Genomic DNA, 57,671 nt, shown 5'->3' with positions numbered 1-57,671 from the left:
GGCTTTTTATTCTGGGACTTTTTATCGCAGTTCCTACTTCCATTGCAGGTTACCTTTATTCCAAAAATCTGGAAAAGTCTGGAACTGCAGACTTTTCGAACAGAGTAAAGGAAAAGACAGCTGAAGTTCAGGAAAAAGCCTCAGGAATATATAATAACTCTGTCGAAAGACCCCGACGGCTTGAGGTTTACTCTCCTATCTTTTTTCCTTTACTCCTTATTCTCCTTCAGACAGGCTTTGAACACCCTCATCCTGTGCTCACCTTTCTGGGAAACCCGAATATTGCGCTTCTCATAGGAGTCCTTCTCTCTATCTTTTCTGGCAGAAAGCTCGGATCTCTCGTACTGAGAGAACTGATCGAAAAAGCTGTGAGGAGAACTGGGGTTGTCCTTCTTGATCTCTGTGGAGGGGGTGCTCTCGGAGCAACTCTTGCCATGACAGGTGCAGGAGGAGCTATTGGCAGGTTTTTCTTGCAGTTGAGCCTTCCTCCATATCCTTGTGCCTTTTTTCGTTGCCGCAGCCCTCCAAACCGTTCAGGGATCAAGGATTGTGACTATGCTTATCGCACCTTCTCTTTTACTGCCTCTGGTTCCTGAACTCGGGCTTCCTCCAGAAATCGTTATCCTTTCAATGGCTTCAGGCACTTTTCTGATTTCCCATGTCAATGATCCTTTCTTTTACTGAGAGTTTTAATCCTATTCCTCCAAGATTTTTCCCGCTCTTCTTATTTTGCTATAGTACAATTCTAACTTCATAATTTGGTATGTGGCAAACAATAAATACCAGTTTTTTATATTTCTCTATATGAATGAGCAAAGTTATCCTGAATTTACGGGCCTTGAACTCTCTCCGAGAAAGGTAGATTATCTTAAGTTCATTCTTGGAAAAGGAGGCACTGTAAAAACCACAGAGATCTCTTCAGGCCTGCAGGTAGACCCTTCAACTACAACCAAGACCTTAAACGAGCTTGCAAATGCAGGCTACCTGAACCATGTTCCTTACAGGGGTGTTGATCTGACGGAATTGGGGGAGGCGTATACGCAATTTCTTATCCGAAGGCACAGGATCCTCAGTCTTCTTTTAACCCATTACGGCCTTTCGTCGGAAGAAGCATGTAGTGAAGTTTCGCGTTTTGAGGCTTTCGTCTCCAGGGATGCTGTAGATAAAATCTGTAGCTCAATGGGTCACCCGATGTTTGGTGTCTGTGGAGAAATAAGTCATGAGGAATGTCTGCATGAGGAAAATCATCGTTGAGTGCTTGAATAAGTGAAGCATGAAACGAAATGCTAGATGAAAGAGCTAAAGTGCTAATCAAGTACCTAAATTTGGGCTTACACCAAAAAATTTCCTGAATAATCCAAAACTTTGGGTACATACCAAATTTTTGATATATGGACTTTGGATATATAAAGACATAAAGACTTTGAATATAATTTTGAATACATGCAGAGTTTGAATATATGCTATAATTTGGGCATATGCAAATTTGTTCTCTTGATGTCGGTCTTATCTTATCCAGAAATATATTCATGAGCCAGAAAAAAGCGAAAGAAGAAAATGTAAAAGTGAAGAAAGCGGGATCTTAATATGAATCTAAAAATTCTACCTTTATTAGTGCTCTTGACTGTAGGTCTGAGCCTTTTTGCCAGCGGTTGTACAGGTCCAGGAAACTCTCAAACTAATGAAAGTACAGGACAGGATGTTGAAGTCACAGGGTCGAGTGAGCCTATAACAGTGGCTGTAAGTCTCCTTCCTCAAGTTGAGTTTGTAGAAAAAGTGGGGGGAGATAAAGTAAAAACTGTTGTTATAATTCCTCCGGGAGCAGACCCTCACACTTATGAGCCATCCCCTAAAGAAATGGGGGAAGCGAGCGAAGCTCGTATGTATGTTACTGTCGGTGTCGATATGCCTTTTGAGAAAGTATGGATCGACAGGTTCGAATCTATTAACAGTGGAACTCTTATCGTAAATTCTTCTAACGGAATCAAACTCAGGGAACTTGCCGCTGACGATCATCACGAAGGGGAGGGAGCAGAGGAACATGCAGGAGAACTTGAAGTTGGTCACGAAGAAACTGGACTGGATCCTCACATATGGACATCTCCTGCAAACGCAAAAATAATGGTCGAGAACATTTATGAGGGACTTGCCAAAGTAGATCCTGGGAACAAAACTTACTATGCTCAGAATAGAGACGCCTATTTTAAAGAGCTGGATTCTCTGGATGCAAGGATCCGCGAAAAGCTTGAAGGAAAAAAGGAAAGAAATTTCATAGTTTATCACCCGTCCTGGGGCTATTTTGCGGCGGATTACAACCTTACCATGATTCCAGTCGAGATTGAAGGAAAAGAGCCAAGCGCTGAGGATCTGGCGAAGCTTGTAGACCTTGCAAAGGAAAAGCACGTCAAGGTAATTTTTATCCAGCCTCAATCCAGCACGCGGAGTGCGCAAGCCGTAGCTGAAGAGATAGGTGGTGAGGTTATAGCTGTAGACCCGCTTGCAAAGGATTACATAGCAAATATGGATAACGTATCCGATATTTTTGCCAGAAACCTTGTTTGAAGTCAGTAAAGTAAGAAGCCAGTAAAATACGAAACCAATAAAATACGAAACCAGTAAAATTAGCATTCAAGTCCTGGTTAAGTCAACCACTCAAATTTCGTATTTAAATATCAAAAGATTGAATCCGACAAACAAAAACGATAAAAAACGATATTCTGAAGGGAAGGCAATGGAAAAAGTTATAGAACTTAAGGATGTGTGGATTCGTTATGGAACCCAGACAATTCTTGAGGCAATAAATTTTGAATTAAAAGAATCCAGTGGACTGCTTGGGATTATCGGACCTAATGGGGGAGGAAAGACTACATTTCTTAAAGTGCTTCTTGGGCTTTTGAAGCCTTACAGGGGCAGTGTGAAACTCTTTGGGAAACCTCCCGAGAAGAGCAGAGAGCTTGTAGGCTATGTCCCTCAATACAGAGGTTTTGATTTTGACTTTCCTATCAGTGTTTGGGAAGTGGTTCTTACAGGCAGGATGAGCCATACGGGTTTTCTGAAGAAATACCGAGAAGAAGACAAAAAAGCTGCAGAGGAAGCCCTTAAGACGGTAGAAATGTTCCAATACAGAGACCGACAGATTGGGCAGCTTTCGGGCGGGCAGCGACAGAGGGTCTTTATTGCAAGAGCTCTTGCTACGAATCCCAAACTTCTGCTTCTGGACGAACCTAATTCCGGGCTTGATCCTCATATGCAGGATGAACTCTACCGCCTGCTGAACAGGCTCAAGCAGGAAATGGCAGTTATCATGGTTACTCACGACCTCAGTGCGGTTTCTGTTTATGTCGACAAAATAGCCTGCTTAAACCGTACGCTTCATTACCACAATTCCAGAGAAATCTCTGTTGAAGATCTGGAAGCTACTTACCAGTGTCCTGTCGAACTGATCGCTCATGGAATACCTCACAGGGTGTTGAGTAACCACGAGGAAGATCCCTGAAGATCAGGACTTGTTCGAAAAGGACTGATTAGAAAAACAGATGGAGAAATAAGAATGTTTGATTTTCTGCAATACAATTTCATCCAGAACGCTCTTGCGGCTGCAGTTCTTGCAAGCATAGCCTGCGGGATTATAGGAGTCTATGTTGTCGTCAAAAAAATAGTCTTCATAAGTGGAGGGATAGCCCATGCTTCCTTTGGAGGTGTTGGCCTGGGCTATTACCTCGGAATCAACCCTATGTTCGGAGTTCTTCCCTTCAGCTTGCTTTCAGCTCTTGTCATGGGAACTGTGAGCAAGAAGTCTAAAATCCCGGAAGACAGTGCTATAGGCATACTCTGGTCTCTTGGAATGGCACTTGGGATTATTTTTGTCTATCTAACCCCTGGTTATGCCCCTGATCTTATGACCTACCTTTTCGGAAATATTCTGACAGTGCCTCGCTTTGACCTTTACTTTATGCTAGCTCTTGATATAGTGATAGTAGGTGCAGTTTACTTACTTTATAAGGAATTTCTTGCCCTCTGTTTTGACGAAGAGTTCACAACCGTGCAGGGTTTTCCTACCGAGAAGCTTTACCTTTTCATGCTCTGCATAATTGCTCTGACAATCGTGGTGCTTATTAAGGTCGTGGGTATCATCCTTGTAATCGCCCTTCTTACCATTCCTGCTTCTCTGAGTCGCAAATTCACTCATAACCTGAAGCATATGATGCTGATTTCCATAGCCTTCGGAACTGTAATCAGCGTTACAGGAATAGGTCTTTCATATGCTCTGGATGTCCCATCAGGTGCAACGATCATTCTAGTATTGAGCCTTGTATATGGACTTACGGCCTTTGGGATGGGAATGCTTGAGAATAGAAGAAGCTCAGGAGTTTAAAAAATCCCTGAACTCCATTTTAAAGGCTTTAAATGGGTGTTTATGACATATTCAGGACTATTTTAATAGCTATTCAGGACTTTTACAGTATCGGGTAAAGATTCTACCATAATTATATTTATTCAGTTTTATTAAGACATAATTTTATATATGGTGAGATGCAAGAGCCTAAACGTTTAATTGATTATATTTTATGGGACCCAGTACTAAACCTCTCAGGCTTGGTTCGTGGAGATAAAAACGGAATCTGAAGCATCTCACCCATGTGCGTAATCGCTTCGAGTGGGGAAGTGACGGATACGCCGGCAAATTAAACACGATGGATTTATTTGGAGCCACCCTAAGCCAATCCAGTAAGTGTATCTGAAAGCTATATCAAAGCAAGTGATTGAATCCGTTATATGAAACGGAAGCCATCAGACTATTTCCTAAAATAAATTGTTACAATCAGGGTGATAAAATGGATCGTGATACAACCCGGGATCAAAATATAAAAGAAAATGAGACTTTTGATGGAGATTACCTCGATCTTCCGGATATCCCCCTTCCGGAGACCGACAACGTTCTGTATTCAATTCTGAACTCCTTAAACCAGAACATTGCAGATTTCCATACCTTTGTGAAGTTCAACCCCTATCTATCTGAGGACCACCTTAATGTCGAACTGCTTAAAAGAAGCATGGGCATTCACAGAGACTTTGCAGCTCTGTTCCTGCACACAAAAGAAGAACTGATATTTACCTACCCCGAATTTATTGAAAAAACCGAAAAGATACTGTTCAAGGGGGACGTTGGTACCGACTGCATAAAATATACTCACAAATTATGCAGAACAATAAGCGACTATAAAATAGCTCTGCACAGAGAAGGCTATTTGCCTGATCTGAGAAGACAGTTACCGTTAGTTGATCTGTGATCGCCTGGTAACTCACTTTTTAATATATTTCTCTTTTTCATTAGGATTTAAAGCCAGGTTTTTTCTTTTCTTGTCTCCAACTTATCTCATATTTTTCAGTACTTCTGAGAATTTATATTTATTTTTCAGTACATCCGTAGTTTTATATAACTAAAAGCTATCTGAATTGCAAGGCATCTGTGAAAAACGGTGTCTTAAAAAACGATACATAAAAAAACGGTATGCAAAAACAAAAGCTTTAAAAACGATATATAAAAACGGTCTTCGAAAAACGAAAGCTTTAAAAACGGTCTTCGAAAAACGGTATTTTTTTAAAGTGGCAGTTAAAAAACGGATTCTCTAAAAACGGCATTTAAAAACAGATGCCTAATCACGTTTAAAGTAAAATCTGTTCTTAATTTTGTTCTTTTCAATTTAATATGTGTTTGCTTTTTCTAAATTTAAAGCATTAAATTGACTATATACATCGCAAAATTCTGACTTATCCAGTAGATTTTTTTCAAGTAGAACCAATCCCAAAAAAAACTATAATATGTATATTATAAATCTAATATTATGTGATATTATGTGATTTCGTGAAATCGATGACATTCTATGGAAATCCATAGAACCCTATCTTCCTCCACAGAAACCACATACTGGAAAATCTCGTGCGGACTTACGGAAACTAATCAATGGAATCTTGTACGCAGTTACAACAGGTTGTATGTAGTAGATATTTCCCGCCATTATAGCTCAAATCAACAGTACATAGATTTTATCAGTATTAATCCGATGAATCTATGAGTGTCAAAAATAAGGGTTACATCAAAATCAGTATCAATCAACTTATCTGGGTAGGCTGAATACAAAAAATCAAAAAGAAAGTTGAAAAGTGGAACTTCAGCTTTTACTGAAGCCCAAAGTGCTTTATATTCCAGTCTGCAATAGCCTGGATTTTCTTTATTTCTTCCTCACCGCCTTCCTTGGTGAAGAGGTGTTTGAACCTTTTCTGGGCTCTCAGGTACTCCTCGACTGGCCTGGGATCTTTAACTTTCCTGACCTGGGTAATTTCCCCGTTTTCCATTTCATACATGGGCCAGAGGCAGGTTTCGACTGCAAGTTTGGCAATTTCCAGGGTCTTGGATGTATCAAAACCCCAGCCTGTTGGACAAGGGGCTTGGGCATGGATATAGGTAGGGCCCACGATTTCAGTTGCCTTCTTGACCTTTCGCATCATGTCTCTTGGGAAACCTATGGAGGTCGTGGCCACATATGGAGAGCCATGAGCTGCCATGATAGCAGGCATGTTCTTCTTAGGGCGCGGGTTTCCAAAGGAAACTTTTCCGGCTGGAGTAGTTGTGGTACTTGCATCAAAAGGTGTTCCACTGCTGCGCTGGACTCCGGTGTTCATATAAGCTTCGTTGTCCATACACACATAGGTGAAATCGTGGCCTCTCTCGAATGCGCCCGAGAGGGAACCGAGGCCGATGTCCATAGTAGAACCGTCTCCCCCAATTGATACAACCTTGACATCATCCTTTTTGCCAAGAGCCTTCAAGGCAGCTTCTACACCTGAAGCTACTGCTCCTGCGTTTTCAAAGAGGGAGTGGATCCACGGAACCTGCCAGGAGGAATACGGGAAAGGTGTAGACATAACTTCGAGACAGCCTGTCGGGTTAACTACAATTGTGTTTGGGCCTGAACCCATAAGTGTGAATTTTGCAGCAAAGGCATCACAACAACCTGCACAGCCGCTGTGCCCGGACGTGATATACGTTTTCGGTGCAGTTTTACTCATAGCAACTCCTCCCTGAGGTCTAGGAATTGGCTTTCAACCGTGATTTCTGACTTTGCAACTTTCTTGGTTTCTTCTATAACCTTTGCAATACTTTCCACGCGAATGTCACGGCCTCCGTGCCCCACAGTATAGCCAATCACAGGTATCCGGACTTTACTGTTGTAGAGACAAGATTTGGTTTCTGTAAAGAGCGCTCCTTCGTTTGTCCCTATAGAAATGTTCTTATCGAGTACGACAACTGCATGGGCATTCTTAACAGCCTCACAGATCTGTTTCTTCGGGAAAGGTCTGAAGGACCTGACCTTTAAGACGCCGATCTTTTCTCCTTTTGCTCTGTACTCATCAACAACATCCTTAACAGTACCGAGAATAGAGCCCATAGACATGACAATAATCTCGGCATCGTCAAGCATATAACCGTCAATAAGTCCTCCATGGAACCTGCCAAAGACTTCTTCAAACTCCTTTGCTGTAGTTTCGATTTTAGAAAGAGCTTTCTGCATTGCCTGTTCATGGAGATACCTGAACTCTTCATAGGTGTCAGGAGTTGCAAAGGCTCCGAAAGTTTTGGGATCTTCAGGGTCAAGAATATTTTCAGGCTGGAAAGTCGGGAGGAAATTGTCGGTCAAATCCTGTTCAAGCAGGACAACAGGCTCATAAACGTGAGACAGAATAAAACCATCCATGCAGACCATACCCGGAACCATGATCTCGTTGTCTTCTGCGATCTTGTAGAGCTGAGGCAGGGTGTCACATGCTTCCTGAACATCCTCTACATAAAGCTGGATCCAGCCTGTATCTCTCTGTGCAATAGCATCTTGATGATCGTTCCAGATGTTGATTGGAGCGCTAATTGCTCTATTTGCCACTGTCATAACAACCGGAAGCCTCATACCTGAAGTGTTAAAAAGTGCCTCATGCATGAGCAGAAGTCCCTGAGAAGTTGTGGCTGAATAAGTTCTTGCGCCTACGGCTGATGCTCCTATAAGGGCAGAAATTGCCGAGAACTCGGCTTCTACATTAATATACTCACAGTTAGGGATTTCCCCGTCTGCCATAAATTGAGATAAGTGTTCGACAATATGGGTCTGAGGAGTAATCGGATAGGCTGAAATTACGTTTGGACGGCAGACTTTTGCGGAATGGGCCACAGCATAGGACCCTTCAACAACTACCATTTTTTTTCTGTAAGCCGGGTCAATCATTATTTCTCCTCCAGAATCATTTCAATTGCATCTGCAGGACACTCATTTGCACAGATGCCGCAACCTTTGCAGTAATCATAATCATATTCAAAAAAGCCGTCTTCTCTGGGTTTGACAGACATATCAGGACAGACGATCTCACAGATTCCGCATTTGGTACATTTTTCGTAAATATAAACAGGACGGAAGTTTCTCCAGCCTCCGGTTTTGTTTATAAGGGTAGAACCAGGTTTACAGACTCTGCAGCGTGAAATGTTTAGACCCTCTTCATCTTCGTTTTTCAGAACTTCGGGTCGTATTTTGCGGTCTTGTTCGGATCCGTTACTCACGCTTCTTCCCCCCTGATAAGCTTGTAGGCCTTCTGGATTGCATTTGCATTCTTTTCTCCTACCTTTCCTGAAAAACGAGCCCTTACTGCATGCTGGATTGATTCTACATTGATTTCTCCGGTTGCACCCGCAAAAGCTCCAAGGAGGACAGTGTTTACAATAGGAACACCTATGATATCCATTGCCACCTTGGTAGCATCCACGGTCATGACCCTAGCTTTTGTATTGAGTTTCAGGCTTTCCGGCTTTTCGGTTGTGTTAACAATAATTATTCCGTCATCCTTTATCCCGCTTGCAACGTCAACAGTTTCAAGCAGGGTTGCATCCTGGACAATAACATAATCCGGGGTGTAAATCTGGCTTCGGAGCCTGATAGGATTATTGCTAATCCTCGTGAATGCCTGGACTGGGGCACCTCTACGCTCTACCCCAAAAGCGGGGAAAGCTTGGCTAAACTTTCCATCTTCAAAAGCTGCAACGGAAAGCATTTCAGCCGCGGTAACAGAACCCTGGCCTCCTCGACCGTGTATTCTGATTTCCTTCATTTGGATTCTCCTTTTTAATGCGGTTTTATCTAACGTTTTTTAGTGCTTTTATGTATTTTTGCTGTTCTCGGCAGTCTGTTTGGCAAGTCTTAATTATTTGTCCGGCACACTGCTAGTGATCGAACATTAATCAAATATTAATCGGATCGAATTAACCTGATATCATTCAATTTATTAACTTGTCAGATGCAAATTAGCATCTGACTCTTTCTTCAGGCACTACTCTAATATAATAAGTGTGACATGTACATGCACGTCGGGGATCCAAAAGCCTGGATGGTAAATTGTTAACCTGGATCTCTTTCATATCATGAGTATAATTAATTTGAAAGACTCATTTTCAATTCTGGGTTCACACTGTTTTATGCCTGATAGTTCATGGATAATAGTGTAGAATATTATTAGGTTTTCGGTAAATTGAAAGATATTCTTTATATATATTTCTAATCCATAATTATTTTTTAAAACATATTATATTTGTTATTTTCAGGTTAACCTGCCTACGGTCAACGTTTTATTGCATCATAGCCGTAAACAAATATCTCTTAAAAAATATGGGATATTTTAATATTTCTCCTTATAGAAGTCCTTTATTAACTTAATCATCGCCTTTCCATCTTTCAGATTATTAATCTTTTCCCTAATCTGCCGCGAGCCGCGCAACCCCTTTGTAAACCAGTGGGCATGCATTCTTAGATTTGTAGACGCCTGGAGATTGTATTCTTCAAGTAAGGCAATATAGTTCTCAAAGTCCTCCAATTTCTGGGTCTGCCTGTCAAATTCCAGCCTTTCTCCGGTTTCCAGGTAGTACCTTATCCTTTTAAAAATAAAGGGATTTCCCATTGCTGCGCGCCCTATCATAAGCCCGTCACAGCCCGTAAAATCAAGGGCAGCTTCAGCAGACTCCTCATCTCTTATATCCCCGTTCGCAATCACTGGAATGGATAGTTCCTGTTTGACTGTTCTTATCGCTGTAAGGTCCGAACTTCCGGAGTACATCTGCTCTGCCCTCCTACCATGTACGGTCAGGGCCGAAGCCCCAGCCTTTTCTATCAGGCGTGCGATCTCAAGGGTTTTTTCATCCCTCTTCAGAATTCGGATCTTTGCAGTTACAGGAGTCTTCAGCACATCGGTCAGCTCCAAAATTATTTCATATACAAGTTTCTGGGAATTGAGAAGAGCCGAGCCGCATCCTGTCCCTGTAATGCGCTGCGCAGGGCAGCCCATATTCACGTCGATGAGTTCAGGCCTGTATTCTTTTTCAATAAAGAGTGCAGCTTCCCTTAGTTTTTCAGGGGAGCTTCCTACAAGCTGAACTCCAAAAGGTCGGTCTTCAGGAGAAGAAAGCCCTTTGAGAAACGATTTTCGGTTTTCATTGAGCAGAGCATCTACACTGATCATCTCAGTATAGGTAAGGTCAGCTCCGCTCTGCCTGCAGAGCAGCCTGAAAGCTAGATTTGTCACGTCTGCCATAGGCGCAAGAAGAAGGTTTCCAGGTGTTTCGGCCTTGCCGATTTTTAATTTATTCAGTTTCATTTTTCCGACGGCTTTTGAATGTTTTTTGATTCTATTTTGATTTTCTTTGATTTTTTGGTTGTTTTTTTGACCGTCTTTGACCATTTTTGACTGTTTTTCTAGTTACTTTTTGGTGACTTTTCCATTCCTTTCCTTTATTTGTCTTTTTTGGAATTGTTTCCTCAAAGATTGCTGCCTCTAACTTCCTGTAATTAGAGCCGTTTTGCGATTTATTAAGCTTTTTTTGATTTCCTGAAACTTTTTGGATTGATTATGATCCTTACTTTAATCTGCTGAGACTCAATAGTTAACGTAACCAAAAATTTACGCAATCAGGAATTCACACAATTTTCTGGCAAGAATAGAATGATTATTTAAAAACATAATCATTGTAATATATAATAATAAGATATGAGCACAAACCAAGAACCTAAAGCTGCAAGAAATAAAGAACAGGATGCCTGAACCAGTTCGTGAACAAAACTGGTTCAGGGTCTAAAAAGATAAGTTGAGGGCCGTATAGACATGGTTCATGAGAAGAGCAGTCTGACATACCCCAGATAAGGAATCCTGTACTGTGCAGTTCCTATAATCCACTCGTCTTTTACAGGCATATTATAACTTATCTGTCCTTCCTGGTCAAAATGTTGATTGGTTACAACATTGTCTCCTTTGGTAATATAACCGGAATACGGAGCAATGGGTCCGTTTTTCCACATCGGCTCTCCAGCTTCCACTCTGTACATAGCTCTATGAATTATCGGAGTTACACCTTCCTCTCCATATGGGCGGTAAAGAATCACATCTCCATAGTTTTCAAAAGACTTATAGCCTGTGTTTTTTCCTTCTTCATTAGTGGTAACATTAGCTCTATCGATGCTTTTGATGAAAATAATATCTCCTATCTGCATATGTGGTTCCATACTCCCCGACTCCACCGCAACCATAGGAGTCCAGAGTCCGAATGCCAGCTTGGAAAGGACCATGAAAATGATCACAACAGCTACAACAGACAGCAAGTCCTTCCCAAGGGAAACCCAGGGGTTTCCCTGTTCCTGGACACTGTTTTCTTTACTAATTTCACTCATGCTAAACCTTTATTTTTTGATTTTATTCTGTTAGGTGCTAGGGTGCTGCGTTATATTCCATCCACTTGTCCGACTCGAATCTTATCGGGGTGAGCTTATTATGACCAGAGGTTTAACGATTTTCAGAGTATAATGCAGCCGCAGAACTACTTGAGCCCTACATTCTACTGTTCTGACTTATATAAGTTAGTCAAAAATTGATTTTATTACGAAGCGTAAAACCCCCAGGTCTTTAGCTAAATGGTAGTTCACTGAGCCTTCTCAGTAGATTTACTGAAGAGTTGTTTTTACTTTATATTAGTTTTCAATTGACTTTTTTCAATCGATTTTTTTAATTAACTCTTTTAAATTGATTTTTTAGATTGCTTTTTTTCAACTGATTCATCTGTTTTTTAGTATTTTCATTCTTATTCTAATACTTTTATTACTTTTTAATAAATAATGGGCAGGTTCATTCTACATTAATAGGAACTAATACTCATTCTACAATAGATAGGAATTAATAACTATAAGTATTCTATCGAGCGTACAAAAGTTTCATAAATTCTTCTTTACGGTAACAAATTATATTTAGTGCATTAGTTTCGTACCTTATTAATTTTTATATTTTAAACAGACTTTTGCTTTAGTCTCTGGCGAGTATTGAGTGAAATTGGTTATGGTGCCGGATAAGTCATGAAAGATTTGGAAAAGTTCAGGTAATTCGAAAGGTTTGGTTGGAATTATGGAAAGAAAGGATATTATAAGGGCTGTTATGGAAAAAGAGTACCAGATTAGCCCTGAAGCCGTAGAACTTATTTATTCCAGCGACTCTCCCGAAGACCTGCTCAAATATGTTCTTTCAACTTTAAATGACTCTGTCATTGTCATAGGGACCGAAAATATAGATCTTGAAGGTTTTACCGCTTCCGGAAAGTCCTTAAAGCTGAATTACACAAGAGATAGAGGAAATCCTGACTACAAAGAAAATGGAAAAAAACCTGGTTATACAGAGGGTAGTAAAAACCCTGTTTTCAAAACTTCAGCAGATGAATCACCTTCAGACAAAATAAATGCCCTTTCTACTGAGGAAAAGAAAATTCTTTCTGGGACTTCCATACTTTCCTCCGGATCAGACAATCCATCTTCCGAACTTGATTCCTTTTTAGTATCCAATTCTCTTTCAGAGGCTGCTCTTTCCTCAGGGTCTGATGTTGTCATTACATCTCCTGACCCGATTATAAAGTCATCTCAACACTCTGTTCCTGATTCTATTTCAGTTCAGGATATAGATTATGAACCATTTCCGGATACTCCGGATATTCCAGACATTCCGAATACTCTGGATAATAAATCAAGTGCTGTTTCATCTGACGAAGCTTTGGCCTCCAATCTTGCCTCAGATTCCCTTTCTTCGGTGAAGGTAGCGCCTCCGACTTTCTCCTTCCATTCTCCCCAGGCTATAAACAGGTCAACTTCTCCCTTTTTCGGGCAGGGGCCCCCTCTTCCCTCTCCTTCTTCAAATCGGATTTTCAGGACAGAGCAATCTTCCTCCGCTTCTGAGAGAGGGCTATTTTCTGGTTCTAAGAACGAGGAGTATAAACATTACCCGGGGAGAAACCCTGTGACCGTAGTTTCGGATATAACAGGGCATTCCACCTGTGTCGGAGAATATATGCAATTTGTGCAGTATTTCAGGGACAGATACAGCAGGCTTTCGGAGATTATCCGGGGCAGGATAAACGCACGTCCCATCGAAAGCTTAAAAAGAAGAAACTTTCGCAGAGGAGGAGATGGGGGTTCTGAGGAAATCTCGATTATAGGCATGGTTTCGGATATCAGTAGCACAACGAACGGCCATAAAATCCTTTCTCTGGAAGATCCAACAGGTTCTTTTTCAGTCCTTATTCGGAATTCCGATAAAGAGCTTTTTGAACTTGCATCAAGAATTCTCCTCGATGAGGTCATAGGGGCAACTGGTTCGATAACCAATGACGGAAGCCTAATGCTAGCAACAAAGCTAATACAACCCGACGTCCCGAATAATGTCCAGCGCAGAACCGGAAGCCATGGGAAAGCAGTATTGATTTCGGATGTGCACGTGGGCAGTTCCCAGTTTATGGAAGACTCCTGGCTGGATTTCCTGGATTTTTTGAAGGGGGAATCGGATTCAGAGAGTATGCGGGAGCTTGCAGCCAGTGTTCGTTATCTTGTTGTCGCAGGAGACATTGTTGACGGAATAGGGATCTACCCTGATCAGGAAATGGAACTGGATATTTTGGATGTCTACGAACAGTACAGGAAGGCTGCCGAATATTTCAGGGAAATTCCCGAGCATATTCGTGTAATCATAAGTCCAGGAAACCATGATGCTGTTCGCCAGGCAGAACCTCAGCCTGCCCTACCGGAAAGTATTCAGGCATATTTCCCTCAGAATATTGTTTTCGTTGGTAACCCTGCTTTTCTGGAGCTTGACGGTGTCCGCATTCTCATATACCACGGCAGGTCGATTGACGATCTTGTGGCGAGTGTTCCCGGAGTTTCGTATCAGGAACCTGCCGGGGCAGTCCTTGAGATGCTGAAACGCAGGCATCTTGCTCCAACTTATGGAAGCAGAGTCTCTATATCTCCTGAGAAAAAGGACTATTTTATAATCGATCCTGTACCTGATATTATTCATACAGGTCACGTCCATACCCTTGGAGTCCAGCGTTATAAAAATGTTCTTCTGGTCAATTCCGGAACTTGGCAGGGCCAAACGGAGTTCCAGAAACGTGTAAATCTAGTACCTGTCCCTGCCAGGGTCCCGATTGTGGATCTAGAGAATTTTGACGTAAAGATTCTTGCTTTTGACTGACTTTTTATAAAGTTTCATTGAAGTTTATTCGTTTTTAACTGAATAACTGGATTTTAACTGGACCACTGAAGCCCTCTCCAAAATTATTTTCCGATCCTTATATATACCACAAAGATTTAATATGCGGAAAATGCCGCTGGAAGAAAAAAAGGAAAATGCCGGGGAAGATTTACCGGAAGTTCAGGAGGAGAACAGGGAGGAAGAAACTGCTTTGCTTCCTTTTGATATCCCTGATTTTAAAACTCTCCTAAAAAAGCAGGGCTATGCTCTGGCAGGCCACCATTCAGCTGTTAAGACCTGTCTCTGGCTAAGGCACGCTATGAATGGTCAGGGTTTCTGCTATAAATCGAAGTTTTATGGAGTTCAATCCCACCGCTGCCTTCAGATGACTCCAACGCTTATGTGCAATCAACGTTGCCTTTTCTGCTGGCGTCCTACTGAGGTCCCTGTTCCTGCGCCCGAGGAGTGGGATTCGCCTGAAAAGATAGTGGAAGAAAGTATTGCCTGCCAGCGTAAGTTAATCACAGGCTTTGGCGGTTCTCCTAATGCACTTAAGGAACGCTGGCTTGAGGGCAATGAGCCTAACAATGTTGCAATCTCCCTGTCCGGAGAGCCGACCTTTTACCCTTATCTCCCGGAACTTATCGAGGAGTATGAAAAAAGAGGTTTTACGACCTTTCTTGTCACAAACGGCACAGTTCCCGAGATGCTTGCAAAGGTTTCCCCTTCCCAACTCTATATGAGCCTCGACGCTCCGGATCTTGAGACCTATCTGAAGGTCTGCCAGCCCAGATCGCCTGTCCTCTGGGAAAAGATCAATGAATCTCTGTCCCTTATGAAGCAGAAAAAATCAAGGACAGTCATCCGAACTACTCTGGTCAAAGGTGGAAATCTGTTCAAGCCTGAGGCTTATGCCAGGCTAATGGAAAAAGCTTCCCCTGATTTTGTGGAGATAAAAGCTTACATGCATCTGGGTTTCTCACGGCTCAGGCTTGACCGCTCTGCAATGCCTACTCATGAAGAGGTTCTCGAGTTCTCACAGGAACTTGCAAAACACCTTGGGTATGAAATCGCAGATGAATCTGAAATCAGCAGGGTAGTCCTGTTATCAAAGAACGGGAAAAAGTCTCCTGTCAACGAGAAAAAAATCCCCTGTTAACGGGAAAAAGTTTCCTGTCAAAAAGGTTTCCTGCCTTGATTATATTCAAGTTTTCTATCATTAGTACGCAGTAATATTAGCAGTTTGAGGCATAGAAAGACTTTTATATATAAATATATAAAACAAGTTAAGGGATAGAAACAAATATAAACTCATGTTTCAATTAGAATATGATCCCAAAGGGATTAATTCAGTTTTATAGTTATATACAGTTTGAGTAAAATTATGTCTCATATCTAGTGATATCAACAGAGCACGAAAAAGAACAGGTTTACGCAGTAAAGGGACTGGTTTTTTCTGGAATTTCGGAGTGCCGGTTTTTCTGGCAGCGTACTCTTACTCTTAGTTTTTGTGTTCAGAGCGGTTTTTACATTTAGCTTTCGGTTGAGATAAGACTCGCTGTGTGATTTGTTGTTACCAAATTCTCCTTTCACCCTTGTTAAGCTAACCGAAAAGCTAAACGAATGATAAACTGAATAACAAAAATGACAGAGACTCTATATTGAAAATCTCAAAATTGAAACTCCCAGTTACATTTTCAAATTCAATAACGGATTCAACCTAAAATTTATCAGAAATACCTTATAGAAATCTCAGAATTTTGTTACTTTCTTTACGGGGAATTTTTAAAATGACTGAACAATCTGCACATGAAAAGTACGAATTTAAAAAGAAGCTTGAAAACCTGAGGAATAAGAGGGGAAGAGGTACCGAGCTAATTTCTCTTTATATACCTCATGACAAGCAGATTTTTGACGTTACAAACCAGTTGAAAGACGAGCACGGGCAGGCTGCAAACATCAAGTCCAAGCTTACCAGGACGAATGTACAGGGAGCCATTGAATCTCTCCTTTCAAGGCTCAGATATCTGGACAAGGTTCCTGAAAACGGAATCGTATATTTCACAGGGGCCGTGGATATCGGAGCCAACAAGACAAGCATGGAGAGCGAAGTAATTGTCCCTCCGGAGCCGATTACTGTTTACAAATATCACTGCGATTCCGCTTTCTATCTTGAACCTCTTGAGGACATGCTCAAGGACAAAGGTACCTTCGGGCTTCTGGTTCTTGACCGCAGGGAAGCTACTGTAGGGCTTCTGGTCGGAAAACGAACTGAGGCCTTCCGCCACCTCACCTCAACAGTTCCGGGAAAACAGAGGAAAGGTGGTCAGAGTTCTCATCGTTTCCAGCAGCTCAGGCTAATTGCTATCCATGAGTTCTATAAGAGGATAGGAGACGCTGCAGATGATATTTTCCTCGCCGTTGAACCTAAAGATTTCAAAGGTATCCTGATAGGAGGGCCTTCTCCTACAAAAGAAGAATTCTATGCTGGAGAGTTCCTGCACCACGAACTTCTGAAGAAGATTCTTGGGCTTTTTGATACTGCTTATACTGATGAATCCGGACTTTCGGAACTTGTGAATGCTGCCGAAGACAAGCTCCAGGATCTTGAGCTAATGGGGGAGAAAAACGCTGTCAGAGCCTTTTTCAAAGAACTCATTTCCGATTCAGGCAAAGTAGCTTATGGAGAAACCCAGGTTAGGGCAAATCTCGAAATCAATGCTGTGGATATGCTCCTGCTTTCCGAAGATCTGCGGGCTGAAAGGGTAACCACAAAGTGCAGTGTTTGCGGATATGAAAATAAGTGGACACGGCGCTGGAAACCCGGGGAATCTGCCCCTACAGCCGGGAACTGTCCAAACTGTGGAGCCTCCCTTGAAGTCACGGATGTTACCGATATTGTTGACGAGCTCTCAGCGCTTGCTGACAAAAGCAATGCAAAAGTTGTTTTCGTGTCTACTGACTTTGACGAAGGTTCGCAACTTATGAACGCTTTCGGAGGCATTGCTGCAATTCTCAGGTATAGTACTGGAGTCTGATCTCACCAGGACTCCTATCCAATACTTTTTACCCAATACTTTTTTAATTAAACCGTACTTAGATCACTGAATCAAAATTAGTAAATTAAAACGATTGAATTAAAATCCGTAAATTAAAATTAGTAAATTTAAGGCTATCACGTTGTTTTCGTAGTTTTTACAGGTGATTTATCTTGTTCCTGGAATTAAAAGCTCAGGCTACATCAATCTTAAAAGACGCAATCCAAAAGGCCGGACTTGAAATTGAAGATTCCGAACTTTATTTCGAAACCTCCTCTTACGCTGACCTCGCAAGCAGGGCCGCTTTCAGGCTGGCAAGTCTGTACAGGCAAAACCCGAAAGAGCTTGCAGCCCGTATCGTTTCTGCAATTGAAATTCCGGATGGTTCGTACATAGAAGAAGTAAGTGCCTCTGGCCCTTACATTAACTTCCATGCAGGCAGGCACTACCTGGACAGGACGGTTGCTACAGTCCTTGAAGAGAAAGAAAAATTTGGCTGCGGAGCTCCAAAGGATAAAATTTTACTTGAGCACACCTCAGCAAACCCTAACGGCCCCCTGCATGTAGGTCACATCCGAAATTCCATTATCGGAGATACGCTTGCCCGCATTCTCAGGCGAGCAGGATACGATGTGGAGGTACAGTATTATGTCAATGATATGGGCCGCCAGATTGCAGTAGTCTCCTGGGCATGCGAACGCTTTGAGCTTGACCTTTCCAGAAAACCCGATTCTGCCATTGCTGATGTGTATATCAAAGCCAATGTCGAGCTGGATAAAAATCCGGAGTACATAAAGGAAATTGATGCTCTTATGGAAAAGGTAGAAGCCGGGGATGTCAGGACAATTGATAGTTTTAACAAGGCAGTTTCCCTGGCGATTTCCGGAATCAAGGAGACTCTGCTCCGTTTAAACGTTGTCCATGATAAATTTGTCAGTGAATCCACTTTCCTTAAATCCGGCGCAGTACATGATATTGTCGAGCGGATCAAGGCGACCGGAAGGACTAAAACAGACAAAGGAGCCCTAGTGGTAGACCTTTCAGATTATGGGTTTAAAAAGACCCTTGTTATCCAGCGTTCAAACGGCACCTCTCTTTACACAACCAGAGATCTTGCTTACCATGAATGGAAAGCCGGACAGGCAGACCGCATAATCGATATTTTCGGAGCTGACCACAAGCTGATTTCAGGCCAGCTCAGAGCTACCCTGAATGTAATCGGGATCAAGGAACCTGAGGTCGTTATCTTCGAGTTCGTCTCTCTCCCTGAAGGTTCAATGAGCACTCGCCGTGGGCAGTTCATAAGTGCGGATGAGCTCTTTGACAGGGTTACGGAAGCTGCCCTTGAGCAGGTCGAAACCCGCCGTCCTGAGACTGCTGACGAGTTCAAGAAACAGGTTGCGGAAATGGTCGGAATAGGTGCGGTGAGATACGATATAGTAAGAGTCTCCCCAGAAAAATCCACGGTTTTCAACTGGAAAGAGGCTCTGGATTTTGAGAAGCAGGGCGCTCCCTATATTCAGTATTCCCATGCCCGTGCTTGCAGTATTCTCGAGAAGGCAAAGGAAGAAATTTCCTGGAATTCCTCTGCAGAAATCGATCCTTCTCTGCTTGTCGAGGATACTGAGATTGATCTTATCAAGAAGATGGCATCGTTTGACAGCATAATCGACCTTGCAGCCCGCGAACTCAAGCCTCATGTGCTTGCAATCTACGCCCGCGAGCTTGCCGATGCTTTTAATCAGTTCTACCGCTTTGTCCCTGTAATTGCTGCCGAGGACGAAAAAGTCAGGGCTGCAAGACTGGCTCTTGTGAACTGCGCAAGGATTGTGCTTACAAACTCGCTTAATACGCTTGGAATCGCAGCACCCGAATCCATGTAAACTTTTTTTCCTTTTTTCCCTTTTCTCCTTCTCTTTTCTTTCCTTTTCTTCTTCTCTTTTCTTCCCTTTTCTTTCCCTCTTATTTCTCTTCAATCTTACTTTTTTACTGTTTATATGGGTATACGGGGTTTGATGCTGCCTGGGCGCCCTCTAAATACGCTGGCTGTTGAAAAACATTTATCCGATCCTTTACAGAGAGGTTTGAGAAAAATATAAAATCTTTTGCAGCAAAAAAGAGAATTTACAAGTACTGCTGCAGGATATTATGACCACGATAAATGAAGCTTTTCGGATGTTCTTGAATGAACAGGAAGCCAGCTTGAAACCGGATGCCTTCCTGGACCTTGAAGATGTGATCCTTCTTTACGAGGAATTTCTGGAGTTCAGTGCCGAAGATTCTTTTTCTGAGGAAGACAGAGAACTTTATAATGCCCGGCACGAACACGAGAACAGGAGTTACTGCGACATTTTCGGCCCTGAGCATCTCACTCTATCCGGAATTAAGGAATTTCTCGATAATTATGTAGTTGAGGTCGGAGGAGGCAAGAAATTCACAGGTACAGCTGCGAAAATTCTTGAAAAATTCTTTGAATGGACTAAGGAGAAAGGTTACATTGACGAGAAAGCTTTTGAAGTAAATAATGAGGTTCTCAGAAAATATAAGAAAAGGTACTGATATCGCGTAACTAGCATTATGAAATGAAAATCACCGTCAGTAAACCAATTCATTAAATCGTTTCTAGATATCTTTCTTTTCGGGCGGTTTTACCTTGAGATCTACGACGAAATTTTAATAAATTGGTCTATTACTTAAACTCCACAGCTATAATTTATTTGTAGATTTACGGAATATATCATAAAAGCAGATTTTTGTAGAGATTCTAATTGACAAATATATTGAGGATAACATGACGAGTGATATCATAATTGTCAGTACACCTTACTTGCCTGGTTATAAAATAACAAAGACCATTGGATTCACCTGGGGCCTAATTGTGCGGAGCCGTGGGCTTGGTGGAAACATAGCTGCCGGACTCCGATCAATTGTCGGTGGGGAAATTCACGAGTACACGCAACTCCTGAACGAGTCCAGAGAGCAGGCACTTGACCGGTTAAAGGAACATGCAAAGGCTCTTGGAGCCAATGCGGTGGTGAGTGTTGAGTTCGATTCTTCCGAGATAGGTCAGGCAATGACCGAACTGCTCGCGTATGGCACGGCAGTCGTGGTCGAAAAAGATGAAGTCTCTGCAAGCCCAGTCAGGCTCGGTTGATGGATAGATGGTTGATGGATAGATAAATAGTCGTATCAGCTAATAAGGAATTGATTTTGGAATCAAAGCACTAGTGCTATTCCTGATAATTTAGATCACCAAACCAGTTTGGGCAGTAGAATTACCTTAAAGGCAATTGACATCGTGATCAGAGTCACGTTTGAGCCTTTGATGGCAATTCACTGATTATTTTGGGTACGGTTTTGAAAAACCAAAATGTGGACAATCTTACTGCCCAAGGCGATGAGGGTATCGATAGTCAAAAAGGGTAAGGTGAAGAGTACTTTCATTTCTTTGTGCCTATTATTTGAGGAATATCGTGTCCTTTTAGGAGTTATAATGTTAGCAGCAATAATCAGGTTAAATGAAGTTTTAGGAAACTCATACAAAATTTTAAAATTCTTAATACTGGTAGAACTTTGTATTGTATCTCGCTAGTATTGCAATTTTTATTATGTTCTTTCTTTAATACCTGATAGGTAACTTAGAGTACTTATCCCGTTTACTGACATAGGATATTTTGTTTCATTTCTATAATCTATTATAGTTTTTAACATCGGATATTTCTCAATATTCTTACTCTCATATCTGGAAAATTTAGTCAGAAACCTCGAGATAAAAGGATTTTCAAAGTAACTTCCCCATATTGGGTTATCAATTTTTTCGTCATAATAGCTATGAATAAATGTTCTATAGTACTGCAGTCTTTCATATTTTGAGCGTTTTTCTAGGGGCTTAAGGTTTAAAATATCGGTAGTACAATCTATTTTTTTAAGTATACTGAAGTCTCCTGAGAATAGCCGGTTTCTTACGTATTTTTTGTAAAGGTCCTGATTTACTCTATGTTTGAGTGGAATTTTTAAATAAAAATTGATCAACTCCGTGTCCCAGAATGGTATTCTCCATTCATAACCAAAAAACTCATAGGCTCTAACTGAATTTATAATAAACTTTGGTTGTCTTTCATCAAAATCAAAAAGTTCTATTGCGTTTGCGCAGGTTTCATTATCGCTAATTTCCAGTCCGGATACTAAATTATTTAACTTTTCTTTAAAAGCAGGTTCAAGCTCATAGTTATAGGGTAATTTCCAGAGATTATAATGCATTCTCAGGCAGTCTGTCAAAAAGGTTTCTAAATCATATCTTCTTGAGTTATCGAGATAAGACTTGGGAATATGACTACCTGAAAGCACATCTCCGGTATGCCCTGGAACAAATACAGAATTGTCTGGTATTTTTCCCTCTTTTTTCAATTCTCTAAGAGCAAGAAAGTCATGTATATGTGGCAGAGATGAAAGGTTTCCAGCCCATTCTTGGAAGTAATTACCTTCTTTAGAGTTACAACACTCGTGACACTTTTGAGTTGTGTACTTTACAAAAAACCACTCATACCCTAGAGCCTTTGCTACCTGTTTACTTATCATGGATTGTCGATTACCTTCTCTTCCATAACTAATACAGATAACGTCATTAACTCCAAGCCTTTTTAACATTGTAACAATAATACGAGAATCCAATCCTCCACTTAAAGGTACGACCAGCCTTTTTCCCTGTTTTATGGTACTTTCAATAAGTCTCAAAAAAATATTTACAAGGACGGAATCTAGCATTTCAAAAAGTTTATCCTCAGGGAGTTCATAATAATTGCCATGTAAAAACCTGAAGTAATAGGAAGTTTTAAGATTATCTGTTTCTTTTTGATAACTTAAAATTTCTCCATTCCGAATTTGTTTTATGCCATTAAAGAGAGTATCGCTTCCTGTTACATAGCCTACAAACATAAATTCTGCCGCATTTTCCTCATTAAGATGCTGGTTTATTTTGTCTTTCAAGTAACAAGCACTGTCTGATACAATAAAAGTGTCTTCTGTTATTGTATAAAATAATGGAATACTCCTTATTTTATCTACAGCACAAAATATCTTACTTTCAGTTTCAGCAACAATCACAAACTCTCCGTTTAATTCTTTGAGAAAATTTTTAATATCTTTTTCTTGATCGTGATCTTCTTTATAGAATAACGGCGATATTAACTCCGCGAGTTCTTCTGGACTTAGGAACTTATTGTTGAAAAATACATTGCCTTTTAGATGATATGTAACTCCGCTAAGTTCTACTTTTTTCCATGTGTAATACTTATTAAGTAAGCTTACCTCACTTTTCACTGTATACCCCCAAAATTGACCCCCTTTTATTAATTTTCACATTTCTATACTATTATTTGAATCAGTATATCGGCATCACTGACACTTCTTCAACTAAGCGTTTGAACAGTACAGTGAATATCTTAAAATACGAATAATCTTAATTTCAATATTCTAACCTGGTTCATTAGGAACTTTAGTTAATTTTAGATTGCAACTCTTTACCAGAAAAAGCATCTACGTAAATATGATGTCACGTATTAGTTTCAATCTGTAATCCAATGTTTAAATCCTTTTTTATAAAATATAATAATAAACTTGCGTTACTGAAAGGGACAAATTCCAATACATATAATACTTGATACTGTCTTACATAAGAGGCATGCAGGATATTACTTTTATTGATGGAGGCAGCCTTCCTACACCTGAAGGTATTACAAGGGAATGGGTAAAGACTGCAGCTGAAAATCGGGATGAAGACGAGAAACTTTTTTCCATGGTAAGGGAGGTTTTCCGGAGGAAAATCGATGTGGGAGTGCATGTGCCCACTTATCCTCAGTTCAGGGATATGATAGGACAGTTTCTGGATATTATCAAAGATGAAAAAAACTGTTATGAGCCTTATGTACTGAAAGAGGAAAATGCAAAAATCCTTGAACTGGAGATAATTGACGAGGTTGCAAAACAGTACAGGGAAGAAACAGGAGAAACGCTTGAAGTCAGGGTGTGTGTTGCAGGCCCGACAGACCTTTACCTTCAGGCCTTTGGAGCGACGGGTTATGCGGATGCATATCATATCCTTGCGCTGGACATTGAAGACTTCATAAAACAGGCATTTGTAGCTGCGAAAAATTTCAAAATAAAGGTTATAGCCCTGGATGAGCCAAGTCTCGGGATAAATGATAAAATTCAGTTTTCTGATGCCGACATTGTTTCTGCTCTCACCGTTGTTTCTGCCTATGCAAGGAAACAGGGGGCAGATATGGAAATTCACCTGCATTCTCCGTTAAAATACAAGCTTGTCTGCGAGACCCCTATCAATGTTATAGGTTTTGAATATGCAGCAACTCCTTCCTATCTGAGCCTTCTGGATAAAAAAGTGCTTGAAAATTCAAATACCTTCATCAGGCTCGGAGTCTCAAGAACTGACATTTCCAGTCTTATAGGTATTGTCAATGAAACATATGGGGTCAATGCCTGGAAAGAAAAGGAGTACATGCAAAAAATCGTTACTGACCTTGAAACTCCAGAGGTCATAAAAAAGAGACTCGAATCAGCTTATTCTGTTCTTGGAGATAGGATAAAGTACGCAAGTCCAGATTGCGGGCTGGCTTTCTGGCCGGATCAGGAACTTGCCTTCAAACTTCTTGAGAATACCGCAAAAGGCATCAATGAATTTAATGCAGAAAAGAAAAAACAGGAAGAGTAAATCTTTCTAACTCTCGAACAATCGAATAAAGAATAAAATTTTACTTTTTTCTAAATTTTCCTGTTTTTATATTTTTTCTGTCTTTCCAATAACGCTAAATCCTTACAGGTCTACTAAGAGGATATGGAAGAAATCATCTTTGACGATATTGGGAGTTATCCCCTTCCTGAAGGAGCCAGTAAGGAATGGGTCCAAAATGCCTTTAAAACGAGAACCGAAGATGAGAAACTCTTTACGGTAATCAATGACGCCTTTCAGCAGAAAATAGATGCAGGTGTGAATGTTCCTACCTATCCTCAGTATCAGGATATGAATGAGCAATTCCTGAAGATTATTCGGGACTCTAACTGCTGTGACAGCCCCTTTGAGGTAAAACTTGAGTGTGCTAGGATCAAGGAGCTTGAGGCTATAGAGAAGGTTGCAAAAGCCTATAAGGAAAAGTTCGGAGAGACACTCCAGGTTCGGGTCTGTGTAACCGGTCCAACCGAACTTTATCTGAAAGAGTTTGGAGGTACACGGTATACCGATATCTATTCTCTTTTTGCAAAAAGCGTAAATAATTTTGTAAGAAACTCCATGAGGTCTGCAAAAAATTTCAAGATCGCAGCGGTTTCGATTGATGAACCAAGTATAGGGCTGAACCCTGAACTTGCTTTTGATGAAAATGATATTATTTCTGCCCTTACCAGCGCCTCAAAAGCGGCTAGCAAGTGGGGAGCCGACGTACAGATTCATCTTCATTCTCCTCTCTACTATAACATTGCCTGTCAGGTCCCCACAATAAACGTCATAGGAGTAGAATCCGCTGGCACGCCATCTTACCTGGAATTGATAGACAAGAAAATGCTGGAGGACACGGATTCTTTCCTGAGGCTAGGGATTGCAAGAACTGATATCTTCACTCTGGTAGGAATCCTTAATGAAAAGTACTGTACTAATGTCTGGAAAAATCCGCAGTATCTTCCGGAAATTGTTAGCGGACTTGAGACCCCGGCTACTATATCTAAGAGGCTGAAGGTTTATTACAGGCGTTTTGGCAACCTTATAAAGTATGTAGGTCCTGACTGCGGGCTGGGCTCTTGGCCTAACCAGAGAATAGCTTTCATCCTGCTTTCCAATGTAGCTCAGGGTATAAAGGATTTCAGGGAATCTCTCTAACCCTAAACTTTTTGATTTAATTTTACATGAAATTCATTCCGGAAATCCTTAACCTAAAAAGACCATAGCCCGAGAGATCAGGCTTTGTTTTTTCTTCCAGTGGAAACTATACTTTAAGTCAGGATTTCTTAAAAAATAGTCGACAGATTTCAAAGCACAGTGGAAACAAAGGGGTATTTTTATAATGTTTTACTTTTTCTTTTAATTGACTTTAATTATTTTTGATTAATTCTCTAATTGATTTTAACCGCGTAAGTCCTATTAATTTTGTAATTAATCTTTAAAGATAATTTCGATTCTCAGGATTTTTAATCATTTATCGAGTCTCCCGTGCCTTCTATCAATCTCATCCATCATATCCAGCATTTTCCGAATAGCGGTTCGGATAGCATCAGATTGACTTACAAATTTTTTATTATCTCCCACATGCCTGTTAAGGTCATCCAGAAGTTCTTGAGGGATTTCAACGCTTACTTTTGGCATTAGAGCTGCACCCATTGAGATATTTTATATTTGAGGTTTTTTAGCAATTGGTTTTTAGCAATTAATTATTTCCAAATATACTACTGATATTTTAATAAGGTAAGGTTATTCCATAACTTATCAGGGCACAATTTTTCTGATCAAAGGTATTTTCTGCATTACTATTACAATGATGAGAGAAACAACGAACAATAAGCCCGTGACCAGCGGGATAGATATTATCGGGCTCAAAAAAGACGGAGATAGTAAAAACACACCGAATATCCCATGCCGTACATAATGTAATAGCATTGGGTGAATGAGATATATTCCCATGGAAGCTCCGGCAACAGCCTTTATAATGTTTTCTATTTTCTTGTACGGCATTCTTGTCATATGGTCCAGAGCTTCCCGGAGCAAGATGAACAAACATATAGCGTATGTTGTTTGTGTTATACTTGTCGAAGTTAAAAACGTATTGAATTTTCCGCTATTCACACTCATAATATAAGACCCGAAGATCATAATAATTAACGCAGCGGCAATGATAATCCCCGACAAATATATTATTTTGTTAGTTACCCGGGTTTTTTTGATGGCATAGCCTGTAAGATATAAGCCGAGATTTCCGGTTGCAGCTTCTACGGGTATCCCAATGTTGTATCCGAAAAATCCCATTAACTGGTTGAAAGGCGTGAAGAAAAACCACAATATCAGGAAATAACGGATATCGTGCATATTTGCGTTTACCAAAATTCTGCGTAAAAGTGGTGTAATAAGATATAATCCGATGATATAGTAAAGGAAGTAAAGATGATAAAATACGTGATTAGTCAGGAACTTTTGCACAAATTCTACGCTAAATATGCTGGATACATCATATTTATGCGCGAATATCATATAGATCATTGACCATGCAACCAGAGGTATAACGACTTTGCTAAACCTTTTTGAGAAGAAGGTTCGGTCATCTTCCTGCTTATCCAGCAACAGGTAACCACTCAATATGAATAATATCGGAACCGCGAAACGTATTATTGCATTATATACATTAGCCGTCATATACATTAGCCGTCCACCAGTCTATCCATGGTATTTTATTCCAGGAATATCCGAAGGTGTCTACATGGATTGCCACCACTCCAATTATCGCTATTATTCGGATCAAATCAGCCCAAAGATATCGACTTCTGGTTACGGGTTTTTGAATAAAATCATCCATCTGGTTCTTCAAATCCATTTAATTGTTTACTTTGTATATAGCTTGTCTTTTCCAGAATTACCTTCAAAATGCTCGTCAAAAGCTACTTGTCCTTGCTTATTGATAACCTGAATGAAGAGATAATAACTAATAGAAATAACTTAAAAGTGCTAAATTAGACCCAGGTAAAATAATTGATTCGTAGTCTCATTATTTTTGCAATATTAGTCTTTCGATTTTTCTCTTTAAAAAAATCAATATGGTACTGAGGGTGTAATAAGTATTAACGCAAAAAAGCTGAGAAAATACACTGAGATATACCGCATTCAAGCTTTAAAAACGACATTTACTACATAAGCCACTATTAAACGAAAAAAATTCGATTAGCAAATTGGTGAAAGAACCTCTAAAATTAATAAAAAAATCAAAAATTAATTACTCAAAATCATTGAAAGAATACCCAAAATCATTGAAAGAATTCACAGAAATAGATAACGATAGCGGGCCCGAAGGGATTTGAACCCCCGGCCTATGGATTAAGAGTCCATCGCTCTGCCTGACTAAGCTACGGGCCCACGCATTGTTATTCTCATTGAATAAGCGATTCTCACAATGGATCTTTACTTATTTATAGGTTTCGGCTCAAACCCTTCTCATTCTAATTTTTTCAAAATTGAACCCTAATTTTATAGAATTTATTCAGGCTTTCTCAGGAAAAATTCTTTCTCGGAAATCTTTAAATTTAGTATAGAAACATCTTTTTATTCAGAATATATTTATTTTTTTGATGAATTGTCCTTATTTATGTATCTTTTAAGTTAGAACTCTGAAATCTGACAACCAGGAATTGAATATTTCCCAAACTTCATTATTTTTCTTTTTTCACAGATAATAAAGCAAAACGTTATATACAAGCGAATATGAGTATGACCAATTAATTGACTTATCCGAAGCTCTGTTGGGGATCAATTAATCAAATAGATTAAGTAGAAAATAGATTAAGTAGAATGTGTACTTCCTGAATTTGGGTTCTCAAGTTTGGCTTGTTAAGTACTTTTTTACTCTTTTCTGTCGATAGAGCTTTCTTAAGCTGATTAATAGAAATTAAAGGAATGAATGTAATGTTTAGAGATGAACGTGCTCCTGTGCCCATTGAAGAGGGCGAAACCTACGATGTAACAATTCAGGATATTGCTCGTCAGGGAGACGGCATTGCCCGTATCGAAGGTTTTGTAGTTTTTGTCCCGAATACAAGTGTTGGCGATGAAGTCCAGATTAAGATCGAAAGAGTACTTCCCAAATTTGCATTTGCAAGTGTCGTCGAGTAAATGCGGGAAATAAAGTAACCACGTTAAATTCAGTAAATTAAAGGAATGATTTTCCATGTTCAGAGAAGAAAGTCGCTCAGTCCCTGTCGAAGAGGGCGAAGTTTACGATGTAACAATTCAGGATATTGCTCGTCAGGGAGACGGCATCGCTCGCATTGAGGGTTTTGTAGTCTTTGTCCCGGGTACAAAAGTCGGTGACGAGGTTCGGATTAAAGTCGAAAGAGTACTTCCCAAATTTGCATTTGCAAGCGTTGTCGAGTAAATGCAGGAAATAAAGTAACCACGTTAAATTCAAGTAAATTAAAGGAATGGTTTTCATGTTCAGAGAAGAAAGTCGCTCAGTCCCTGTCGAAGAGGGCGAAGTTTACGATGTAACAATTCAGGATATTGCTCGTCAGGGAGACGGCATTGCACGTATTGAAGGTTTTGTTATCTTTGTCCCGGGCACCAAAGTTGGCGATGAAGTCCGGATTAAAGTCGAAAGAGTACTTCCCAAATTTGCATTTGCAAGTGTCGTCGAGTAAATGCGGGAAATAAACCATATCAACTTCAATTAAGTTACTAGGAATGGTTTTCATGTTCAGAGACGAAAGTAGCTCTGTTCCTGTTGAAGAGGGCGAAGTTTACGATGTAACCATCCAGGATCTCGCTCGCCAGGGAGACGGCATCGCCCGTATCGAAGGTTTTGTTATCTTTGTCCCGGGCACCAAAGTTGGCGATGAAGTCCGGATTAAAATCGAAAGGGTTCTTCCCAAATACGGTTTCGCCAGCCTCGTTGAATAAGCAGGATCATTTCAAACGAGAAAAAATCGAGACTGAAAAATGATATCTATATCTAATTCTTCAGTCTCTTTTTCATTCACATACCTTAATTAATCTCCGGATCATTTACCGGAATTATTTTTCTTTAATCTATGCTTTACTTTTATCCGGCTATTTCCCCTTTTCAGCTTCTTTTATCGGACTACGTTTTTCGCTATTTTATCGGCTATTTTCATCGGATTATATTTTTCAGCTTATTTTGATGTGATTATACTTTCACTTATTTTTCAGCATGTTGTTTACGTTTTAATTGTTTATTCATGGCATCTGATAGTGAACATTCGATGCTATTATATAATAGATATTCAATCATATTTTGAGAACTCAATTGACAAAATTTTTGAAAATGCTTTGCAGAATAAACGTTTGCTTTACATTATAGCCGGGGAAAGTATCCCGGAGTGATTTCTAATGATTCGTTTTATCAAGTACCACCCCAGGTCCAATACTTACGTCATTGAAAAACGAGCTTTTCTTGATGAGGATCTTACTCTGGACGGCAATGTAATTGTCGGGCAGGAAGTGAAGTTCTGGAAGAACCTTACAGTAACTGGCAGGCTTGAACTCGGAAAAGGTGCGGTTGTGAGGGGCAATGTAAAAGCCAGAAGTGCGCTTGTCTGTTCCGAGGCAAAAGTTCTGGGCAATATAGAGACGGTTTCTGAGCTTGTCCTTCTCGATAGAGCTAAAATAAATGCTGCAGCCTGTCAGGGAGATATCCGCGTCAGGCCTGGGTGTGTTCTCGACTCCGTAAAAGCAGACGGTACGCTCGAACTTGTCGGAAAAGTTCTTGTCAGGAAAGTAGAGCCATTAACGAAAGTGATTATCCGGGCTGAAGAATTATCGTGAGTTTTCAGTGAGCATTTAACTTTTTCCTTTCTTTACCTCTTTTTATTCTCTTTGTCCCTTTTCTTTCTCCTTTTATTCTCTTTGCCTCTTCACTGGACCTTTATTTCCGTTTTGTCAAAACCATAGTACTTTACCTGTGGAATCTTTCTTCTTCCAGAAGTCTCAGGACACGATCCCTTAAACGGTTAACCTCGGGACTTGTCCTGGAGCGCGGGCGAGGCAGATCCACTGTTACAATCTCTTTTATCCTTCCCGGTCTTGCAGTCATGACCACTATCCTGTCCGAGAGAACGACCGCTTCATCCACACTGTGAGTTACGAAAAGGAAGGTCACATGTTTTTGTTCCCATATCTTCAGGAGTTCGTCCTGGAGGATATTTCTAGTTTGGGCATCCAAGGCTCCAAAGGGCTCGTCCATAAGAAGGACTTCGGGCTCATTGGCAAGGGCTCGTGCAATGGCCGCGCGCTGTTGCATACCTCCGGAAAGTTCATATGGGTAGCTATTTTTGAACTGCTCCAGGCCCACAAGGTCTATATACTTCTCCACCTGCTTCTTAGCTTCAGTCTTACTAATTCCCTGCATTTCAAGCCCAAAAGTAATGTTATCGATAACTGTTCTCCAGGGAAATAACGAATATTGTTGAAACACCATTCCTCTTTTGGGGTCCGGGCCAGTTATAGGGACTCCGTTCAGTGTAATTTCTCCTGAAGTCTGGGTTTCAAGTCCTGCAGTGATACGGAGAAGAGTGGTTTTCCCACAGCCGGAAGGTCCCAGAAGGCAGATAAACTCTCCGTCTTCAACATCAAAACTCACATCATGTAGAGCTTCCGTACCACCATTCTCTTCTTTTTTAGTAAAAATACGTGAAATGTTTTTTACACTTACTCTGCCCATCTTATACCACAGTTCCTGATGTCCATCTCAATAGTTTTGCGTCTACGTAATGCCTGAAGAAACGGTCAATTAAAAGGCCCACGAACCCGAGCAGGAGCATATAAACGAGTACGACATCCATCCTATGCAGGTAGTAATTGTGCCAAATCTGATACCCAAGTCCCCTGTCGCTGACTCCGAACATCTCGGCAGCAACAAGACACATCCAGCCTACACCCATGGCAACTCTTATTCCTGAAACTATTGAAGGCATAGCTGAGGGAATCGCAATAAAACGTATGAGATCTATATTTCGGGTACAGCCAAGAACCTTTGCCGCTTCAACGTAAACTTTAGGCACATTTTTAAAGCCTGTATAAGTATTGATAATAATAGGAAAGATCATCCCTATAAATATGACAAAACCTGCAGCCTGATGTGTAAGTCCAAACCATACGATTGCAAATGGGATCCATGCAAGAGGAGGAATCGGGCGCAATATCTCGATTATAGGATCAATTGCCCTGTTTGTTTTTTTGAACCATCCCATAGCTATTCCAAGAGGAATTCCAATTACAAGCGCGGCAATAATGCCGATTGAAAAGTGAAGTAAACTTGTTAATATATCTGTAAAAAGTAGTCCACTTTTCACTATGGTAAAGAAAGAACTTATAACATCATAAAAACTTGGTAAAAGAAACTTGTTATGTATGACTTTATCTGCTATAATCTGCCATATCGTGACTGCCACTACGAGAGATAATACTTCAATCCCATTTTCTTCGATTTTTTTTATGAAGCTCATTTTCATGTCTCTAATAAAAAGGATTCTTACTTTTTTATCTTTCCGGCAGATTTGATTTTTTCAGAAAAAGAAAGGTTCAATTGTCCCCTGAAAATCGGGGCAATTGAACCCATTACTTAAATTTCTATTTCTCTTTATTTCTTCTTATTTTCCGCTGATAGCTTTATCATAGAAGCTTGTATCAAAAATATCTTCCTTTGTTAGAGGTTTTGAGATGTACCCAAGATTATACAGAGTTTTCGAATACTCAACGGTTGCGTTTTCAGCGAGTGCTGGGTCTGTAATCCAGACTCCATCCCATTCCTTCAAAGACTCCTTTACAGTATCAAGGTCAACTGAAGTCTTATTCGAGAAGATCTGAGCAGCTTCATCCATATGGACTTTGTTGTATTCTGTCGCCTTAATGTGCGTCTTTACAATCTGTTCCACAATATCGGGATGTTCCCTGATAAGTTTTCCACTAACTACGAGTACACAGCAGGTATGGTTTGGTTCCATTTCTCCAGATTGCACGATGATACGCCCAGCACCCTGCTTTTCGACAACTGTAGGGGATGGGTGAGGCAGGAAGACAGCTGCAACCTGTTTAGCTGAAATAGCACTTATGGCATCTCCAGCAGTCATTGCACGAATTGACACATCTTTATCAGGGTCAAGCCCATTTTTCTTGAGCCATTGTCTAAGTACCGTATCCTGAATTGATCCTGGTGGGTAGGTAGCGATAGTAAGTCCCTTTAAATCTTTAGGACTCTGATACTTGTATTCGTTCCGGAGTACAAGACTTGAACCATTTATCTGTACAGGCGCAACAATCTTTGCGTCAAGACCTTGACTAATAGCTGTAAGAACAGGAGCTGCTCCAACATACGCCACATCTATGTCTCCAGCCATCATAGCCTGCATTTCAGGATCTCCTGTAGGGAAAGAGTTCTCTTTTATATTCTTAATTCCATAAGGTGTAAGATCTTCTTTCCACCATCCTTTTGCAGCCGCAGTCATATATGCTATCTGATGGGTACTTGGCTGATAGCCAAATTTCAGTTCAGTAATTGTAGAGGTTCCATTAACTCCACTTTCATTGCTCTTATTATTAGATGCGCAGCCAGATACGAAGATAGATGCGACCAGCAATAAAGTAAGTATAAGTATGCCTAGTTTTTTCAAAGCTTCACCTCGATAATCCTTACAACTAGTAGTAATTCTACTGATAGTTATCCATATATTGATACAATCCATATACTGCTAATTACTCATGTAATGATATTACCCATACTGATAATTAACCATGTTACTGATAATTATTCGTGTACCGGCAATAGTCCATATACTGATAACGATCCATATAAATGGTAACTTTCATAACTTAAATAGCGTTTTTTGAAATCGGGTCTTCCTATTGAAAGATCAACAGACTTCTATCTTTTTGTCATTTCTCCATAAACTTCTTTGCAAGAGAGTTTATATTTCTCCAGAGAAGAATCCCGGTAATAGTAAAAAGTAAATACCTAACGGTATATTAATATTTTTACACTTCCTATTTATAACTTCTCAAGGTAACCTTGATTATATCCCAAATGTATTAATATATCTGGATATATTTCTCATTAAGGAATAAATTTCCTGTGAAATGTATATTATTTTCCTTTATTCAAACTTTTCACGGAATTTAAAAGGTTGAATTTTATGAATGTCTCAGACAAAGTTATCAAATCCGCATTCGAATCCGATGAAGTTTTTCAAAAAACGCTTTCCTCTGTGATAAAAGAGGATCTTAACCTCACTGCTGTGGATTTCGCAAAAAAAGCAAATATCCCCCCTAGTACTCTTTATAAGATCCTTTCAGGTAACCGGGATCCCAACATCAAAACTCTCCGCCAGATAGTAAAAACCATCCGCGATATTAAAGAATCAGACAGCGGAGATTTTATCGCTGTGATTGCAGCTCGCTCGGTGCTTGACAATATCGTAGAAACAAAGAAAAAGATAGCTGGCAGGCTGGTCACAATCAGGGAATACTCGGCAACCTCAATGGAAGAAGCCATAATAGCAGCCGTTAACGCCGAAAGGGATGGAGCAAAAGCCCTTGTTTGCGCTCCTATAGTGAGCCCTACAGTGGAAAAGATCCTCAACATTCCAGTAACAACCATTATCCCGAAGAACAGCCTTATAGATGCCATCGAACTTGCGCTCAAAAAGATGGAGTAAAACCGTATCGAACGCTAGAAATAGAGTAAAACTACATAGAACGCTAGAAATAAATGCTGCGTCGCATGGAATGAAAAGTGTCTTGGAATGAAAGATACTGGAAATCTGTCAGCAAAATCCTGAAAGACTACTGATTTAAAGCGAACTTAAATTGCTTTCAAAAATGGGAAGCCCGCGTTTTGGGTTAACGCGGGAATTTTAAGTTTTATTCTCTTTTGTTTTTGAATTTTTTGTTTGCCTGCCACCTTATTTTTTTGGTTTTATCGAGTTAGTAAGCTCCTTTATCTGTTCAGATAGTTTTGCCATATTTCCTTCACTCTTTGTAAAGTAATAAGCGGCTCCACCGATTATTAACAGGACAATGAATCCAAGAGCGTAGAGCAGTAAGGAAGACTTTTCTTTTACAGTGTAGGTTGCGGTTTCTCCTCCAATTTCTACCGTGTAATTTCCTGGCACTTCTTTTGCTGTGTGCTCAAAGGTTACAGTGGTATTGTTCCCAACGCCCAGGGAAACATCTTTTGAGTCGCTTACGTTTCCGTTAATAAGCAATTTTACACTTTCGTTTCCTGCAGCATTGCCTGTATTTCCGACATCAACTGAGATTGTCGCATTCTTTCCTGCATTTACCTCTAAAGGCTTGATTACCAGGTTTGAGTATTTGAAGCTAGCTTCAAAGTCTTTTACTTTTTTATTTACTTCCTGGTCTTCGAATCCTTCCTTTGTTATGATCAATTCAAGATTGCCGCTTTTATCTGTCTTATAGGCAACTTTTCCGTTGGAATCTGTTTTACCGATCATTTTTCCGTCAATCGATACGTTTGCACTCTCAATTGGATCGCCACCGATTGCCTTGACAGCCTCAATGTTCAGGGTATCACCGACATAGACTGTTTCAGGTGAAACATTAACTGTCATTTTCTCTTTTGGAGCACTTACGTTAATATTTTTGCTTGCAGTTTCGTAATCATCTTTTTCTGCAGTTATCTTAAGGGTTCCTACGTTTTTAGCCGTATACTCAACAATACCATCTGCATTTGCTTCTCCAACATTACTTTCGTTAACCTTTACTGTGGCACCTTTTACAGGTTTATCACCAGCAGTTACTTCGATATTAAACGGATTGCCGACATAGATCTCATCAGGGACATCTATTTTCAGTGCATTGCTGGCATTCCCTCCGGTTTCAACTTCTACGAAGGGGTAGAACCTGAGAGTATCGTCATTAGCAGTCTTGAAACTGACATTACCCATGATCTCGGTGGTCTCATCCTTGCCAAGCCCGATATCATCATCATTTTCCATTGTAATGCCACTTTCAGAGACACTGGTGACCTTCATCTTGCCAAAAGTATCTCCATTATTGATTTCAGTGTATTTGTCCGAGAGCTGGAAGATACCCTGTACAACGACAGCAGAGGTTTCACTTCCTTGAAAAACCGTGCCGAAATGGACTATAATCAGAGGTACATTATCCGCTTTTCCAAGATCAGTTTTATAGACATAGTCATCGCCCGATTTGAGGAACGCCTCGTCTACTACACTACCATCTTTTTGGAGCTGAACCCATACACTTTTTCCATTAACATCTACTTCTTTGATATTCAAAGAATAACCATCTTCAAGGGTAAAGGCAGAACCTGAATTCATCGACTTTTTGTCGTCACTGTCTGTAAGGACTTTACACAGGATATTATTCGAAAGAAGACTCACATCATCAACAGCTCCATTAACAGAGCCATCAGTATACCCGTCAAAGTATTTGTCTGCCATGAAACCAACAACTGTGAAGTTGCCCCATTCGTTGTGTTCAAAATTCACAGCCTGAGGCTTTGATTTGTAGACAAGTTTCTCTGCAGGTATATCCCTATCTCCAAGCTCTTCTACTGTCAGATTTTCAGTCCCAATTCCTTCATCTATGTTGTAGTAGAAACCTTCAAAGTTAAAGGGCGTCCAGCTAGGGAGTGAGTCACCATTAATATCCTTGTCATAGACAGTCCCACGCAGTTCGTAGGTACCAGCTTCCGAGGTGTCAAGGATTGGGGCAAAGCGCAGTTTGCTGTCATCAGCTACCTGAATCTTTATTTTACCCATAAGGTCTACCGTCTCTCCCTCATCGAGTCCGATGCTATCATCATTCTCCATCTTTATCTCGTTGCTGCTCACGGAAGTTACTTCCATGTCGCCAAAGGTATCCCCATTATTGATTTCAGTGTATTTGTCCGAAATCTGGAAGAGACCCTGTATGAAGACAGCAGAGTTTTCACTTCCTTGAAAAACCGTGCCGATATGAGCAATGATTATGGGGACATCTTCTGCTTTTCCAAGATCAGTTTTATAGACATAGTCAGAGCCCGATTTGAGGAATGCTTCGTCTACTACATCACCATCTTTTTCAAGCTGGACCCAGACAGATTCTCCATTGACGTCGACTTCTACAATATTCAGGGAATATCCTTCTTCGAGGACAAGAGAATCTCCGGCGTTTGCTGATTTTTTATCGTTAGTGTCTATGAGAATCTTGGAAAGAACCCCATTAGAAATAGGGCTAATGTCATCTCCTATAACTGTGGAATTTTCAGTATAGCCTGCAAAGTATTTCTCTGCCATGAACCCGATTATCTGGTACGAACCCCATTTACTGTATTCAAAATCAGTTTCAGTAGGTTTTGTAGAGTACTCAATGTTTCCTGATTTTATGCTTCTACCTATATCTTTAATGGTCATCTCTTCTGAGGATACTCCGGAATCAAGGTCATAGTAGAAGCCTGAGTAACTCTGGGCAGTCCATGTGTAAGTTTCTGGCATCCCCTGTTCCCAGATCCTGTTCCCAGTTGAATTGTCTGCGGACCCGACGTTGACAGTCCATATTTTTGTCGACGAATTGTAAACGCCGTTGGGGTCACTGATCACTGCCTTGAGGGTATAATTCCCTGTACTATCTTTTTTAAAGTCATATGAAGAAGATGTTACACTTGTATCCTTTTTCTGTGATTCATCATTAACAAGCCAGTCAACATCAATATTCTGGCCGTCCGTGCTGGAGTTCACTTTGAAAGTTTTAGACACTCCTTTATCTACTGAAATAGTTCCTTCGGAGGGGTCAGCATTAACAGATAATCCTCCGGCCGTTGATACTGTCCATGTCCAGGATTTTGATTCTGCAGTGCCATTCTCGTTTTTTGCTTTTACTTCAACTGTATGCGTGCCCTTTGTTGCAGGATCGCTGGTAAATGATGACTTGTCTGAGGATGTTGTTCCTGTAACGTTTGTATTAACGGGGGTGCCATCAAAAGACCATGTTATATTTGAAGGCTGGCTAATAGTTGCAGTGAATGTTTTTGATTCTCCTACATTCGTTTTAACGCTTGAGTCCGAAGGGTCAGATAAAGTGATCACCGGTACATTTGATCCTCCGGTTACACTCCAGGTTCTGCTCTCTCCAGTTGACTGAACAGTCGCTTTGACATTGTATGTACCTTGCTTAACGGTGTGATTGAGGGTAGAGGTATTCGTTGCACTATCATACGATGTTTGGGGAACAGTGCTTCCATCAACCTGCCAGCTAATAGTTGCTGACTCGTTTGTTTTAACGCTAAAATCTAGAATGTCACCGACTATCCTGTTGACAGTCGAATTCTCTCCAGGCGCTATTATACTGGGAGCGGCATCTGCAGCTCCGCAAAATAGCCCTAGCACCAGAATTGCTGTAAATATCTGTAAACTAGTTTTTTTCATGTTCTATCCTTCTGAACCTTGTGCATAAATTATATTATTATAAATTTAATCAGTTTGGCCTCGAATTTGCTCGCTTTGCTTTTGTGAATTTTATTGGGGGTTCTCAGTCAAGAATTCTTTATTTCCATCTCTCATTCCAGGCTTTTGTTTTGTGGGGGGACTTAGTTTTAATCAGGAGGATCTATCAACAGTTTTGGCTTTTAGCTGCTGGTATCCCCGCTGTTCTATATTTGTAAGCTTGCATTCGGGGGATTCGAGTACGATACCCGCTTCATACTTTGTACATTCTCCTATAACGACTAAGTTACATATATTTTGTACTTTTTTGATCTTTTGCGGGTCAATTGTAATAAGAAGTTCAAAATCTCCGCCTGTATAAAGGGCAAATTCCCTCAGCTTGTCCGGGTTTGAAGCAAATTTCCGAACTTCCCTGAGTATGGGAAGGGCATTTTCCCGGATCCTGAAACCCACAAGGCTCTGCCTTGCAAGGTCGTAAAGGGACATTGCAAGGCCGTCACTCGTATCCATCATGGATGTGACTGCCCCGGACTCGGCCAGATTCCTGGCCTCTTTCGTACGCGGGACAGGCTCAAAAAGCGCCATCAGGACTGTTTCGCTCACCGGCTTTCTAGACTGAAGGGCTTCCAGAGCCGCTCCTGCCGACCCTGTATATCCCGTTACACAGACAAGGTCACCTGGCCTTGCTCCGCGCCGAAGAAGGAGCTGGCTTTTTTTCACCCTGCCAAGTGCCGTCCCTGTAATTGTCAGTTCTGCGTGGGTATCAAGATCGCCTCCGATAATCCCAGTTCCACAGAATTCAGCACACGCCTGCATACCTTTTGCAAGGGCTTCAACAAAAGTAATATCTGTATCTGCAGGCATCCCAATTGCCATAACAAGTCCTGTAGGTTCTGCACCCATGGCTGCAATGTCACTGAGATTTACAGCTGCTGACATCCAGCCCATTTGCCAGGGAGTCATCTCTTTCGGAAAATCGGTAGTCCTGTGCAGCATATCGGTAGTAACAACCAGGCAGTCTTCGCCTTTCAGGTCAAGGACGGCGCAGTCATCCAAACCGGCACCTATAAGGATTCCTTCCTGTCCTTTCTTACTGCCACTAGGTACTTTAAAAATCTCAGATAAAATGGAGATTAGAGCGCGTTCTCCAACTGAAGATACTTTTGTGTTTTTCATGGTTTTTTTGAAAAAGATAATTTTTGCTTTCTTTTCTATAGATAAATGAACTCTGTAAGCCAAAAAGCACTGAGTTCCTCTCCTTTATTTAATTTGTGTAACACGTAAGGTTATACAAAAATTTCTCCAGTTCTCACAGAGTCATTTTCGGTATTGGTCAACACATTTTTCTTAAAAATTCAACTTCTTTCCACGAGCATTGAATAAACAAATTTTCTCGAATAAGTTCCTTAAGGGCTTCACATTTGCTTTTTATCTCTAAGGATGTATAAGACTTTTGTAAACTTCAAATTCATTTGAACTTAAAATATGGTTTTCTATAGGATCTTAAAAGAGAATTACTTTACACTTCTTTATTTACACGTCAGACAAAAAGAGCTCAATGAGAAAAACCAAGTCTCTGTCAATAAAATACCAAATAAGATCAGACAAAATTAGGCGCTGGATTCTATCAGATTCTGTCATAAAGAATCAGAGATTACTTCTTCTCCGCTTTCTTTTGTTCTGATCCTCACATTTTCCAGAAAACTTTTTGCGATTTTACCGAGTTCATATAGTTCATCCCTTTCCAGAACCCGCAACTTTCTTAAATCTTCCTGCAAGCTATATTCCGGAATCCCCTGCTGTAATACATAGGTAAGTTCCCTATTTTTCATATGTTTAGAGATCCAGGCGGCTATACTGGCAATTTCCTGCGGACTCCCAATAAAGTCTCTGATTAACGTTGTTCGGAGCTCCATTTCCAGGCCACAGGAATCTACAATTTCGAGTGTTTTTATTACAGATGCAGTAATCTGTTCAGGAGCCTCTTTTACAGCCTCAGACTCTCCACAGCCCGTAACTTTTCCGTAAAGCTTGGGATCATCCGGGGGAGCTTTTATATCGATAAAAAATTTATCAACCAACTTTTGTTTAACCAGTTCGCTAACCATCTCAGGACAGCAGCCGTTTGTATGAATCCCAATTGCAAGCCTCATTTCTCTTGCAAATTCTGCAAGAGGCACAATTGCGTCCTGAATCAAAGGTTCCCCCCCAGAAAATACAACTGCACTCACAAAAGGTTTTGATTTTCTAATTTGTTCTTTCACGAAATCCAGTTCCACAGGGTTCGGCCCCTGGAGGTAAGGATGATTCTGGCAGTAGGGGCAGCGAAGAGGGCATCCCCGAAAAAAGATCGCGACTGCTGCTCTCCCTCTCCAGTCCACGGTCGAGAGTGAGACAGTACCTGCGTAGTTTACTTTCATGACCTACCATTCTCACACTTTAGTGTATAAAAAGGGTTGAGGAACTCTTACCTGAGTTCCCTCGTGTTGTATCGCTTTCTATCCAGAAGTTCCTGACGCTTGCCTTTGTTCCAGCCTTCTACCACCTGGAGGTATCCTGTGATTCTTGAGAGGTGCTCCACGTTTTCAGACTTACACTTCGGGCATTTGTCCAGTAACCCATCGGCTACATATCCTTCATCCTTGCATACGGTCATGTCTTTGGTAAATGCAAAGTAACCTGTCTGGGTGTTCTTTGATATATGCATCGCAAGCTCCTGCAGACCGTCAGGATCCGGCTGTCCTTCCCCAAGCCAGATATGCATGATATTTCCGCCGTCCACAATCGGGAAGAAAGTATGTTCGTACTTTATCCTTTCAGGCAGAGATATATCTGCACCGGGCGGGACATGAGTCCCGTTAGTATAGTAGATTGGCAGGTCATGCGTCTGATTCAACTCGCTTTTTGCGGCCTTCAAATCCCCTTTAATTGTAAACTCGGCCTTGCTGGCATACTCCTTATGCAGGAGGTCCGAGACTGCGAAGCGTTGAGCTGTAGTTTCCGCAGGCGTTCTTGCAAGAGCGATCTCCATACCGTTTTCTTTTGAAAGCGTTTGAGCGTGCATTTTCATTTCAAACATAGCCCTGATAGCAAGTTTATATGCAACAGGAGACTCATGGATCTGGTAGCCTGTATGGTACTGGACCATTTCATTGATCCCTACAACTCCGATAGTATAAACAAGACTTTCGAAATCCACTGCTATGGCCCCCTTTTCCTCGGTGTTCGGATCTTTGGGGCGCTGGGCTGCAAAGGGAATCCTGTTTTTCTTTATCAGGCTGTTCATCCATTTTCTCTTGATCTTGAAAACTTCCACACCCCGGTTCATCAGGGTCTTGAGCTCATTAAAGAGTTTTTCATCATCGTGTTCAGCCCTGTATGCGGCCCTTGGGCAGTTTAAAGACAGGACCATCCATGAGCCCATTGAAAAGTGTTTTCCGTTCTTGAAATGAAGTTTGTCATCGAACTCTTTATCATCGGTAGGGTTTGCAGAAAACTGATATGCGCAGCATTGATAACATGAAATACCTTCTCCTGCGCCCCTGTACTCCGGAAGCTGATTATCAAAGTAAGGAGTTCCGAATTTGGCAGCTAGCTCGAAGGTCATCCTGTACAGCTCTTTATAAGTCGGAAATTCAGGGTGAGCCCTGTTGAATTCTTCATCTTCTTCCATAAAGTCAGGTTCAATGGAAATTTCGGGCTTTGGGAAGCTGAAAGGTTTGCCCCAGGCATCTCCTTCAAGCATAACATCCATAAGCGCCTTGAACCCGAGACGTACTTCCTTTTCGAATTCTCCATAGGTTCTGAGAGGGGCCTGCTTGCCGTCCCAGACCTTACCCATAGCGACGATCGGAATGTTTTTCCAGAGCTTCGGGACCCCGGGAGAAAGCTGCACGGATGAAAAGACAGTCTGCCCGCCTCTTGCACACATCATCTGCATCATTTCATAGACGAACATCTGCATAAGCTGTTTTATCTCGGTTTCGGACTTGCCTTCAAGATAGGGAGCCATAAAAGTCAGAAAATTGTAAAAACCCTGTCCGCCTGCAAAATTGGTCTGAGCCGAGCCCATAGCTTTTACTGCATGAAGGAAAGCCACCTCGGCATTCTTCGCGGGCTTTGCCACGCTTGATTGGGTTCCTACTCCGTCAGGCATGAGTCCATAATAAAAAAAATAACGAAGATCCCAATCCTGGCAAAAAGGCCTTGTGCCCATATATTCAAGGTCATGGATATGGAAATCCCCGTTAAGGTGAAGGTCGGCAAGCTCTTTTGGCATCAGAAGGAGATTTTGCTCCTTGGACATTTTGTCGGCTTTTCTTTTATGTGAAGTTTCGGCATTGTTCAGCTGGTTTGCATTATCGTTCGCCTCAAAGCCGTATCCGGTATCGATTTCGTAGGCGTCGTAGACCGAAGCCCCAACCCTGGTCATAATATTTCTCCATTCAACATGCCCCCTGTCAAGCAGAATATTGTTTACGATTTCCCGGATAAGAGGACCTGAGAGAAACTTGAGATTCATCTTTTTAATGATCTTTTCTGCATCCTTCGCAATCTCAATGGCTTCTTCTTTTGTGATTGGGGGTTTGTTATAGAAAATTTCGCTTAACTTTGTTTCTTTCAGGAGCTGGTTTACAATGATGTTTCTGTCCCAGTTAAGAATGAAACCATCTGTCGTCCTTACCCTGGGGAGAGGGGACACGGACAGCCCGTCAAGGGTTTTTTGCACTGGCTGGTTGTCAGATAACTGGTCATCTTTGGGGAGAGAAGAGGCGGGCAACTCTTTAAACGTCTTTTGAATTGACTGGTTGTCAGATAACTGGTCATCGGGTAAGAGGATCTCGGCTGTCATTTTCTCATCTTCAGTAATTATTTTAATAATGGAATTAAATAATGAATTCACAGAAATATTCAATTTATTTTAATTTCAGATCTTTTTTATTACAGGATTTCCTTCATCACAGGATTTCCTGGATTTTTTCAGGGTTTACTTCTCCCCCACTGAAGAGTTCCTCGTGCGTAAGGAAAGTATCATTGATCTGTAAAACAGGCGCTGTCACTGTGAAGACTCCGTTGAAACGCAGTTCCGTTAGAGCTTCGGGAGTAGACATATCTGCTACCTCAAAAGCGACTGAGTGTGCCTCCAGGAAGTTTTTTAATTTATTGCATTTCGGACAGCGTTCCGTTGTATATATGATTATTTTTGCCATGCTTTACGTCCCTCTTATTTTACTCTAATTCTTAATCTGATTTTTAGTTACCGTTTCTTATGGGTTTCTTGTGAGGCCCTTATTTTTCTTTTTACATACTACGTTTCTTTCCATTGTTGCGGAGTGAGCGCGCAGGTACAGAGCGCGTTGCAGATAAAACAAAGCCCCACATGGGTTACCATTCCTCAGCTAACCCTTATAGTCCCTACAAATATTCCTTTCCAAATATCAGTCAGCAATATCGGAAAAGGGTGCAGCTTCTTAAAAGTACCCCCAGGATATCACTTTTTTCATCTACTGAGTGAAAATGACCTTTATTTTCAAGTAAATATTCTAAATGCTACATCACTTAATAATCGTTTTTCAACTCAGCTCTGGATACAATAGCACCTTTGTCTGAATACAATAACACCCTCGTTTTGTATTCAAAGATACTCTCTCTGTTACCAAATCTGATAACAAATTTAAGGATTCCTGTTTTTGAAAAACTGTCTTCTTTAAGAATATAATTCCAAGCACAGAAGGCTTTAAGAGATATCCACAGCCGATTTGGCGAGTACACGTACGGTTAACATGTATAAGGAATTATTCCTCAAAACCTTACTAAATATTATCAAAAGATTATTTCCGATATATCTCTGTCAAGTAAAAAAAAGGATGTGCTTTGTAGCAAAAAAACTATTGTTATAAGTAACGAAAACAAGTTATCAATCTATCTCTAATTCGTACTGACTTATTAAAAAATAAAAATATTGGGGTTAAGGTTAAGTTTTTATTTTTTTCGTTTGAGATGTGCTGTTATTTTTTCATAGATTTCTATTAAAATTTTTATTCCACTTGCTAATTCAAATAAAAGTTTTGCAAATTCCATAGCAATAGCTAAGCTGATCATGCTTCTCCTTATTTTCCTTATTTTAATTACTTTGGGAGTTTTTCTGACGACTCAGTTTTTAAAAAGATGTAGATAGCATTAGCTAAGTCTATGTTAATAATATGGCATCGACAGCTTTTTATGCCTCAAAACGATCATACTAGTTTGAAGTAAATAATGATGTTATCCACATCGTTCTATTAAGAGAAGAGCTTTATAGATTTTTGCGGAATCCATAAAGCTCAGTTTGCTTATTTATCACTAATCCTCCTTTCTCTATGTTTCTAAGTGATTTTTACTTAATTTTTAATCTATTTTTAGTTACCGTTTCTTATGGGTTTCTTGTGAGGCCCTTATTTTTCTTTTTACATACTACGTTTCTTTCCATTGTTTACGGAGTGAGCGCGCAGGTACAGAGCGAGTTGCAGATAAAACAAAGCCCCACATGGGTTACCATTCCTCAGCTAACCCTTATAGTCCCTACAAATATTCCTTTCCAAATATCAGTCAGCAATATCGGAAAAGGGTGCAGCTTCTTAAAAGTACCCCCAGGATATCACTTTTTTCATCTACTAAGTGAAAATGACCTTTATTTTCAAGTAAATATTCTAAATGCCATATCACTTAATAATCGTTTTTCAACTCAGGGCTGGGGACCCATATCTGAGCACTTCCTTTATATCCACTTTATCTTTTCTATTCCTCTTAGAAAATCTTTAATTTTCCTGATAAGGTTGAAAATTACAAAAAAACGTTATATCATGGGCCAGTTATATTTACCAAGCACAAAAAGAGGTGTCATTTCATAGAGAAATTATTATCTTCCGGCTGCAAGCCCCTTGACAAACTTCTGGGAGGAGGTTTCGAAAAAGGGATTGTGACTCAAATCTTCGGACCTGCAGGAACCGGGAAAACAAATATCTGCATCCAGCTTGCAGTGGAATGCGTAAAGCAAGGGCAGAGAGTCATCTTCATAGATACCGAGGGGCTTTCTCCTACTCGTTTCAAGCAAATTGCAGGGGAAAATGCAAAAGAAATAGCCAGGAGCATCATCATCTATGAACCCCTGAACTTTGAAGAGCAATATGCGGCCGTAAGGGAGGTGGAGAGAATAGCCAGTGAGAATATCGGTCTCGTGATCCTGGATTCTGCAACCTCATACTACAGGTTCGAGCTTGAAGACGATGAGACAGGCATGAAAAGCCGTAGAGAACTTGCCAGCCAGATAGGATTTTTGCATGCCCTTGCCCGAAAACATGGTTTTGCTGCAGTCATAACCAACCAAGTATATTCCGATATTACTTCAGGAGGGGTGCGCCCGCTTGGCGGTAGTTCCCTGGAACATATCTCAAAGGCGATTATCCAGCTTGAAAAAACCGGTGAAGGAACAAGGCGAGCCATTCTTTACAAACATCGGTCTTGTCCGGAAGGTTCGAGCGCGGAATTTAGAATTACAGCCGAAGGAATCCGCTAAACCGAATAAAAAATTAGGAAGAACGTTTTTAGAAAAGCCTTTTAAAAATTATTCTAAATAGAAAAACTTAAAACTCTCGGCCATCGAGGGTTTTAAGAAGTTAGTTTTCACAGAATCTCCCGCCAGGGTTTTAACGTTCTCGGGTTCCGGCTATAAACTCCTCAGTCCTCCGATGTGCCTCATCGTCAGGGTACTGAATGGCCGGATGCTTCATAAAATAAGAAGCAGGGGAATACAACACTCCTCCTATTCCGCGGTCAAGAGCCAGCTTGCAGCAGCGAATAGCATCAATTACCACACCTCCAGAATTAGGGGAGTCTTCTACGGAAAGCCGGAGTTCAAGGTTCATAGGCACATCTCCAAAAAGCCTACCTTCCATTCTCAGGAAGCAGACTTTGTTATCTTTCTGCCAGGCTACGTAATCGCTAGGTCCAATGTGAATATTGTCGTCCTCAAGCTTATGGGAAAGCACGGACTGGACAGCCTCGGTCTTTGATTCCTTTTTGGAAGCAAGCCTGTTCCTGTTGAGCATATTAAGGAAATCCGTGTTTCCACCAGTATTGAGCTGGTATGTTCTCTCGAGTTTTACGCCTCGTTTTTCGAAAAGGTCTGCAAGAATCCTGTGAGTAATAGTAGCCCCAAGCTGAGCTTTGATATCATCACCAATGATCGGAATATTCTTTTCCTCAAATCTTTTTGCCCATTCGGGGTTGCTTGCGATAAAAACAGGCATGTTATTTATAAAAGCAACACCTGCTTCAAGGGCACATTCCACATAAAAACGGACTGCTTCTTCAGAACCTACAGGCAGGTAATTGAGAAGCATATCGGCACCCGAGTTTTTAATTTCGTTAACGATATCAGCTTTTGTGGCTTCCTGTTCCTTGCTGACAACAAAAGTCTGACTTTCCTTATAGTTCTTCATATGGTCAGAGACTCCGTCGAGGACCCTGCCCATTTTAACCTTTACACCTGTGGACGGAACATCAGGACAAAAAACCGCTGTGCAGTTCGGGGGAGCAAATATGGCTTCAGAGACATCTTTTCCTACCTTTCTGGCATCAATGTCAAAGGCAGCAACAACTTTAATATCGCCGGGCTTATACCCACCAATTTCTCTGTGCATTAGTCCTATGGGTTCTTTATCTTCGATTTTATAGTACTCAATGCCCTGTATCAAAGAGCTTGCACAGTTCCCGATCCCTGCAATTGCTATTTTTATTTTTGTCATAAGCGCTTACTCTCCGATGAATACCCAGATTCTCATAAACCGCATTAATGAAATGACAGATCTCTTATAATTTATGAATCTACAGATTCAAGGATTTACGGATTCAAGGTCCATGAAGTTTAATAATTTATATTTCTGAAAATTACGACTTTCTGTATTTTAGCTATTGATTTTAAATCTTGTCTTATTTGCTCTGTTACTCTATAAATCTATTATATGTAAGTTTGCTTCTATGGAAAAAGAGATTGTTTTATTTATATTTCATGTATTACTTATTCTTTAAATAAAATTTTTATTATAAAAGCTGGCTGCCAGAATTTGATCTGCCGTATTTTTCTAGTTATTTTGAAGTTTAAGGATTCTTTAATTTAATTAATTTGTTTTTAGATTACTCGGATAGTGAAAGAGGAGAGTAGCGAGATGAGAGTAACGAGCCGTGTCAGTTGAATAGGTTTTTATCTTATGGGGAGCTTGAAAGAAAAACGGAAATTTTTCCGGCAGAATCTGACGCTTACATCGGAAAGTGATCTAATGAGGACAATTGACTGGAAGGAAGAGTCCAACTCCGTGATGCTGGTAGACCAGACCTTGCTCCCGAAAGAGTACAGGATAATAGAATGCAAAACCCTGAGTTCTCTCTGCGAGGCTATAAAATCCCTCAGGATAAGAGGTGCGCCTGCTCTCGGTGCAGCAGGAGGTTTCGGGATTGCCCTTGCAGCTTTCCTGAGTGAGGCCAGAGATCTCGAAACAATAATAAGAGACCTCAAGGTTGCGGGAAAAACCCTTAAATCAACTCGCCCTACGGCAGTAAATCTTAGCTGGGGGGTAGACAGAGTTCTGAGAGCAATTTCGGATGCCTTCGATGTTCAGGAGGTCCGGAACATTGCCCTTCAGGAAGCAAAGGACATTGCGGAAGAAGATGTAACCATCAACAAGTTAATAGGTAAATACGGGGCAAAACTCCTGAAGGATGGAGATACCATTCTTACGCACTGCAATGCAGGCAGGTTAGCCTGCGTGGACTGGGGCACAGCTCTCGGGGTTGTGCGTTCGGCTATTGCTGAAGGTAAAGAGATAAAGGTTATCGCCTGTGAGACCAGGCCGCTTAACCAGGGAAGCAGGATCACTGCATGGGAGCTCATGCAGGATAAGATTCCAGTAACCCTTATTTCGGATTCTATGGCTGGATGGGTAATGCAGCAGGGACTTGTAAACAACGTGCTTGTAGGAGCTGACAGGATTACCCAGGATGTCATTTTCAACAAAGTAGGTACCTATTCCCTCTCCATTCTTGCAAAAGAGCACGATATTCCCTTCTATGTGGCAGCCCCTATCTCTACTTTTGATTTCAATGGCTGGGAAGGCAGTGTAAAGATCGAAATGCGAGATCCGGATGAGTTGCGCTTTTTTGGTTCTGAGCAAATTGCTCCAAAAGACGTGGAAGTTTACAATCCTGCTTTTGACGCAACTCCAATGGAAAACGTAACTGCGGTAATCAGTGAGAAAGGAGTATTTTACCCGCCCTTCCTGCTGGACGAAGTACTTGTTTGAGAATTGCCTGTTTCAAGAGAGTGACAAATTCCTTTCAACTTTTTTGAGTCCTGGCTAGTAAGAAGTTTCTCTGCTGGATTTATATATCAGAACTGTAAATTATGTGATAATTACCAAATTTAAGAGGAAATTTAACAGTTATTTAATAGTTAATTACCAAATTTAATAGTTAAATAACAGTTATGTTAAATTTTCTAATTTTCAAATGTTAATTTCCAGATAATCTTTAATTGTCAGCCGGAAAACCTACTACAGGCGAGTGCAGGCAGTGAAATTTACGTTTTAATTAATGCGTTCACACAGGTGTTAACACATGGCTAAAAAATCAGGTTCGGGGCTCCAGTCCTCTGCGGGGCTCATGCGCTATTATGAAGCAGATAAAAATGCAGTTCAAATCCAGCCCAAGATAGTGCTTATTGTCGGTGCCATTACTGGCATTGCAATATTATTCTTAAGTGCTGTAAATGGTTTCTGGCCGTAATCGCAATTTTTTCGGCAGGGTTTCCTTGAGCAGGCAGAATTCAAGAAAAAAAGAAAGCAAATACAGGGCTTCTTCAGGGACTGGAATCTCCAAGCCCACAATTTTTCTTCTGGGTTTTCTTCTTATACTTGTGGGTATTTTCGGAGTCATGTATAATCCTTCCAACTCCAAAGGCGCTGCGGCTCCCTGGGAGGTTTCGGAAGCAGGCATCCTGTCTTTTCCAGATCGGGAAAAGCCTGTTTTTGCAGCCCAGGAAATCGAAGATGTATATATTCCTGAAAACTCGGATACTTTAAAACTGCTTTCTTTTGAAAGCAAAGGGGAAAAAATCAAGGCTCTCCTAAGAATTCCTGTAAATTCCTCTTCTTGTCCGGGCCTAGTTCTGCTGCCTGGAGCAGGAGTTAGTAAAGAAGCCGAACAGGGTCTGGCTGTGGAACTCTCTAAAATGGGATATGCAACCCTCACTCTGGACCAGCGCAATCTGGGCAGCATAAACACAGAAAGAGACCTTGAACTTTTCAAAGCCGGCCTTGAGCCCGTGGAATATACCATGGTTTATGATGCCCTTAAAGCCTCAGATGTGCTTGCGGTCCAGCCTGAAATTAACCCGGAAAAGCTTGCAATCCTCGGGGAAAGTAACGGCGGAAGATTTGCAATCATTGCTTGCGCTCTTAATCCTTCCCTTAAAGGAGTTATCGGGATCAGCACTTCAGGTTACGGCACTGAAAAAATTGATCCTTCTCTTGCAAATGATTCTGAAGCTTATCAGTTCTATCGTTCAATTGATCCAGATACTTATCTCTCAAGCCTGCCACCTTCGAAATTCGTGCAGATTCATTCTTTTAATGATCCGGTAATCTCCTATGATCTGGCGCTCCGGACCTACTCGCTTGCAAAAGATCCAAAAGCGATGTATAACGTTACTGAGGCAACACACGGATATACGACCTCAATGCGCCCTTATCTTGAAAAGGAGCTTACCCTTCTTTTGAAATAAAGGATATGGGCTTAGTGCCCAGCTGAATTCATTGAAACAAGAGTATCTTGCATATGAAAAGCATTTTGGGTATGAAAACTTCTCAGTCACTCTCAAGCCTGCGGGAAATTCATGGAATCGGTGAAAGGGTAGCCGATAGGCTAATTGAGCATTTCGGAACTGAAGAAGCGGCTCTTCAGGCTATCTGTGAGGGAGATATAGCTTCGCTTTCTGAAGTCAACGGCATCAGCCGCAATTTTGCCCTTTCTCTTGCCAGGTATGCTAGGTCCAGGGCTGAAGGTTGCTCAATTTCCGATTTTCTCAAGACAAAAGAAGCCCTGGATCTTTATTCCCGCCTGCTTGAGCTGATAAAAAGTTTTGCCCATACGACGCACGCCAGGGATAAGTTAAACCTTTTTTACCCCTTACCTGCCTCGCGTATGGATCTTATTCAGGAGAGACAGGCTTTCGTAAGAGATTACCTTGAACTGGGAAATGCCTTCCCCGAGAATTCCGAATTTCTGAAATTGCTTACGAGAGTCAGTGAACTCAGGCCAGTGCCTGGGAACCTGAAAGTTAGAGACCGGATAATCCTCTGCGGAGACTCAAAAATTCTGGAAGCAGCTAAAGAAAAGTTCCAGGACTTTTTGTCTGCCCATGCCGTAGAAAACCTCTCGGAATTCGTGGATCTTGCAAGGGGTTATTCCAGTGTTATTGTGTTTGATGATACTTATCTTGGCTTTGATCTGCCTGAAGACATTGAACCCGAATATTTCCAAGACCTTTCCAGAGTTGAATTCTGGCAGGTTTTGCCTGAAAAAGAACTGGCGTTTTTTGCGCGGAATCTAGATTGCATCCGCTCCTGCCTGAATATCGTATCGGCTCTCCGCTCCGGGAACTTTGAGCTTTTTGAGGAGCTTTCAAAAGAGAAGCTTGATATACTTGAGACCGCCCTCTCAAAACTTGGTGAGGATGGAAAGCCTGTTGAAGGTTTTGACCCTGAACTTGACAGGCTCGGAGCAGCCCTGCAAAACCTGGACCCTGCATTGACTTCAGCTCTGAATGAGGCTAACCATCGCATGAACCAAACTCTTGAGGCAAGTTCGCTTACTCTGAGCGGGCAGGAGCTCGTCAGGCTTGTGAGCGGTGGAATGGAGATTAAAGACCTGCTTACAAAGGAACTTAATAGAATCTATAAAGATGAGATTGGAGCCATCAAAGAAGAACTTGCTGAAAAGCTAGGGCTTCAAAAGCAAGAAAAACTAATGCTCGACTCACTTTTTCCTGATGAAGTTTCCTACCCTCTCTATGCAGATCAATCCCAGCTGAAGCTTCTCAGGCAAAAGTTGAACAATACCCTTGAGAAAACAAGGCTTGCCCGAAAAAGGGAACTTGCAAAAAAGCTCTCAACTTTTCACCAGTCTGTAGAAAAGCTTGTCAGGAAAGTCCTGGATTTTGATCTGGGCTTTTCAATAGCCTGTTTTTCGGCAAAGTTCCAGCTTAACCTGCCAGAACTGATTCTTGAAGCCGGAATAGGTTTTACAGGCGGAGAAAACCTCTTTTTAAAAGCCCGGTATGGAGAAATCGATCCTATTAGTTATTCAATCGGAAAAACTGGTTTTTCCCCGGAAGGCATGGAAAACAGGGTTGTACTTTTGAGTGGAGTAAACTCAGGGGGCAAGACTTCCCTGCTCGAGCTCCTTGCCCAGTGCGTAATTCTTGGATATATGGGCTTTCCTGTTCCTGCAAAAAAACTTGAACTCGGGCCTGTAGAGGAATTCTACTATTTTGGGAAATCGAAAGGAACTCTCGATGCAGGAGCTTTCGAGACTACCCTCAAGCAATTCTCAGTGCTCTCCGAAGCCTCAGAAAAACTTGTGCTTGCAGACGAACTGGAATCGATCACTGAACCTGGCGCCTCTGCGCGAATTATAGCAGGAATTCTTGAATATCTGTCCAGAAATGAACAGAGTCTTGGGATTTTTGTTTCCCATCTTTCGGAACTCATTCTTGAAAATACCGGAACGGAGGTAAGAGTGGATGGAATTGAGGCCGATGGTCTGGACTCCCACCTGGAACTGATCGTAAACCGGAATCCTATATACAACCGTATTGCCCGGAGCACTCCCGAGCTGATTGTTGAACGGCTGCTCAGAAAAACCACTGGAAAAGAGCAAGAGTTTTATTCGCATTTAAAAGATAAGTTTAAAACCGGATCAAAAATAAATTTTTAAAGAACCTTAAATGTACTTCCCAAATATATTAACAGAGAGTTTACTTATAAGCTTCCAATCTTTTTTGGCAATCTTTCTGCACTTTTTTTCCTTTTTACCTGTGGCATCTTTTTTTTGTTTTTGTCAATAATCGGCTTTAAGAGATAATATTATAAATCTTTAGTTCTATATACTAATAAATAGTAGTGAGTTGGCTGAGACTTCGTAGAGCCCTTAAATCCGGTCAATACAAAAGTTTATATATGCGTTGGTGTCAATGCATGTCCGATAACTTAATATGGATGTTGCGCTCCCATATGCAAAGGACTCAAAACTCTAATCGGCTAATAGGGTTGATGTTATCAAGGAAAAATTTCTCTAAGGTTAACTATATTAAGTTGTTTGAATGAACCCGGGGGATATCTTATTTTCAACCCAGTAAAACCGGGTGACAATCAGGTAATGAAATTGAATTATGAGATCTATAGAGATTCTATCTTCAGATCTGTCATTATTTTTAAAGACGAACAGGAATAAATGCAAAACCCAGGTCACGCGTGATAGTAATGGAGCGGAACTTCCCCATTCAGTGTGCAGATTTTGATAGGCTGATTATGGATAATGTTAAAGAAACTAGGGTAGAAGTTTCCGGTATGCCTGACCTCAGCGATCCATGTTTATATACGGACCGTGAGTACAGCTGGCTTCAGTTCAATGACAGGGTACTCGAAGAGGCTTTTGATGATCGCAATCCTCTGCTTGAAAGAGTCAAGTTTCTTTCGATCTTTGGAAGTAACCTTGATGAGTTTTTCATGGTCAGGGTTTCAGGCGTCCAGAAAAGAATAGTGGAAGCTATGAAAGATGACCGGACAGATGAGCTTGCGCAGGAACAGCTTCGTATCATTCGGGAAGAACTTCTCAGGCAGCTTCCTCTCAATGACAGTTGCTGGAATGAAATGCTTGAGCCTGCTCTCAGGGAAAAAGGAATTAAAGTTCTCAATTACTTTGAGCTTTCAGGGAAGGAAAGAGAAAAGTTGAGAGATTATTTCGAGAGAAATATTTTCCCTCTACTTACTCCTCTCGGTTTTGATTCAGGGCACCCTTTCCCTCATATTTCCAACCTCAGCCTTAACCTTGCAGTATTAATTGATGATCCGGACTACGGGGAACGTTTTGCCAGGGTTAAGATCCCTCCAATGTTCACGCGACTAATAGTTGTTCCTGAAGGTGACCAGGAGAGAATAACTTCCAGCCTGGAAGAGCTGAAAAAAGGGCGTTTTGTCTGGCTCGAACAGCTTATTGCTGCAAACCTTGACCTCCTGTTTCCCGGACAGCGCATCCTGGGAGCCTATCCTTTCAGAATCACACGTGATGCAGACCTTGGATTTGATGAGGATGGAGATAAAGACCTTCTTACCGCTGTAAAGCAGAGAGTCGGCAGGAACTATTTTGGGTCGGTTGTCAGACTTGAGGCCGATTATACAATGCCCTCAAGGGTCTCTGATATTCTTCTTAAGAACCTGGATCTTACCACTTCCCTTATGTTCAGGTCTGCAGCTCCTCTGGGGCTCTCAAGTCTCATTAAGCTTGCACAGATTAACCGCCCTGAACTTAAATATGAGCTCTTCGAGCCGAAAAAACATTCTCAGTTGGCTAACAGAGAGAAAATTTTTTCGGTTCTGAGAAAACGAGATATTCTTCTCTACCATCCTTACGACAGTTTCGAATCGGTAATAGATTTCGTGGAAGAGGCTACCGACGATCCTGATGTTCTGGCAATCAAAATGACCTTATACAGGGTGGATGACAATTCCAGAATTATTCAGGCCCTTATGAAGGCTGCGGACCGGAAAAAACAGCTAGCGGTTCTGGTGGAACTTAAAGCCCGCTTTGATGAGGAGAACAACATAGGTTGGGCAAAGGAACTTGAGCGTAAAGGGGTTCATGTAGCTTATGGCTTCCCAGGGCTTAAGACCCACGCCAAAATGTGCCTGGTGGTCAGGGCCGAAAAAGAAGGCATCAGGTATTATGTGCACATGAGCACAGGAAACTATAATGCTGTCACAGGAAAGCTGTATACCGATCAGGGGTATCTGACAAGTGACCCATTCATAGGCAAGGATGTCTCAGACCTTTTTAATGCCCTTACCGGATATTCGAGAAAGGACCATTATATCAAACTCCTTGTAGCTCCTCAGACTCTAAGGCATCAGATTTTGGAGCGCATCAGGCGTGAAATCGACCTGCATGAGAAATGTGGGAATGGGCACCTGATCTTCAAGATGAATTCCCTCGTGGACTACCAGTGCATCCGAGAACTCTACAGGGCTTCCCAGGCCGGAGTAAAAGTAGACCTTCTTGTCCGGGGAATTTGCTGCCTCAGGCCAGGCATTTTCGGGCTAAGTGAAAATATCAGGGTTACCTCGATAGTTGGCCGTTTTCTCGAACATTCCAGGATATATTATTTTAGGAACGGAGGAAAAGAAGAGATCTTTATGGGAAGCGCCGATCTCATGCCGCGCAATCTGGATAACAGGGTAGAAATCCTCTTTCCCATATCTTCCGAGTATATTCCTGTCGTAAGGGATGTAATCCTTGGCATTCACCTGAAAGATAACGTAAAAGCTCGCCTGTTGCTCCCTAACGGCAAGACTGAAAGGATCTACCCGCAGCCCGAAGAAGAAGAACTGGATTCTCAGTTATGGATGCTTGAGAATAGCAGAAGCTGGGATTTGTGCCCTAAGAAAGGCTGAAAAAGAGAATTTCTTCTTTCTATTTCTTTGCTGCTCTTTATCTGGTTGTTTCTGTGAGTCATTGATCAATTACGAAAAAGCAAGCACATCTCCAGCAGTTGACTCAATTATAAAATTGGTCTTCTGTTTATGGTTTCAACAATCCATGCACACTTTCAAAATAAAACATAAAGAAAAAGTTTTTTAGATCTTTTTCTTCATCACAAAGTACTCTATAAGAATCAAGAACAGGGGCAGAGAAATTGCCATAAATATTTTGGCCTTCCCCATAGGGTTTTTGGTTTCGCTGTCCTTCTCTGCGCTTCCGTTATGGGTACTCGTTTTTTCTCCACCGTCCAAGTTTATTAAAGTTTCCTTCTTTCCTTGTCCACTGGCTACCGATACGTTTTCCTCATCTGCGGAATAATTGGTTATTGCAAAGCAGGAGAAGCCAGATGTTTCTGATTTAAAATAAACGTAATTCGTGTCTTCTTTAACTTTTTCAGTATAAAGAGGCTGCCAGCCTTCATTGTACCATTGAAGAGTTATCTCGGACTGATTAACATTATTCTCATCAAGCCATGCCTTTTCAACTTTGAACTCTATAATTCCATTTTTAAAATAATCAGCGACTCCTGCTCCATTATTCCCTACCCAGATATTCACATGCTTATATATCTTACCAGAAGGGAGTCCTGAGACAAAAGCAGATTTAGCTTTGAGTACTTCTACAATTGTCGTTGTCCTCTTTAATGTCTTTATCGGGTCGAATTCGATATATGTAATGCATGTGGCACCTTCCAGAAAATCGAACTTGACGTGATAACCACTTAGAACGTTCCTGGTGGAAAGCTCCTTTGCATCTACGTTGTTTACTGGTTCTTTAGAAAGACTGGCACCTCCTGAACTGCTGCTGGAGGACCCTGAACTCTTACTTCCTGAATCGATGCTGGAGGGCCCTGAACTTCCACTTCCTCCGTCATCGCTTGAAACTGTTTCTTTATATACGGTTGCGTTTTTTGTGAGTCCATTATTGTTTTCATCACTTTCGGATACGACATTTCCTGCATCCACGATTGCTTTTACTTCAATTTGCCCTTCGTTTCTAGGAGTCCAGAAAAAAGTGCCTGCTCTGGCTTCACCTGCTGCAAGGGCTGGTATCGATATAACTCCCGTATAATTTTCATTGTTTCCCTTGACATCATACTTAATTTCGCTGTTCCCCGCAGCTGCAGAACCATTATTTTTAACTGTTACCGTAAATGTTATATTCTCCCCAGGGTGCGGTTCTTCAGGACTCAGAGAAATCGACTCTATTTTCAGGTCCGGAAGTTCACGTTTTATATTTATGACTTTTGATATTTTATTATTATCTTCATTACTTTCATTAATGATATTCCCGGAATCTGCGACCGCTGTTACACTGATGTTTTCTTCATTTCCAGGGGTAAACGAAAATCCTTCACTTGTGTTTGCCCCCGCTGAAAGTTCAGGGATAGAAATTTCTCCTTCTGAAGCTCCGTTAAAACTGTATTTTGCAGTACTATTATTAGCAGTTGCCCCCCCCACGTTCTTTATTTTCAGGGTAAAATTCAAAGGTTTTCCGGCTTCAGGTTGTGTTGATGATTCTGGATACAGATCTTCAATTATCAAATCCGGAAGTAACTTCTGTACTATTTTCACAGAGATTTCTTTCTCGCTGTTTTCTACATTTTCTAAAGAAGCCTTTATTGTTACAGTTTCTTCCTTGTTAGAAGTTGTCCAATTGTGGGAAATTAATTTTTCTGATCCAGCCTCTATTGCTGGGACTCTTTCTTTTTCTTCGTTTTCACCAATTTTATATGTTATATTTGTTGGCTCTGAAGTTTCATTTCCCGTGTTCTTAACTAATGAATTAATAACTGCCTGGCTATCGGGCTTTGGATTGTCAGGATCAGTGGAGAGGTTTTCCAGTATAAGATTGGAGTTTAGTGTACTATTTGTCGAATTTCCGTCGTCTTCAAACTGTTCATCTGCAGCAGATACTATGCCGGGTATTAATCCCGGAATTATTACTATTATCAATAATACCGAAATTAAAGAATTTAAAAAATGAGCTTCCATTTTCATTTGCCTCCTCCCTTGGCAGTGTCGCAAATTTGATGTATATTTAAAGTTAAGCTCTTGTGTACTATGGGAAAATTGACCTCCCTATATGGAATTGCTACATCATAACTTCTTGATATTTATGGTTTTAATGAAAAACCGACACACTGCCCAAAAACAACAAAAAGACAAAATTAAAAGCTAAATTTTTGCAGCCTCAATATGTCTATAATATAAATTATCTCTAATTTATAACATTATAACTTCTTGAGATTTATAGTTTTAATGAAAAACCGACACACTGCCCAAAAACAACAAAAAGATAAAATTAAAAACTAAATTTTTGCAGCCCCAATGTGTCTATAAACACAAATCATCTATAGTTTATATGAATACTGGGGTCCTTGTCTGCGACCTTGATATAAAATACAAAAACATTTTAAATACAGATCTATATGCATTTTTTCAATATCAAATGGCTTGATTTTTCCCTATAACTAACATGCAGAAAAAAGCCTGAAAAAGAGCTCTCTTAATACTCTTTCTTTATTATGTGTATAAATAATCAACATCTCCAATATATGGAAATAGCATGTGCGGAAATAATGACGATTACAAACTTTCGGTACACTACTAAATAATCTCAAATAGAATAAAAATATGAACTAGTATTGTGAAGCTTATTTTGAGTTTCTCGACTCCTTCGAGAAAAACGAAAAACAGGGCTTTCTGGTGATAATAATGGAACCCGAGAAAATCTCCGAAGGCAGAGTTGTTGCGTTTATCGATATAGGTACTAACTCGATCCGGCTTCTTCTGGTCCGGATCAATCCCAATGGATCTTACCTGCCCCTAACCAAGCAGAAGGAAACAGTCCGGCTTGGGGATGGGGAATTCATAGACAGGATTCTGCAGCCGAAAGCGATAGAACGCGCAGTTGTTGTCTGTAAAAAGTTCATGGAACTTGCCAGGGCCTACAGGGCAGAAGAGGTCATAGCTGTGGCTACCTCGGCAATGCGAGATGCGAGCAATAAGGTTC

48 protein-coding genes and 1 tRNA gene (2 of these 49 running past the window's edge) are annotated in these 57,671 nt (G+C 41.0%); 29 read left to right on the top strand and 20 right to left on the bottom strand.

From position 1 onward, the window contains the following. The 8 genes from BP621_RS08685 to BP621_RS17210 all read left to right on the top strand — a co-directional run. Positions 1-596: the 3' portion of a GntP family permease gene (locus BP621_RS08685; RefSeq protein WP_394339292.1), read on the top strand. The gene continues 514 nt to the left of window position 1, outside the view; 596 of the gene's 1,110 nt are visible here — the last part of the coding sequence; its start codon lies beyond the left edge, outside the window; the stop codon is at positions 594-596. After that, positions 556-684 carry a hypothetical protein gene (locus tag BP621_RS08680; protein WP_394339291.1) on the top strand — a complete coding sequence of 43 codons (129 nt, stop codon included), beginning with the start codon at positions 556-558 and terminating at the stop codon, positions 682-684. The genes BP621_RS08685 and BP621_RS08680 overlap by 41 nt, the downstream gene beginning before the upstream one ends. 120 nt (positions 685-804) lie before the next feature. After that, positions 805-1,254 carry a metal-dependent transcriptional regulator gene (locus BP621_RS08675; RefSeq protein ID WP_292389171.1) on the top strand — a complete coding sequence of 150 codons (450 nt, stop codon included), beginning with the start codon at positions 805-807 and terminating at the stop codon, positions 1,252-1,254. 333 nt (positions 1,255-1,587) lie between these two features. Next, positions 1,588-2,562 carry a metal ABC transporter solute-binding protein, Zn/Mn family gene (locus BP621_RS08670; protein ID WP_292389170.1) on the top strand — a complete coding sequence of 325 codons (975 nt, stop codon included), beginning with the start codon at positions 1,588-1,590 and terminating at the stop codon, positions 2,560-2,562. Between the two features lie 169 nt (positions 2,563-2,731). After that, positions 2,732-3,496: a metal ABC transporter ATP-binding protein gene (locus BP621_RS08665; protein WP_292389169.1), complete on the top strand. Its 765-nt coding sequence runs from the start codon at positions 2,732-2,734 to the stop codon at positions 3,494-3,496. Between the two features lie 54 nt (positions 3,497-3,550). Then, positions 3,551-4,375 carry a metal ABC transporter permease gene (locus tag BP621_RS08660; RefSeq protein WP_292389168.1) on the top strand — a complete coding sequence of 275 codons (825 nt, stop codon included), beginning with the start codon at positions 3,551-3,553 and terminating at the stop codon, positions 4,373-4,375. 460 nt (positions 4,376-4,835) lie between these two features. Beyond that, entirely contained in the window at positions 4,836-5,291 is a 456-nt protein-coding gene (locus tag BP621_RS08655; RefSeq protein ID WP_292389166.1) for a hypothetical protein, read from the top strand. 580 nt (positions 5,292-5,871) lie between these two features. Further along, positions 5,872-6,003, top strand: coding sequence for a transposase (locus BP621_RS17210; protein WP_394339295.1), 132 nt, complete (start codon positions 5,872-5,874; stop codon positions 6,001-6,003). 177 nt (positions 6,004-6,180) lie between these two features. On the opposite strand, the gene porB is transcribed toward BP621_RS17210, so the two are convergent. From porB to BP621_RS08625, 6 genes are all read right to left on the bottom strand, one after another. Further along, a complete protein-coding gene (porB, locus tag BP621_RS08650; protein WP_292389165.1) occupies positions 6,181-7,071 on the bottom strand; it encodes a pyruvate synthase subunit PorB in 891 nt (296 codons plus the stop codon). Further along, positions 7,068-8,276 (bottom strand): pyruvate synthase subunit PorA, encoded by a 1,209-nt coding sequence (gene porA, locus BP621_RS08645; protein ID WP_292389164.1) that lies wholly within the window; start codon positions 8,274-8,276, stop codon positions 7,068-7,070. Before porA ends, porB begins: the two co-directional genes overlap by 4 nt. Beyond that, positions 8,276-8,560, bottom strand: coding sequence for a pyruvate synthase subunit PorD (porD, locus tag BP621_RS08640; RefSeq protein WP_292389216.1), 285 nt, complete (start codon positions 8,558-8,560; stop codon positions 8,276-8,278). Before porD ends, porA begins: the two co-directional genes overlap by 1 nt. Before the next feature lie 41 nt (positions 8,561-8,601). Next, positions 8,602-9,150 (bottom strand): pyruvate ferredoxin oxidoreductase subunit gamma, encoded by a 549-nt coding sequence (locus tag BP621_RS08635; RefSeq protein WP_292389163.1) that lies wholly within the window; start codon positions 9,148-9,150, stop codon positions 8,602-8,604. Positions 9,151-9,714: 564 nt separating this feature from the next. Further along, a complete protein-coding gene (dusB, locus tag BP621_RS08630; protein WP_292389162.1) occupies positions 9,715-10,686 on the bottom strand; it encodes a tRNA dihydrouridine synthase DusB in 972 nt (323 codons plus the stop codon). Between the two features lie 509 nt (positions 10,687-11,195). Further along, positions 11,196-11,753, bottom strand: a complete 558-nt coding sequence (locus BP621_RS08625) for a signal peptidase I (protein WP_292389161.1) — start codon at positions 11,751-11,753, stop codon at positions 11,196-11,198. 724 nt (positions 11,754-12,477) lie between these two features. On the opposite strand from BP621_RS08625, the gene BP621_RS08620 reads away from it, so the two are divergent. The 6 genes from BP621_RS08620 to BP621_RS08595 all read left to right on the top strand — a co-directional run bounded on the left by BP621_RS08620 (position 12,478) and on the right by BP621_RS08595 (position 20,781). Beyond that, a complete protein-coding gene (locus tag BP621_RS08620) occupies positions 12,478-14,589 on the top strand; it encodes a DNA-directed DNA polymerase II small subunit (protein ID WP_292389160.1) in 2,112 nt (703 codons plus the stop codon). Positions 14,590-14,719: 130 nt separating this feature from the next. Then, a complete protein-coding gene (twy1, locus tag BP621_RS08615; protein ID WP_292389159.1) occupies positions 14,720-15,748 on the top strand; it encodes a 4-demethylwyosine synthase TYW1 in 1,029 nt (342 codons plus the stop codon). Between the two features lie 631 nt (positions 15,749-16,379). Further along, a complete protein-coding gene (gene prf1, locus BP621_RS08610; protein WP_292389158.1) occupies positions 16,380-17,627 on the top strand; it encodes a peptide chain release factor aRF-1 in 1,248 nt (415 codons plus the stop codon). A gap of 173 nt (positions 17,628-17,800) precedes the next feature. Next, complete coding sequence (argS, locus tag BP621_RS08605; protein WP_292389157.1) at positions 17,801-19,510, top strand: arginine--tRNA ligase; 1,710 nt, start codon at positions 17,801-17,803, stop codon at positions 19,508-19,510. Positions 19,511-19,775: 265 nt separating this feature from the next. Continuing rightward, a complete protein-coding gene (locus BP621_RS08600) occupies positions 19,776-20,186 on the top strand; it encodes a hypothetical protein (RefSeq protein WP_292389156.1) in 411 nt (136 codons plus the stop codon). 232 nt (positions 20,187-20,418) lie between these two features. Then, complete coding sequence (locus tag BP621_RS08595; RefSeq protein ID WP_292389155.1) at positions 20,419-20,781, top strand: heavy metal-binding domain-containing protein; 363 nt, start codon at positions 20,419-20,421, stop codon at positions 20,779-20,781. Between the two features lie 452 nt (positions 20,782-21,233). Here BP621_RS08595 and BP621_RS08590 read toward each other — a convergent pair whose 3' ends face one another. After that, positions 21,234-22,946 (bottom strand): asparagine synthase family protein, encoded by a 1,713-nt coding sequence (locus BP621_RS08590; protein ID WP_292389154.1) that lies wholly within the window; start codon positions 22,944-22,946, stop codon positions 21,234-21,236. A gap of 361 nt (positions 22,947-23,307) precedes the next feature. Here BP621_RS08590 and BP621_RS08585 point away from each other — a divergent pair, with 361 nt between their 5' ends. Together BP621_RS08585 and BP621_RS08580 are read left to right on the top strand one after the other, a co-directional pair. Then, positions 23,308-24,354, top strand: a complete 1,047-nt coding sequence (locus BP621_RS08585) for a methionine synthase (RefSeq protein WP_292389153.1) — start codon at positions 23,308-23,310, stop codon at positions 24,352-24,354. Positions 24,355-24,477: 123 nt separating this feature from the next. Continuing rightward, positions 24,478-25,512: a methionine synthase gene (locus tag BP621_RS08580; RefSeq protein WP_292389152.1), complete on the top strand. Its 1,035-nt coding sequence runs from the start codon at positions 24,478-24,480 to the stop codon at positions 25,510-25,512. Between the two features lie 312 nt (positions 25,513-25,824). Here BP621_RS08580 and BP621_RS08575 read toward each other — a convergent pair whose 3' ends face one another. The 3 genes from BP621_RS08575 to BP621_RS08565 all read right to left on the bottom strand — a co-directional run bounded on the left by BP621_RS08575 (position 25,825) and on the right by BP621_RS08565 (position 27,750). Continuing rightward, positions 25,825-25,995 (bottom strand): ribbon-helix-helix domain-containing protein, encoded by a 171-nt coding sequence (locus tag BP621_RS08575; RefSeq protein WP_048167617.1) that lies wholly within the window; start codon positions 25,993-25,995, stop codon positions 25,825-25,827. Between the two features lie 120 nt (positions 25,996-26,115). Then, positions 26,116-27,042 carry an acyltransferase gene (locus BP621_RS08570; protein WP_292389148.1) on the bottom strand — a complete coding sequence of 309 codons (927 nt, stop codon included), beginning with the start codon at positions 27,040-27,042 and terminating at the stop codon, positions 26,116-26,118. A gap of 634 nt (positions 27,043-27,676) precedes the next feature. Next, positions 27,677-27,750, bottom strand: a tRNA-Lys gene (locus BP621_RS08565). A 546-nt stretch (positions 27,751-28,296) separates the two neighbouring features. Between BP621_RS08565 and BP621_RS08560 the strand changes: the two genes are divergently transcribed. The 5 genes from BP621_RS08560 to BP621_RS08540 all read left to right on the top strand — a co-directional run bounded on the left by BP621_RS08560 (position 28,297) and on the right by BP621_RS08540 (position 30,171). Next, positions 28,297-28,503, top strand: coding sequence for a TRAM domain-containing protein (locus tag BP621_RS08560; protein WP_292389214.1), 207 nt, complete (start codon positions 28,297-28,299; stop codon positions 28,501-28,503). Positions 28,504-28,558: 55 nt separating this feature from the next. After that, entirely contained in the window at positions 28,559-28,765 is a 207-nt protein-coding gene (locus BP621_RS08555; RefSeq protein WP_011306043.1) for a TRAM domain-containing protein, read from the top strand. A gap of 55 nt (positions 28,766-28,820) precedes the next feature. After that, a complete protein-coding gene (locus tag BP621_RS08550; RefSeq protein ID WP_011033303.1) occupies positions 28,821-29,027 on the top strand; it encodes a TRAM domain-containing protein in 207 nt (68 codons plus the stop codon). 52 nt (positions 29,028-29,079) lie between these two features. Then, entirely contained in the window at positions 29,080-29,286 is a 207-nt protein-coding gene (locus tag BP621_RS08545) for a TRAM domain-containing protein (protein ID WP_292380828.1), read from the top strand. A gap of 450 nt (positions 29,287-29,736) precedes the next feature. After that, positions 29,737-30,171 carry a bactofilin family protein gene (locus BP621_RS08540; RefSeq protein ID WP_292389147.1) on the top strand — a complete coding sequence of 145 codons (435 nt, stop codon included), beginning with the start codon at positions 29,737-29,739 and terminating at the stop codon, positions 30,169-30,171. A gap of 130 nt (positions 30,172-30,301) precedes the next feature. On the opposite strand, the gene BP621_RS08535 is transcribed toward BP621_RS08540, so the two are convergent. The 3 genes from BP621_RS08535 to BP621_RS08525 form a co-directional block, all read right to left on the bottom strand. Beyond that, the gene (locus BP621_RS08535) at positions 30,302-31,066 is read right to left on the bottom strand and encodes an ABC transporter ATP-binding protein (protein WP_292389145.1); all 765 of its coding nucleotides are present in this window, start codon (positions 31,064-31,066) and stop codon (positions 30,302-30,304) included. Between the two features lies 1 nt (position 31,067). Further along, a complete protein-coding gene (locus BP621_RS08530) occupies positions 31,068-31,856 on the bottom strand; it encodes an ABC transporter permease (protein WP_292389144.1) in 789 nt (262 codons plus the stop codon). 138 nt (positions 31,857-31,994) lie between these two features. Continuing rightward, on the bottom strand, positions 31,995-33,014 hold the full coding sequence (locus BP621_RS08525; protein WP_292389143.1) for an ABC transporter substrate-binding protein: 1,020 nt from the start codon (positions 33,012-33,014) through the stop codon (positions 31,995-31,997). A 519-nt stretch (positions 33,015-33,533) separates the two neighbouring features. On the opposite strand from BP621_RS08525, the gene BP621_RS08520 reads away from it, so the two are divergent. Next, positions 33,534-34,055, top strand: coding sequence for a helix-turn-helix domain-containing protein (locus BP621_RS08520; protein ID WP_292389141.1), 522 nt, complete (start codon positions 33,534-33,536; stop codon positions 34,053-34,055). A 246-nt stretch (positions 34,056-34,301) separates the two neighbouring features. On the opposite strand, the gene BP621_RS08515 is transcribed toward BP621_RS08520, so the two are convergent. The 5 genes from BP621_RS08515 to BP621_RS08495 all read right to left on the bottom strand — a co-directional run bounded on the left by BP621_RS08515 (position 34,302) and on the right by BP621_RS08495 (position 43,018). Further along, positions 34,302-37,790: an S-layer protein domain-containing protein gene (locus tag BP621_RS08515; protein ID WP_292389139.1), complete on the bottom strand. Its 3,489-nt coding sequence runs from the start codon at positions 37,788-37,790 to the stop codon at positions 34,302-34,304. A 171-nt stretch (positions 37,791-37,961) separates the two neighbouring features. Beyond that, positions 37,962-38,984: a thiamine-phosphate kinase gene (gene thiL / locus BP621_RS08510; protein WP_292389138.1), complete on the bottom strand. Its 1,023-nt coding sequence runs from the start codon at positions 38,982-38,984 to the stop codon at positions 37,962-37,964. Positions 38,985-39,445: 461 nt separating this feature from the next. Beyond that, the gene (locus BP621_RS08505) at positions 39,446-40,228 is read right to left on the bottom strand and encodes an anaerobic ribonucleoside-triphosphate reductase activating protein (protein ID WP_292389137.1); all 783 of its coding nucleotides are present in this window, start codon (positions 40,226-40,228) and stop codon (positions 39,446-39,448) included. Between the two features lie 47 nt (positions 40,229-40,275). Further along, entirely contained in the window at positions 40,276-42,660 is a 2,385-nt protein-coding gene (gene nrdD / locus BP621_RS08500) for an anaerobic ribonucleoside-triphosphate reductase (RefSeq protein ID WP_292389136.1), read from the bottom strand. Between the two features lie 106 nt (positions 42,661-42,766). Beyond that, entirely contained in the window at positions 42,767-43,018 is a 252-nt protein-coding gene (locus BP621_RS08495; RefSeq protein ID WP_048123380.1) for a glutaredoxin family protein, read from the bottom strand. 1,676 nt (positions 43,019-44,694) lie between these two features. Between BP621_RS08495 and radB the strand changes: the two genes are divergently transcribed. Beyond that, positions 44,695-45,363 carry a DNA repair and recombination protein RadB gene (gene radB / locus BP621_RS08490; protein WP_394339294.1) on the top strand — a complete coding sequence of 223 codons (669 nt, stop codon included), beginning with the start codon at positions 44,695-44,697 and terminating at the stop codon, positions 45,361-45,363. Between the two features lie 130 nt (positions 45,364-45,493). On the opposite strand, the gene BP621_RS08485 is transcribed toward radB, so the two are convergent. Then, positions 45,494-46,594 carry an inositol-3-phosphate synthase gene (locus BP621_RS08485; RefSeq protein ID WP_292389135.1) on the bottom strand — a complete coding sequence of 367 codons (1,101 nt, stop codon included), beginning with the start codon at positions 46,592-46,594 and terminating at the stop codon, positions 45,494-45,496. 531 nt (positions 46,595-47,125) lie between these two features. On the opposite strand from BP621_RS08485, the gene BP621_RS08480 reads away from it, so the two are divergent. The 5 genes from BP621_RS08480 to ppk1 all read left to right on the top strand — a co-directional run bounded on the left by BP621_RS08480 (position 47,126) and on the right by ppk1 (position 54,568). Further along, a complete protein-coding gene (locus BP621_RS08480; RefSeq protein ID WP_292389210.1) occupies positions 47,126-48,145 on the top strand; it encodes an S-methyl-5-thioribose-1-phosphate isomerase in 1,020 nt (339 codons plus the stop codon). 313 nt (positions 48,146-48,458) lie between these two features. Beyond that, the gene (locus BP621_RS08475) at positions 48,459-48,626 is read left to right on the top strand and encodes a preprotein translocase subunit Sec61beta (RefSeq protein ID WP_292389134.1); all 168 of its coding nucleotides are present in this window, start codon (positions 48,459-48,461) and stop codon (positions 48,624-48,626) included. 25 nt (positions 48,627-48,651) lie between these two features. Next, a complete protein-coding gene (locus BP621_RS08470) occupies positions 48,652-49,623 on the top strand; it encodes an alpha/beta hydrolase (RefSeq protein ID WP_292389133.1) in 972 nt (323 codons plus the stop codon). Between the two features lie 53 nt (positions 49,624-49,676). Next, positions 49,677-51,836, top strand: coding sequence for an endonuclease MutS2 (locus BP621_RS08465; RefSeq protein ID WP_292389132.1), 2,160 nt, complete (start codon positions 49,677-49,679; stop codon positions 51,834-51,836). A 545-nt stretch (positions 51,837-52,381) separates the two neighbouring features. Further along, entirely contained in the window at positions 52,382-54,568 is a 2,187-nt protein-coding gene (gene ppk1 / locus BP621_RS08460; RefSeq protein ID WP_292389209.1) for a polyphosphate kinase 1, read from the top strand. Between the two features lie 183 nt (positions 54,569-54,751). Here ppk1 and BP621_RS08455 read toward each other — a convergent pair whose 3' ends face one another. Then, positions 54,752-56,656: a PGF-pre-PGF domain-containing protein gene (locus BP621_RS08455; protein ID WP_292389131.1), complete on the bottom strand. Its 1,905-nt coding sequence runs from the start codon at positions 56,654-56,656 to the stop codon at positions 54,752-54,754. A 717-nt stretch (positions 56,657-57,373) separates the two neighbouring features. Here BP621_RS08455 and BP621_RS08450 point away from each other — a divergent pair. Continuing rightward, positions 57,374-57,671, top strand: the 5' end (the start) of a protein-coding gene (locus BP621_RS08450; RefSeq protein WP_292389130.1) for a Ppx/GppA phosphatase family protein. Its footprint extends 1,352 nt past the window's final position; the window shows 298 of its 1,650 coding nt (coding positions 1-298); the start codon lies at positions 57,374-57,376; its stop codon lies off the right edge, out of view.

Source organism: Methanosarcina sp. UBA5 (assembly GCF_002505485.1).
Classification (GTDB): domain Archaea; phylum Halobacteriota; class Methanosarcinia; order Methanosarcinales; family Methanosarcinaceae; genus Methanosarcina.
The sequence above is the reverse complement of the archived record's forward strand: the minus strand, read 5'-3'. Positions and strand labels throughout refer to the sequence as shown.

Excerpts from the sequence above, each read along its gene's own strand:
- BP621_RS08680 (WP_394339291.1), top strand. The coding sequence starts at position 556 with ATGCTTATCGCACCTTCTCTTTTACTGCCTCTGGTTCCTGAACTCGGG.
- BP621_RS08675 (WP_292389171.1), top strand. The coding sequence starts at position 805 with ATGAATGAGCAAAGTTATCCTGAATTTACGGGCCTTGAACTCTCTCCG.
- BP621_RS08670 (WP_292389170.1), top strand. The coding sequence starts at position 1,588 with ATGAATCTAAAAATTCTACCTTTATTAGTGCTCTTGACTGTAGGTCTG.
- BP621_RS08665 (WP_292389169.1), top strand. The coding sequence starts at position 2,732 with ATGGAAAAAGTTATAGAACTTAAGGATGTGTGGATTCGTTATGGAACC.
- BP621_RS08660 (WP_292389168.1), top strand. The coding sequence starts at position 3,551 with ATGTTTGATTTTCTGCAATACAATTTCATCCAGAACGCTCTTGCGGCT.
- BP621_RS08655 (WP_292389166.1), top strand. The coding sequence starts at position 4,836 with ATGGATCGTGATACAACCCGGGATCAAAATATAAAAGAAAATGAGACT.
- porB (WP_292389165.1), bottom strand. The coding sequence starts at position 7,071 with ATGAGTAAAACTGCACCGAAAACGTATATCACGTCCGGGCACAGCGGC.
- porA (WP_292389164.1), bottom strand. The coding sequence starts at position 8,276 with ATGATTGACCCGGCTTACAGAAAAAAAATGGTAGTTGTTGAAGGGTCC.
- BP621_RS08635 (WP_292389163.1), bottom strand. The coding sequence starts at position 9,150 with ATGAAGGAAATCAGAATACACGGTCGAGGAGGCCAGGGTTCTGTTACC.
- dusB (WP_292389162.1), bottom strand. The coding sequence starts at position 10,686 with ATGAAACTGAATAAATTAAAAATCGGCAAGGCCGAAACACCTGGAAAC.
- BP621_RS08625 (WP_292389161.1), bottom strand. The coding sequence starts at position 11,753 with ATGAGTGAAATTAGTAAAGAAAACAGTGTCCAGGAACAGGGAAACCCC.
- BP621_RS08620 (WP_292389160.1), top strand. The coding sequence starts at position 12,478 with ATGGAAAGAAAGGATATTATAAGGGCTGTTATGGAAAAAGAGTACCAG.
- twy1 (WP_292389159.1), top strand. The coding sequence starts at position 14,720 with ATGCCGCTGGAAGAAAAAAAGGAAAATGCCGGGGAAGATTTACCGGAA.
- prf1 (WP_292389158.1), top strand. The coding sequence starts at position 16,380 with ATGACTGAACAATCTGCACATGAAAAGTACGAATTTAAAAAGAAGCTT.
- BP621_RS08600 (WP_292389156.1), top strand. The coding sequence starts at position 19,776 with ATGACCACGATAAATGAAGCTTTTCGGATGTTCTTGAATGAACAGGAA.
- BP621_RS08595 (WP_292389155.1), top strand. The coding sequence starts at position 20,419 with ATGACGAGTGATATCATAATTGTCAGTACACCTTACTTGCCTGGTTAT.
- BP621_RS08585 (WP_292389153.1), top strand. The coding sequence starts at position 23,308 with ATGCAGGATATTACTTTTATTGATGGAGGCAGCCTTCCTACACCTGAA.
- BP621_RS08580 (WP_292389152.1), top strand. The coding sequence starts at position 24,478 with ATGGAAGAAATCATCTTTGACGATATTGGGAGTTATCCCCTTCCTGAA.
- BP621_RS08575 (WP_048167617.1), bottom strand. The coding sequence starts at position 25,995 with ATGCCAAAAGTAAGCGTTGAAATCCCTCAAGAACTTCTGGATGACCTT.
- BP621_RS08570 (WP_292389148.1), bottom strand. The coding sequence starts at position 27,042 with ATGTATATGACGGCTAATGTATATAATGCAATAATACGTTTCGCGGTT.
- BP621_RS08560 (WP_292389214.1), top strand. The coding sequence starts at position 28,297 with ATGTTTAGAGATGAACGTGCTCCTGTGCCCATTGAAGAGGGCGAAACC.
- BP621_RS08555 (WP_011306043.1), top strand. The coding sequence starts at position 28,559 with ATGTTCAGAGAAGAAAGTCGCTCAGTCCCTGTCGAAGAGGGCGAAGTT.
- BP621_RS08550 (WP_011033303.1), top strand. The coding sequence starts at position 28,821 with ATGTTCAGAGAAGAAAGTCGCTCAGTCCCTGTCGAAGAGGGCGAAGTT.
- BP621_RS08545 (WP_292380828.1), top strand. The coding sequence starts at position 29,080 with ATGTTCAGAGACGAAAGTAGCTCTGTTCCTGTTGAAGAGGGCGAAGTT.
- BP621_RS08540 (WP_292389147.1), top strand. The coding sequence starts at position 29,737 with ATGATTCGTTTTATCAAGTACCACCCCAGGTCCAATACTTACGTCATT.
- BP621_RS08535 (WP_292389145.1), bottom strand. The coding sequence starts at position 31,066 with ATGGGCAGAGTAAGTGTAAAAAACATTTCACGTATTTTTACTAAAAAA.
- BP621_RS08530 (WP_292389144.1), bottom strand. The coding sequence starts at position 31,856 with ATGAAAATGAGCTTCATAAAAAAAATCGAAGAAAATGGGATTGAAGTA.
- BP621_RS08520 (WP_292389141.1), top strand. The coding sequence starts at position 33,534 with ATGAATGTCTCAGACAAAGTTATCAAATCCGCATTCGAATCCGATGAA.
- BP621_RS08515 (WP_292389139.1), bottom strand. The coding sequence starts at position 37,790 with ATGAAAAAAACTAGTTTACAGATATTTACAGCAATTCTGGTGCTAGGG.
- thiL (WP_292389138.1), bottom strand. The coding sequence starts at position 38,984 with ATGAAAAACACAAAAGTATCTTCAGTTGGAGAACGCGCTCTAATCTCC.
- BP621_RS08505 (WP_292389137.1), bottom strand. The coding sequence starts at position 40,228 with ATGAAAGTAAACTACGCAGGTACTGTCTCACTCTCGACCGTGGACTGG.
- nrdD (WP_292389136.1), bottom strand. The coding sequence starts at position 42,660 with ATGACAGCCGAGATCCTCTTACCCGATGACCAGTTATCTGACAACCAG.
- BP621_RS08495 (WP_048123380.1), bottom strand. The coding sequence starts at position 43,018 with ATGGCAAAAATAATCATATATACAACGGAACGCTGTCCGAAATGCAAT.
- BP621_RS08485 (WP_292389135.1), bottom strand. The coding sequence starts at position 46,594 with ATGACAAAAATAAAAATAGCAATTGCAGGGATCGGGAACTGTGCAAGC.
- BP621_RS08480 (WP_292389210.1), top strand. The coding sequence starts at position 47,126 with ATGAGGACAATTGACTGGAAGGAAGAGTCCAACTCCGTGATGCTGGTA.
- BP621_RS08475 (WP_292389134.1), top strand. The coding sequence starts at position 48,459 with ATGGCTAAAAAATCAGGTTCGGGGCTCCAGTCCTCTGCGGGGCTCATG.
- BP621_RS08465 (WP_292389132.1), top strand. The coding sequence starts at position 49,677 with ATGAAAAGCATTTTGGGTATGAAAACTTCTCAGTCACTCTCAAGCCTG.
- ppk1 (WP_292389209.1), top strand. The coding sequence starts at position 52,382 with ATGGAGCGGAACTTCCCCATTCAGTGTGCAGATTTTGATAGGCTGATT.
- BP621_RS08455 (WP_292389131.1), bottom strand. The coding sequence starts at position 56,656 with ATGAAAATGGAAGCTCATTTTTTAAATTCTTTAATTTCGGTATTATTG.